Raw genomic sequence first — 47,883 nt, forward strand, 5'->3', positions numbered from 1 at the left:
GTTCGTACGCGGGCTGGTGGGCGGCTTCCCGGCCCCCGGCCTCCGGTTCGTCGTCCGGGGCGAGCCGGGCCAGCTCCTCCAGGAGCAGCTCGCCCTGACCGTGGATGTTGCCGATCGCCACCAGCGAGGAGTCGGGGCCGAGCGCGTCCAGCAGCTCGGCGGTCAGCCGCGCCGGGTCGCGCCGGTCGCCGCCGAGGTCGACCACCCGCCCGGACCAGTCGGCCGGGATCGCGTCCCGGGCGCTCCTGGTGGGGTGGCCGATCAGGAAGACCGTGTCCGGATCGAGGTCCGGCACGATCTGACCCATCTGGCCGTTGCGTTCGACCCGGTCGGGGCGGCAGTTGACCACCACGTGCAGTGGGCGGTGGATCGCGCCCAGGCTCTCCAGCTGGCGGACGTTCATCAGCGTGGACTCGGGGTCGTTGGCGGCGAAGACGTTGGCGAAGCGCAGTCGCCTGCCGTCCGCCGTCCGGTACCGCTCGACGGAGAGCACGCCCGGGTCCGGCGGCGCCGCCCACATGCCGCGCAGCGCCGTCCGCCGGTCCACGCCGAGGAGTTCGGCGACGGCCAGCGCGATGGCCACGTTCTCCTTGAAGGTGAACCAGCTGAAGCCGCGCAGTTCCTCGTCGCTGACCGACTCCGGGTCGACCACGATCAGCTCGCAGTCCCGCTTGGCGGCCTCCTCGCGCAGGATGTGCGCGCGCTCCCGCTCGGCGGTGACGCAGACGCCCCCGACCGGCATCGAGCGCGACAGCGAGCGGGCGACGTCGTCCAGGGTGGGGCCCATCTCGGCGAGGTGGTCCTCACGGACGTTGCACAGCACGCCGATGGTGGAGCGGATCAGCTTGGTCTGGTTGACCTCCTGGAGCGCCGGCATGACGGCCATGCACTCGATCACCAGCGCGTGCGGCCGGTAGGTCGCGGCGCGGCGGACGATGCCGATCTGCTCGACCACGTTGGCGATGCCGAACTTGCGGTGGACCGGCTCCTCGGTGGCGTCCGGGTGGATGAACCGGGCCGCGGTGCCGGTGGTCTTGGCGACGGTGACCAGGCCGCCGCCGCGCAGCGCGCCCGCGCACAGCCGGGTGATCGAGCTCTTGCCGCGGATGCCGTTGACCAGCACCCGGGTGGGGATCTGGTCCAGGGCGGCGAAGTGCCGGCGCTGTTCGACGATGCCGGCCACCAGCAGGACGGCGCAGCACACCAGCAGCACGAGGTAGAGGAAGAGCACGGGTCCCTCTCAGAAGGCGGTGGCGGCGGTGGCGGGGTGCCCGGCGCGGTCGCGGTCGGCCCGTTCGCGGACGGCTCGTTCGCGGTCGGCGCGCTCCAGGTCCTGGCGGATCAGCTCCAGGCCGCGGGCGACGGCGCCGACCTCGTCGTGGTGGACGGGGTGGAGCACGGTGCGGCGGTCCCCGGCGGCCAGTGCCTCGGCGCTCGCGGCGAGCCGGCGCAGCGGCAGGCCGACGGCGACGAACAGCCAGCCGAGGCAGAGCGCGGCGGCGGTCAGGCCGAGCATGCCGGCCAGCACGGCGCGCCGGTCGGCCCGGTTCTGGTCGAGGTGCAGCCAGGACACCGGGTGGGCGGTGACGACGGACCAGCCGAGCCGGGCGACGGCGCCGCGGCCGCCGAGCGGGGCGGCGGCGAGCAGCACCGGGTCGCCGCCGGTACGCAGCACGTCGGCGGCGGCGTGCTTGGTCGCCGTGCCGCCCGTGCCGCCCGGGCCGCCCAGGCCTGCCGTGCCGCCCGGGCCGGTGACGGTGTCCAGGACGGCCCGGGCGCGGCCCTCGGGGAGTTCGCCGAAGGAGGCGTAGGCCTCGTTGGCGGCGAGCACCCGGTGGCGGTCGTCGAGCAGCCAGACCCGGCCGAGGCCGGGCCGGTCGAGCAGGCCGCCGAGGAAGTCGGTGCGGAACTCGCCCACCAGGACCGGACCGGCGGGCGCCGCCCCGTCCACGGCGGCCTCGGCGGCGTCGACGGCGTCGACGGGCGTGGCGGGGGTGTCGAGCGGCGTCCGGGCCGCGATCCGGGGCTCCTTCCCGGAGCTGTTGAGCAGCAGCACCCCGCCCGGGCCGAGCGCCCCGGGACCGGTGCGGTGCGGCTCCTCGCCGGCCCGGGCGAGCACCTCGCCGCCGGAGCCGAGCACGTACAACGCGCGGTAGCGCTCGTGCTGGGCGAGGGCGGTGCGCAGCAGCGCCTGGGCGGTGCCGACCGAGGCGGTGGCGAGTTCGGGGGCGAGCGCGCGCAGATCGGCGTAGCCCTCGTTGAGGGCCTGGCGCAGTCGGTCGGCGGCGTTGTCGGTGCGGTCCCGCTGGCCGGCCACCACCTGGGTGGGCACCCGGACCTCGCCGCCGTCGCCGCCGAGCAGCAGCAGCGGGCCGGACCAGCCGAGCACGACGGCCGCGGCCAGGCCGAGCGGCAGCGCGACCCCCGGCCGGCGCCGCCGGGGCGCGGGGGCGGCCGGCGGGCGGGCGGGGTCGCGGAGCTGAAGCCGCAGCTCCTCCAGGGCGCGGCCGATCCGCCCGGCCTCGCCGCGCCGCGGGCCGCGGACCGGGCGGTCCAGCTCGCCGCGGGTGAGCCGGCGGGCGTCCAGGAAGAGCCGCAGCACCGGGCGCTGCAGGGTGCGGTGCAGGAACAGGGCCAGGAGCAGGGCGAGCGCCAGCAGGGCGCCGGCGGCGGCCAGGCCGAGGGCCGGGTGGCGCAGACCGGCGGCCTTGCCGTCGACGCCACCGGTGGAGACGACGGTGAGCCCGAGCGCGGTGGCCGGGTCCTGCGGGTCGGCGCCGGCGACGGCGGCGTAGCCGGCCACCCGGCGCGCGCCCCGGGGGTCGGCGGCCCCGGCCAGGCTGCCGGAGACGGTTTCGCCCGGGGCGGGGGAGCGCTCGGCGACGCGTTCGGTGGCGCGGCCCCGGGCGGTGGCGACCAGCTGCCGGGCGGTCTCGTCGGGGAGGCCGGCGCCGGTGGTGTCGAGCACGGTGCCGGCGGTGTCGAGGACCTGGATGGTCTGGCCGTCGCGGGTGGCGAGGTTCGGCAGCCGCAGGTTGTCGGAGGCGACCAGCAGCGCCCGGCCGTCGTGCGCGGTGCTGACCAGCGCGAAGGTCAGCAACCGGGTGCCGGCGGCGGAGGGGACGAGCAGCGGCGCGGGCGCGGTGTCGGTGACCAGGCCGAGGTCGAGGCCGGCCAGCGGCACGGTCTCGCCGTGGGCGGCGAGCAGCCGGCCGGTGTCGGGGCGGACGATCACGGTGCCGCGCCACTTGCGGTACGCCCGGCCGAGCGCGGTGAGCACCTCGGCGGGCTCGGCGGGCGCCCGGTCGTAGCGGGCGGCGGAGCGCAGCAGGTCGGTGGTGTTCTCCCGCAGGCCCGCCCGCAGCGCCAGGGCGGTGTCCTCGGCGGCGTACTGGTGGGACTCGCGGATCGCCCGCGGGGTGTCGTCCACCCGCAGGCCGCCGACGGCCAGCGCGGTGATCGCGGCGACGGCGAGGAGCAGGACGAGCAGCAGGGCGATCGGCGGGCGGACGCCCCCGAGCAGCGGCATGTCGGCCCGGCGGCGGTAGCGGTGCTGTCGCGGCGGGGTGGGGGCCGTGCTCACGGGTGGGGCCTCGTCGGGGGAGTGCGGTCGGGTCCGGTGCGTCGGGCGGCAGTGCGCCACCCACCCCTGGAGCCCCACCGTGAACCGGGCTCGCCCGGCCGAAACCTCAAAAGCGTACGAAGCGGTTCCGTTGATCGTGTCTCGTAATGATGTCGGATGAAAGACGCTTCGATCACGATCTTTTTGATCATGGAGCGCCTGTTCTGCGGGGTATTTTCTCCTCCGTGGAGAACGTGGAAAGACGGGATGCGCGACGTGCGGTGCGATGGCCGGTCACGGTGCTGGTCGTCCTGGCGGCCCTCGCCGGCGGGCTGACCCTCGCCGCCCGGGGCTGGGCACGGGACCCGGCGGCCCCCGGCCCCACCCCCGCGGCCGGACCGCGTCCGGTGGACCTCGTCGAGCGGATCGACGCCTACACCGGCGCCTTCGCCGTCGGCGCCTACACCGCCCCGGACGCCGACCAGCGCCGGGCGGTCGCCGACGGGGTCGTCCGGACCCTCGACGGCAGGCCCGACGAGGCCGGCCGGCTGCTGGCCGGCGTCGGCTACCGGCTCACCGAGTTCACCGAGGCGGTCAGCGGCCGCCGCACCGCCGAGATCGCCGACGCCTCCGGCACCGACCCGCGCGGCTGGGGCCGGATCTACCTGGACCTCTCCACCCCGGCCGGCTGGTCCGCCCAGGTGCCGCACCCGGTCTCCGACAGCCGCACCGAGATCCTCGGCGCCGAACTCTTCCGGCAGGCACCCGGCGGCGTGCTCGTCCTCGCCGGCGCCCACCGGCGGGCCGGCGTCGACGGATCGGCGGACGTCGCCCACCGCGGCGACACCGTCTTCGCCGCGGTCGTCGAGGCGCTCACCGCCCGCGGCCTGCCCGGCCTCCAGCTGCACGGCTTCGACGAGGGCAGCCTGCCCGGCACGGACGCCGTGGTCTCCAGCGGCGCCGGGACGGCCGGCGAGGCCGCCGAACGCACCGCGGCGGCCCTGGAGGCCGCCGGCCTGGTGGTCTGCCGGCCCTGGCGGCAGAAGTGCGGACAGCTCGCGGGCACCACCAACGTCGAGGGCCGCTTCGCCGCCGGCCTCGGCGTCACCTGGCTCCACGTCGAACTCGCCAACGCGCTGCGCACCGATCCGGCCCGCCGTGCGGAGGTCGTCGCGGCCCTGGCCGCCACGGCCGGGGCCTGGTAGACCGCTCTGCTCAGCAGGGGCGGCGGCGCAGGTCGAGCACGTAGTCGTCGGGGGCGCCGGCGCTCTCCGCCGCGTCCGCGATCAGGCCCAGGTAGCGGGCCGCGGGCAGGCCGCCCTCGTAGTCGTTCAGCACGTACGTCCAGACCGGCACATCGCCGTCCAGGGTCTGCGCCCGCAGCTTGATCTTGCGGTAGATGCCGAGCTGGACGCCCTCCCAGCGGTCCAGCCCCTCCTCGTCCATCGGCGCCACGTCGTACAGCGAGACGAAGACCTGGTCCTTCTCGTCCTCCACCACCGTGGCCAGCGATCCCTCCCAGCCGAGGTGTTCGCCGCCGAAGGTCAGCCGCCAGCCGGACAGCCACCCGGTGCCGCGCAGCGGCGAGTGCGGGGCGCGGCGGGTCATCTGCCGGGCATCGAGGTTCGTGGCATACGCGGCGTAAAGGGGCATGGGGGGAAGCCTACGTTCACCGACCGATCCGACAGAAGCCCCGACCCCGGCGTGGCAGTGCTCCCGGCGTGCGGGACAATGGTTGACGTGACTCGGATCGTGATCATCGGTGGCGGACCCGGCGGCTACGAGGCGGCGCTCGTCGCCTCCCAGCTCGGCGCGGAGGTGACCGTCGTCGACCGCGACGGCCTGGGCGGATCGGCGGTGCTGACGGACTGCGTGCCGTCGAAGACGCTGATCGCGACGGCGGAGGTGATGACGACCTTCGACAGCTCGTACGAGGAACTCGGCATCATCGTCGCCGACGACACCCCCCACATCGACAGCCCGGCCCGCGTGGTCGGCGTCGACCTGGGCAAGGTGAACCGGCGTGTGAAGCGCCTGGCCATCGCCCAGTCCCACGACATCACCCAGTCCGTCACCCGGGCCGGCGTCACCGTGCTGCGCGGCCGCGGCCGGCTGGGCCCGGGCGGGCAGGCCGTGGATGGCTCCCGCGAGGTGCTGGTGGACGCGCCCGACGGCAGCGTCCAGTCGCTGCGCGCCGACGCCGTGCTGATCGCCACCGGCGCCCACCCGCGCGAACTGCCCGACGCCCAGCCCGACGGCGAGCGGATCCTCACCTGGACCCAGGTCTACGACCTGGAGGAGCTGCCCCGCGAGCTGATCGTGGTCGGCTCCGGCGTCACCGGCGCCGAGTTCGCCGGCGCCTACCAGGCGCTGGGCTCCAAGGTGACCCTGGTCTCCTCGCGCGACCGGGTGCTGCCGGGCGAGGACCCGGACGCCGCCGAGGTGCTGGAGGAGGTCTTCCGCCGCCGCGGCATGAACGTGATGGGCCGCTCGCGCGCCGAGAGCGCCAAGCGGATCGGCGACACCGTCGAGGTCACCCTCTCCGACGGCACGGTGATCGAGGGCACCCACTGCCTGATGGCGGTCGGCTCCATCCCGAACACCGCCGACATGGGCCTGGAGGAGGCCGGGGTCAAGCTCAACGACTGGGGCCAGATCCAGGTCGACCGGGTCTCCCGCACCAGCGCCCCCGGCGTGTACGCGGCCGGCGACTGCACCGGCGTCTTCATGCTCGCCTCGGTGGCGGCCATGCAGGGCCGGATCGCCATGTACCACGCGCTCGGCGACGCGGTGCAGCCGCTGAACCTCAAGACCGTGGCCTCCAACGTCTTCACCGACCCCGAGATCGCCACCGTCGGCTACACCGCCGCCGACGTGGAGTGCGGCAAGATGGACGCGGTCGAGGTCAAGCTGCCGCTGCGCGGCAACCCGCGGGCCAAGATGCAGGGCATCCGCGACGGCTTCGTGAAGCTGTTCTGCCGCCCCGGCACCGGCATCGTGGTCGGCGGCGTGGTGGTCGCCCCGCGCGCCAGCGAGCTCATCCACTCGATCTCGCTGGCGGTGGACGCCAATCTGACGGTCGAACAGGTGGCCAGCGCGTTCACCGTCTACCCGTCGGTCTCCGGCTCCACCGCCGAGGCCGCCCGCCAGCTCCACATCCGCAAGCGCGAATCGGGCGAATCCTGAGCCCAGGGCGCTCAGTTGAGGGCGGTCGCCGTTCGGCGGCCGCCCTTCGCGCGTCCCCGGACGTCACTCGGACGGCGGGCGCAGTCCCGGATCACCGACGGCGCGCATTGTACGGTCACGCGCCGCTCGGCCGTGAGCAATTCCCGCTACTAGCAGCAAACGCCTGAAAGCAGACGGTCACGCAGGTTACCGTCGGTTCTGTGTTTGCAGCAGAACGTCGCCAGTTGATCCTCGAAATGGTGCGCGCCAACGGAGCGGTCTCGCTCCGGGAGTTGGCCCGCGTCGTCCAGACCTCCGAAGTCACCGTGCGCCGCGACGTACGGGCCCTGGAGGCAGAAGGGCTCCTCGACCGCCGGCACGGCGGCGCGGTGCTCCCCGGCGGCTTCAGCCGCGAACCCGGCTACCCGCAGAAGACCCACCTGTCCGCCGCCGAGAAGAGCGCCATCGCCGATCTCGCCGCCGGTCTGGTGGAGGAGGGAGACGCGGTGGTGGTCGGTGCGGGCACCACCACCCAGGAACTCGCCCGCCGCCTCGCCCGGGTGCCCGGGCTGACCGTGGTGACCAACTCGCTGCTGGTCGCCCAGGCGCTCGCGCACGCCAACCGGGTCGAGGTGGTGATGACCGGCGGCACCCTGCGCGGCTCCAACTACGCGCTGGTGGGCAGCGGCGCCGAACAGTCGCTGCAGGGGCTGAGGGTCGGCAAGGCCTTCATCTCCGGCAGCGGGCTGACGGCCGAACGCGGGCTGTCCACCGCGAACATGCTGTCCGCGAGCGTGGACCGGGCCATGGTGCTGGCGGCCGCCGAGGTGATCGTCCTCGCCGACCACACCAAGCTCGGCGCGGCCGGCATGTTCCAGACCGTCGCCACCGAGACCATCACCCGCCTGGTCACCGACGAGCACGCCACCGCCGACGACACCACCGCCCGCGAGCTCGACGCGCTCGCCGACTGCGGCGTGCAGATCGACCTCGCCCCGCTCGGCGCCCCGCCGTCCGGCGACGCCCCGGTGCACGGGACCGGCAGCGGCCCCGTCCACCAGACCCAGCCGGGCCCGATGGCCCGCCGCGCCGTCCCGCCGCCCCCCGGCGGCGGCGCCCCGCTGCCGGGCCAGCGCCGCCCCGGCGTGCACGGCCCCGGCGGACCGGCGGGCCCGGGCGGGCCGCTCCCGGCCAGACTCGCCGAACTCGGCCTCCAGCGCGGACGCTGACCCCGCCACTCCCGCCACTCCCGCCGCACCGACGCCGGTACCTCAGTACCTCAGTACCTCAGTACCCGAACCGACCTCAGTACCCGCACCACCGCCGGAAACACGACCGGTCCGCACACCCGAAGGTGTACGGACCGGCGGCGGAACACGCGGAAAGCGTCAGTCCTTGATCTCGCAGAGCGCCGCGCCGCTGGAGACGCTCGCCCCCACCTCGGCCTTGAGGCCGACGATCGTGCCCGCCTTGTGGGCGTTCAGCGGCTGCTCCATCTTCATCGCCTCCAGGACGACGATCAGCTCGCCCTCCGCGACGACCTGGCCCTCCTCGACGGCGACCTTGACGATGGTGCCCTGCATCGGCGACGCCAGCGTGTCACCGCTGACCGCCGAACCGGCCTTCTTCGCACCCACCCGGCGCTTGGCCTTCGCGGCCCCCGCACCGGCCGCCGGAGCGGTCGAGACGCCCAGCGAGGACGGCAGCGAGACCTCGATCCGCTTGCCGCCGACCTCGACGACCACGGTCTCCCGGCCCTCGGCCTCCTCGCCGTCGCCGGCCGCACCGGCGAACGCGGGGATGGTGTTGTTGAACTCGGTCTCGATCCACCGGGTGAAGACCTTGAACGGCCCGTCACCGCCGTGCACCTCCGGCGCGAACGCCGGGTCGGTGACGACCGCCTGGTGGAACGGGATGGCCGTCGCCATGCCCTCGACCTTGAACTCCGCCAGCGCGCGCTTCGCCCGCTCCAGCGCCTGCTTGCGGTCGCGGCCGGAGACGATCAGCTTGGCCAGCAGCGAGTCCCAGGCCGGGCCGATCACCGAACCGGTCTCCACGCCCGAGTCCAGCCGGACACCCGGACCGGACGGCGGCGCGAACAGCGTCACCGTGCCCGGCGCGGGCAGGAAGTTGCGCCCCGGGTCCTCGCCGTTGATGCGGAACTCGAACGAGTGGCCGCGCACCTCCGGGTCGTCGTAGCCGAGCTCCTCGCCGTCCGCGATCCGGAACATCTCGCGGACCAGGTCGATCCCGGTGACCTCCTCGGTGACCGGGTGCTCCACCTGCAGACGGGTGTTGACCTCCAGGAAGGAGATCGTGCCGTCCAGCGCCACCAGGAACTCGCAGGTCCCGGCGCCCTCGTAGCCGGCCTCCTTGAGGATGGCCTTCGACGCGCGGTACAGCTCGGCGTTCTGCTCCGGGGTCAGGAACGGCGCGGGCGCCTCCTCGACCAGCTTCTGGTGCCGGCGCTGCAGCGAGCAGTCACGGGTCGAGACGACCACCACGTTGCCGTGCTTGTCGGCCAGGCACTGGGTCTCGACGTGCCGCGGGTTGTCCAGGTAGCGCTCGACGAAGCACTCGCCGCGCCCGAAGGCGGCGACCGCCTCGCGCACCGCGGACTCGTACAGCTCCGGGATCTCCTCCAGCGTGCGGGCGACCTTCAGGCCGCGGCCGCCGCCGCCGAACGCCGCCTTGATGGCGACCGGCAGGCCGTGCTCCCGGGCGAACGTGACGACCTCGTCGGCACCCGAGACCGGGTCCGGCGTGCCGGCGACCAGCGGGGCACCGGCGCGCTGCGCCACGTGCCGGGCGGTCACCTTGTCGCCGAGGTCGCGGATGGCCTGCGGCGGCGGGCCGATCCAGGTGAGGCCCGCGTCGATCACGGCCTGGGCGAAGTCGGCGTTCTCCGACAGGAAGCCGTAACCGGGGTGGACGGCGTCCGCGCCCGAGTCGGCGGCGGCCTGGAGGACCTTGGCGATGTCCAGGTAGCTGGTGCCGGGGGTGTCGCCGCCCAGCGCGTAAGCCTCGTCGGCCGCGCGGACGTGCAGCGCATCCCGGTCCGGCTCGGCGTAGACGGCGACGCTGGCGATACCGGCGTCCGAGCAGGCACGGGCGACGCGGACGGCGATTTCCCCGCGGTTGGCGATGAGCACCTTGCGCACTGTGGCTCCCTTCTTGAACCTCGTTGAGTTTATGGATTCCTGGGCAGTACCGGCGAGTAGCCCCAGGTTGTGAACTATCCCACACGGAGGGTGATGCGCCCGGGCGGGCGGTGGGCGGCCCGACGGGAGTCCTCGCAGGTGGTCGCGGGTGCGGTGGTGGCGGCCCGGCGCTCGCGCTCGGTGACGGGGGCGGCGTGGCGCGGTGGTGGGCTTGGCCACACCCGGGCGCGGCGCGAGCCGGGCTCAAGCACGCGCGGCGGGCGCTGGGGCCGCTTCGGCGGGCGCGGCCGGTGCGGGCGCGCCCGGCGGGGTCGGCGCGCGCTCCAGGGCCCGGGCGGTGACGTCGGCGACCTGCTCGACGACGTCGGGGCCGTAGGCGGCCGGGTTGACCACCTTGAGCAGCAGCGCGAAGGTGCCGTCGGTGCCGTACCGGCGGGCCAGCCGGCGGTGGTGGGTCACCAGGTGGCGGACCCCGGCGTGGTTGGCGATGCCGGTCTGTCCGGAGACCAGGAAGATCGGGCGGCCGCCCCCGGGGGTGGCCAGCCGGGCCAGCAGGACGTACTCGCCGGCCTGCGGGTCGGCGGCGTAGGAGCGGCCGCCGACGGTGATGGTGTTGTCCAGGACGGCGTGGCTGCTGGAGATCGCCACTCCGGGCAGGCCCCAGGCCAGGTGGGCGGCCATCCGGTCGTTGGAGACCGGGCCGCCGAAGCAGAGCTCGGTCCTGGCGCCCAGGCCGCGCGGTGCGGCGTCGTGCGCGACCAGGTCGGCGTGCGCGCCGCACTCCTTCACCAGGGCTGCCAGCTCCATCAGCGCGTAGGCGTCGCGCCGGGTGACCGTCCGGGGGTGTGCGCCGGTGCCGATGCTGCGGTTGACCACGATCAGGCACTCGCTGCCGGCGGGCAGGCCGAGGAAGGCCCTGGCCCGTTCCAGCCTGCGTCTTCGGCGCAGGCTCTGGCCGAGCCAGCCGAGTGCGGCACTGATCGCGCTGGCCACCAGGCCCAGCAGCACGTTGAGCAGACCGTCGGTCATCCGGCTCGTTACCTCCCCCGTTGCTCCGGTGCGGCCGATGCCGCACCGGTGGCCCTCCTAGCCTGCATCAAACGGGCTCGTCGGAGGTGTGGTTGGCGACAATTGCGCCGGTGTTTGGCGCACCGGCGTCGGTCGGCCGGTCAGCTCCAGAGGTCGGTGATCCGGACGTCCAGCTCGGCGAGCAGGGTGCGCAGCAGCGGCAGCGAGAGTCCGATGACGTTGCCCGGGTCGCCGTCGACGCCCTCGATGAACGGCGCCGAGCGGCCGTCCAGGGTGAACGCTCCCGCCACGTGCAGCGGTTCGCCGGTGGCGATGTAGGCGGCGACCTCGGCGTCGTCCGGGGTGCCGAAGCGCACGGTGGTGGAGGCGGTGGCGGAGGAGGTCCGGCCGGTCGCGGTGTCGATCACGCAGTGGCCGGTGCGCAGCACGCCGGCCCGGCCGCGCATCGACTGCCAGCGGGCCAGTGCCTCGGCCTCGTCGGCGGGCTTGCCGAGGGCCAGGCCGTCCAGTTCCAGCACCGAGTCGCAGCCGACGACCAGCTCGCCGTCGGTGAGGCCGGTGGCGACGGCCGCGGCCTTGGCCTCGGCGAGCACCAGCGCGAGTTCGGCGGGGGTGGGGGCGGTGAGCGCGTCCTCGTCGACGCCGCTGACCACCACCCGCGGGTCGAGGCCCGCCTGGCGCAGCAGCCCGAGGCGGGCGGGGGAGGCGGAGGCGAGGACGAGGGTGCGGCGGTCGGTCATGCCCACCAGGGTAGAGGGAGGCCCGGAGCGGCCGTCCCGCGATCGTCAGATCATCAGGAGAACGACGATCAGCAGGGCGAGGACGGCGAGCACATGGCCGGCCCGGTGCAGCCTCTTCTGCATCCGGCGGGCTTCCGGGGAGGGCTCGTCGCGGGGGTCTGACCAGAGCATCGTTCCAGGGTGCTCCGGCGGGCGGGCGGGGCGCCTGAGTATCCGTACTCAGCTTTCGGGGGTTTCGGGGCAATCCGGGCTTTGCCGGGCCGGTGCCGCCGGCGTGCCGGACTTTGCAAAGTGGTGACTTTGCAAAGTCGGCGGGGATGCGGCAGGGCGCCGCTCCGCCCTTGTGCGGAGCGGCTGGCTCCGGGGGACGTGCACTTTGCAAAGTCACCACTTTGCAAAGTGCACGCACACCCCGCCGTACACGTCGTACACGCCGTACGTGCCGTCCGCGCCCGGCCGGATCAGCCGGCCCAGCCGGAGGTGCGCCAGGCGTTGACGCCCGGTCGCGGGGTGGCGCGCATCCGGCGCGCGCGGTCGTTCCAGGCGGAGTCCGGGCCGGCGCCCGCGCGGCGGGCGGCCTCGGCGGCGGCCTGCGCGGCGGCGGCCCGGGCCTGGACCACCGCCAGGACGGTGGCCAGCTCCTCGGGGGTCGGCTGCCCGTGCAGCACATGGATCGGGGCCATGGTCAATCCTCTCGCGGTGCTCCTGCTTCCGGCGTGCTCCCGGCGTGCTCCCGGCGACTACAGAGGGATGTTGCCGTGCTTCTTCGGCGGCAGCACCTCGCGCTTGCCGCGCAGCGCCCGCAGCCCGCGCACGATGTGCCGGCGGGTCTCGCTCGGCGCGATGACCGCGTCCACGTAGCCGCGCTCGGCGGCCAGGTACGGGTTGAGCAGGGTGTCCTCGTAGGAGGTGATCAGCTCGGCCCGCTTCTCCTCGGCGGTCCCGGCCGCCTCGGCCTCGGCGATCTCCCGCCGGTGCAGGATGTTGACCGCGCCCTGCGCGCCCATCACGGCGATCTGCGCGGTCGGCCAGGCCAGGTTGAGGTCGGCGCCCAGGTGCTTGGAGCCCATGACGTCGTACGCGCCGCCGAAGGCCTTGCGGGTGATCACGGTGATCAGCGGCACGGTCGCCTCGGCGTAGGCGTAGATCAGCTTGGCGCCGCGCCGGATGATGCCGTCCCACTCCTGCTCGGTGCCGGGCAGGAAGCCGGGCACGTCGACGAAGGTGATCACCGGGATGTTGAACGAGTCGCAGGTGCGGATGAACCGCGCGGCCTTCTCGCTGGCGGCGATGTCCAGGCAGCCCGCCAGGTTCATCGGCTGGTTGCCGACGACGCCGACCGGGTGGCCCTCGACCCGGCCGAAGCCGGTGACGATGTTGCCCGCGTACAGCGGCTGGGTCTCCAGGAACTCGCCGTCGTCGAGCACGTGCTCGATCACCTGGTGGATGTCGTACGGCTGGTTCGCCGAGTCCGGCACCAGGGTGTCGAGTTCGAGGTCCTCGTCGGTGACCGACAGGTCCGCCTCCTCCGGGAAGGACGGCGGGTCGGAGAGGTTGTTGGAGGGCAGGTACGAGAGCAGGCTCTTGACGTACTCGACGGCCTCCTTCTCGTCCGCGGCCAGGTAGTGCGCGTTGCCGGACTTGGTGTTGTGGGTGCGCGCGCCGCCCAGCTCCTCCATGCCGACGTCCTCGCCGGTGACGGTCTTGATCACGTCGGGCCCGGTGATGAACATGTGCGAGGTCCGGTCGGCCATCACCACGAAGTCGGTGATCGCGGGGGAGTAGACCGCGCCGCCCGCGCAGGGGCCCATGATCAGCGAGATCTGCGGGATCACCCCGGAGGCGTGCACATTGCGGCGGAAGATCTCGCCGTACAGGCCGAGCGAGACCACGCCCTCCTGGATCCGGGCGCCGCCGGAGTCGTTGATGCCGATGACCGGGCAGCCGGTCTTCAGCGCGAAGTCCATGACCTTGACGATCTTCTCGCCGAACACCTCGCCCAGCGAGCCGCCGAAGACGGTGAAGTCCTGGGCGAACACGGCGACCTGACGGCCGTCGACGGTCCCGTAGCCGGTGACCACGCCGTCGCCGTAGGGCCGGTTCTTCTCCTGGCCGAAGTTGGTCGAGCGGTGCCGGGCGAACTCGTCGAACTCGACGAAGGAGTCCTCGTCCAGCAGCTCCGCGACCCGCTCGCGGGCCGTCAGCTTGCCCTTGGCGTGCTGCTTCTCCACCGCCTTGGCGGAGCCGGAGTGCACCGCCTCGTCGATCCTGTGCCGGAGGTCGGCGAGCTTGCCGGCGGTGGTGTGCGGGTCGTACGGCGCCTCGGTCATTCCGGTGGCTCTCCCTGATCCTGGGCCGCGACCTGCTTTCGGGGGCGCGCGGGCCGGGTGGGGGCCGGCGCGGACGAGGGGTGCAGGGCGGCACAACGAACTACCGTTGGGTAGCGTAGCCAGCGCGGAGGGCCGGCGTAACGTCCGGCCGTTATGGCCAGCGACACACTGTGGTTGACGCCGGTTCTGGGGGACGATGGGGCGGTCTACGGCCGGGGGGCCGCGATCCGCGACACGTCCTAGGGTGAACCGCATGACCTCCGACACGCCCCGCCGCAGTGGACTGCGCGGTCTCGGCCACGCCGGGCCGTCGCCGTGGACCGATCTGGACCGCCCGCCGCTGGACGCCGCCGCGCTGCGCCGGGACCTGCTGCGCCCCGGCGGCCTCTGGACCTCGATCGACGTCGTCGAGGAGACCGGCTCCACCAACACCGACCTCGCCGCCCGCGCCCGCGAGGGCGCCCCGCAGGGCGCGGTGCTGGTCGCCGAGGCCCAGAACTCCGGCCGCGGCCGGCTCGAACGGCAGTGGAGCGCCCCCGCCCGCTCCGGTCTCTTCCTCTCCGTCCTGCTTCGCCCGGACGGAGTACCCGTCGAACGGTACGGCTGGCTGCCGATCCTGGTCGGCGTCGCGGCCGCGAGCACCCTGAGCCGGGTCGCCGAGGTCGAGGTCGGCCTGAAGTGGCCCAACGACCTGCAGGTGGAGATCGACGGCGCGGAGCGCAAGCTCGGCGGCATCCTCACCGAGCTGGGCGGCGGCGCGGTGGTCGCCGGCCTCGGCCTCAACGTCTCGCTGCGCGCCGCCGAACTGCCCGTCCCCACCGCCGCCTCGCTCGCCCTGGCCGGCGCCGCCGTCACCGACCGGTCCACCCTGCTGCGCGCCCTGCTGCGCGAGTTCGCCGAGCTGTACGGCGAGTGGACGGCCGCCGCCGGCGACCCGCACAGCAGCGGCCTGCTGCGCGCCTACGCGGCCCGGTGCACCACGCTGGGGCGGCCGGTGAAGGTGCTGCTGCCCGGTGACCGCGAACTGCGCGGCGAGGCGGTCGCGGTGGACGGGGACGGCCGGCTGGTGATCCGTACCCCGGACGGCGGCCGGCAGGCGGTCGGCGCGGGGGACGTCGTCCACGTGCGCCCGGAGCCGCGCGCCGCCGAGTAGCCGCGCGCCGGGCGTGCCGGGCAGCGGGTCGGCGCCGGGCGGGGGCCCGCGCCGCGCGGGGCCGGTGCCGTGCGCCGGGTGGGCGCCCCGTGCGTCCCCTTACCTCCCCTTGACCCGGGCGGATGCCCCGGATCGCGCGATTCCGTGCGAACATTCCACCTGGCAGCAGTGTGAGGCGCGCCACTGCCCGCCGGGTGGCGGGCGCGCCGGACACGCAGGACACGAGGCGAGTGCGGCGACCGCACGGGGACGGACCGGTGGCAGAGGACGGCAGCAACGGCGGCGGCAACGGCGGCCCGGCGGGCTCCGACGACCAGACCGTCGCCCTCGACCTCGAACGCCTGATCCTGGACGCGCCGCGCCGCTACACCCCGTACCAGGCCGCTCGCGCCGCCGACGTCCCGATGGAGCTGGCCACCCGCTTCTGGCGGGCGATGGGCTTCCCGGACATCGGGCAGTCCAGGGCGCTGACCGACGGTGACGTGATCGCGCTGCGCCGGCTGGCCGGCCTGGTCGAGTCGGGCCTGCTGAGCGAGTCGATGGCGATCCAGGTGGCCCGTTCCACCGGCCAGACCACCGCCCGGTTGGCCGGCTGGCAGATGGACACCTTTCTGGAGAACCTCACCCAGTCCGTCGAACCCGGCCTGACCCGTGCCGACGTCGCGTACCCGCTGGTCGAGCTGCTGCTGCCGGAGCTGGAGCAGTTCCTGGTGTACGTCTGGCGGCGGCAGCTGGCCGCCGTCACCGGCCGGGTGGTGCAGGCCGCCGAGGACAACGAGATCACCAGCGGCAGGCTCGCCGTCTGCTTCGCCGACCTGGTCGGCTTCACCCGGCTGTCGCGGCGGCTGGAGGAGGAGGAGCTCGGCGAGCTGGTCGAGACCTTCGAGAACACCTGCTCCGACCTCATCGCCGGCCAGGGCGGTCGGGTGATCAAGACGCTCGGCGACGAGATCCTCTTCGTCTCCGAGGACCCGGTGACCGCCGCCGGGATCGCGCTGGGCCTCATCGAGGCGCTGGCCGAGGACGACACCATCCCGGCGCTGCGGGTCGGCATGGCCTTCGGCACGGTCACCTCGCGGATGGGCGACGTGTTCGGCACGACGGTCAACCTGGCCAGCCGGCTCACCTCGATCGCGCCCAAGGACGCGGTGCTGATCGACGGCGAGTTCGCGGCCGCGCTGGAGCAGAACGGCAGCGTCGCACCGCCCGACGCGGACGGGCCGGGGCTGGCCGAGGCGCTGTCGGCGGCGGCCGGGCTGCCGCCGGCGGGACCGTCGGCCCCGGGGCCGGAGGCCGCCCACCGGTTCAACCTGCAGCCGATGTGGCGCCGGCCGGTGCGCGGGCTCGGGCTGGTCGAGCCGTGGCTGCTCTCCCGGCGGGTGCGCCCCGAGTAGCCGCGCGCCGCCCGGATGCGCGCCGCCCGGACGCGCGCCGCCCGGACGCGCGCCGCCCGGACGCGCGGCGACAGCACCGCGGCAACCCTGCGACAGCACCGCGGCGGACCGCGGCGGACCACGACTGCGCGGCGGCACACCACGACACGCCCAGGGGCGGACTGCCGTGCGGTCGTGCGGGTGCGAAGTCGAAAACGGGGCATAACCGAACGAATCCGCCATAGTCTTGGTGCAGGCGCCCCGGTGCGACCGGCCGCGGTGGCGGTGCCGTCGGACGGGTAGGAGCGGGTCGGGGCGCGGGCACGCGCGTCGCACGCGGGACGGGCGGCGTCCGGACGGACCACCAGCAGGACCGAGCACAGGGAGCGAGGCGAGCCGGTGAGCAGTGAGGCGATCATGACGGACCGCGACCGGGCCCAGCAGCCGCCCGTCGTCCCCGAGCCCGGGGCGGGGCAGGCCCCGGGGGACGGTCCGGCCACCGACGCGCGGCTGAAGGCCGTGGTCGAACTCGCCCAGGACATGGCCGGAGCGCTCACCCCGCTGGAGGCCGTCCGGGCCGCCGCCGCCCGGGCCACCGGGGCGCTCGGCGCGACGATGGCCGCCGTCTCGGTCTGGGACCGCGAGTCCGGCCGGCTGCGGGTCCTGGTCAACCACGGCGAACTCGCCCCGGGGGAGCAGGAGCTGCCGGAGGACGAGTCCTACCCGGTGGCCGACTTCCCCGAGATCGTCACGTACCTGGAGGAGCGCTGGACCACCGGCCGGCTGCCGCGCGCCTGGGTGCAGACCGCCGACAACAGCCGGCCGCACGCCGGGCACGCGCACCCGACCGCCGGCGCGTACTGCCAGGAGCGCGCCGCCGCGCTGCGCCGGCGCGGCCGGGCCTGCTGCGTGGTCGCGCCGATCGTGCTGCACGGGCAGGCCTGGGGCGAGCTCTACCTCGCCCGCACCGCGGGGATGCCCGCCTTCACCGACGCCGACGCCGACTACGCGACCCTGCTGGCCGCCCAGATCTCGGCCGGCCTGGCCCAGACCGAACGCCTCGCCGACCTGCGCCGGCTCGCCTTCTCCGACCCGCTCACCGGCCTCGCCAACCGGCGTGCGGTGGACGCCCGGCTGGAGAGCGCGCTGGCCGCGCACAACCGGGACAACACCGTGGTCTCGTTGGTGGTCTGCGACGTCAACGGCCTGAAGCGGGTCAACGACCAGCTCGGCCACGAGGTCGGCGACCGGCTGCTCGAACGGTTCGCCCACCAGCTGTCGCTGGCCGCCGCCAAGCTCCCCGGCAGCCTCGCCGCCCGGCTCGGCGGCGACGAGTTCTGCCTGCTCGTCGAGGGGCAGAAGGCGGACGAGGTGGTGGCCGTCGCCGAGGAGCTGTGCGCGCGGGCGCTGGCCCTGTCCGAGGGCGAGGGGGTGGCCTGCGGGGTGGCCTCCACCGGTGACTCGATCGGCCCCGTCACCACCCCCGACCGGCTGTTCCGGCTCGCCGACGCCGCCCAGTACCGGGCCAAGGCCGCCCGGGCCGCCCACCCGGTGGTGGCCGGGCGCAGCCACGGCCCCGGCTTCGCCCCCGACCCGACGGTGCTGCTCGCCGACGCCGCCGAGCCGCAGCACCGCGGCGACGGCCGGTTCCGCCCCGGCGGCCGGGCCGGGGCCGGGGACCGGCGGCGGTTCCGCGGCGCCGCGCACAGCGCCGACCCGGGGCAGCTGCTCACGGCGGTGCTCGCCGCGCTCGACCAGCAGGGCGCGGTGCGGGCCGTGCACCCGGCCGACACCATCGGCAAGCTCGCCATCGTGGCCGAGACCTCGGCCCGGCTGCTGGACGCGGTCGGCTGGTGGATCTCCTACGTGCCGCCCGGCTCGCAGCTGATGCGCACCGCCCGGCACGCCGTCTACCGGATGACCAGCGGGCCGAGCAGCAGCCGGGCGGAGACCCAGCGGGCCCAGATCGAGGCCCCGGACGCGGTCTTCGACCTCCGCCACTACCCGATGACCCGCCGGGCCGTGCGCGGCGGCGCCTTCGCCCTGCGGGCGGGCGCGGCGGGCAACGATCCGGCCGAGGAGGCGATGCTGGTGGTCTCCGGCTACCGCGGCATGGTCGCCGCCGGCGGCCAGAACGCGGCGGGCGGCTGGCTCCTGGAACTCTTCGCCGACGACGCCACCCTCCCGCTCGGCCAGGTCGCCGCCGCCCTGCGCACCCTGGCCGCCGTCGCCCTGGCCGGCCCCGCCTCCCCGCCGGAGGCCTGAGGCAGGGGCCCGCCCCCGGCGCCGTCGCCGCGCATCCGCATCCGCATCCCGCTCCCTCGTGCCGGCGTTGCCCCGGCCGGTCCCGCCCCCGCCGGGTAGCCGCGCGGCGGGGGAGTGTGGCGCTTCGGTGACCGGTGTGTCCCGAGCCGGTCGCGGTCCGGTCGCGGGGGTGGGCGCGGCGGGGCGTGCGTGGGAGGGTTTCCGCGGTCGGCGGGCCGTCGGGGCGCCGCCGGGTCGGATGTCGGGGGTTGGTTCCTGTGCGCGCTCGGTTGACGGGTCTGGTTCTCTCTGCGGTGCTCGCCTTCGGCGGCGCCGGATTGGCCGCCGCTCCGGCGGCCTCGGCGGCGCCGGTGGTGAGCACCGCGAGTACGGCGAGAACGGCGAGTACGGCAGGCACGACGAGCACGGTGGCGGGCGGCGGGGCCGTCCAGGAGGTCCAGAGCGGCGTGACGGCGGACCGGCACGGCACCACCACCCAGCTGGCCAAGGACAAGGACAAGTCCAAGAAAAAGAAGAAGAAGGGCCTCGGCAGGTTCATCGGCCTGATCATCGGCGCCGTCGTGGTGCTGGTGGTGATCGTCGTGATCATCGCCGTGGTGCTGGTGCTGCGCCGCCGCAACCGGCCCTGACCGGCCCGCGGGCTCAGCCGCCGGAGGTGCCGAAGGCGCTCAGCAGGGCGGCCGCCACCTGGTCCGCGTAGTCGGCGTCGAGCGGGCCGAGGCCGTGCAGCCAGCGGTAGTACAGCGGGCCGTAGAGGAGTTCGAGGGCGAGGTCCAGGTCCGCGTCCGCCCGCAGCTGCCCGGCCTCCCGGGCGGCCCGCAGGCGGTCGCGGGTGACCTCCAGCAGCGGGTCCAGCAGCCGTTCGCGGTACTCGCGCAGCAGGTCGGGGTCGGTGAGGACCTCGGCGGCGAGGGCGCGTCCGGTCCGGTTGAACGCGGGGTCGGCGAGTTCGAGGACGGTGCCCCGCAGGAGGGTCCGCAGGTCCTCGGCGAGGTCGCCGGTGTCGGGGAGGGCGAGGCTGCCGGAGGCGTTCTCGTTGGCGGCGAGGAAGGAGTCGAAGACGACGGCGCCCTTGGACGGCCACCAGCGGTAGATGGTCTGCTTGCCGACGCCGGCGCGGGCGGCGATCTTCTCGATGGTGAGCTTGCCGAAGCCGATCTCGGCGACGAGCTCGCCGGCGGCGGTGAGGATCGCCGTGCGGCTCTGCTCGTTGCGACGGCTGGGGTCGGGGGCGTTCTGCTGTCTGGCCACGGCCGCCATCCTAACGAGTTGGCGAGACGGACCGTATTGTCTTGACACGGCTCCCCGGGCGGCGCATTCTTATGGGACATCAGCGAGACGAACCGTCTCGTCTCATGACTTTCGAGGGGACCACCGAGATGACCCGCTCCGCCGCCCACATCGTCATGGCCTCCATCCCGGCCCACGGCCACGTCAACCCGAGCCTCGCCGTGATCGCCGAACTCGTCGCCCGGGGCCACCGGGTCAGCTACGTCAACGACCCGTCCTTCGCCGGGGCCGTTTCCGCCACCGGCGCCACGCTCGTCCCGTACCCGACGGCGCTGCCGCTCGACGGTGATCCCTCGGGCTGGCCGCAGGACCCGGTCGCCGTCCAGGACGTCTTCCTCGACGACGCCCTCGCGATGACCCCCGTCCTGCGGAAGCTCTTCGCCGAGGACCGGCCCGACCTGGTCCTCTACGACATCGGCGCCTACGCCGCGCGGGCGGTGGCCGAGGGCCACGGCGTGCCGGTGCTCCAGCTCTCGCCCACCATGGTCGGCTGGGAGGGCATCGAGCAGGACCTCGCCGGGGTCTACGAGGCGCTCCGCACCGGGCCCGGCGGCCCCGAGCACTACCGGCGGTTCGGCGACTGGCTGGCCGGGGCCGGCGCCGTCGTCCGGGACGTCGACCGGTTCAAGAACCGCCCGGAGCGCGCGCTCGCGCTGATCCCGCGCGCCCTGCAGCCCAACGCCGAGCGGGTCGACCCCGAGCGGATCACCTTCGTCGGCCAGTGCTTCGGAGACCGCTCGCACCAGGGCCACTGGCAGCGGCCGGCCGGCGCGGAGAAGGTGCTGCTGGTCTCGCTCGGCTCGGCGTTCACCGACCGGCCCGGCTTCTACCGGGAGTGCCTGGCGGCCTTCGGCGGCCTGCCCGGCTGGCACGTCGTGCTGCAGGTCGGCAGGCACACCGACCTCGCCGCGCTCGGCGAGGTGCCGGCCGGCGTCGAGGTGCACCGCTGGGTGCCGCAGTTCGACGTGCTGGCGCAGGCGGACGCCTTCGTCACCCACGCCGGCACCGGTGGCGCGAGCGAGGGGCTGTACCACGGCGTGCCGATGATCGCGGTGCCGCAGGCCGTCGACCAGTTCGCCAACGCGGACTCGCTGGTGGCGCTCGGCGTGGCCCGGCGGCTGGACACCGAGGACGCGACGGCCGCCGCGCTGCGGGCCGCCCTGCTGGAGCTGACCGGCGACCCGGCGGTGGCCGCCCGTCTCGCCGCGCTGCGTGCCGAGGCCCGCGCCGAGGGCGGCACGAGGCGCGCGGCGGACCTCGTCGAGGCGCAGCTGGGGTGAGGCGGAGCCGGGGGTCCGGTCAGCCGATCCGGTCGGGGCGGGTGTAGACGTTGGCGCCCTCGCCGCGCAGGAAGCCGACCAGGGTGAGGCCCAGCTCCTCGGCGAGGTCCACGGCGAGCGAGGACGGCGCCGAGACCGCGGCCAGCAGCGGTACGCCGGCCAGCGCCGCCTTCTGGGTCAGCTCGAACGAGGCCCGGCCGCTGACCAGGAGCACGTGTCCGGTCAGCGGCAGCCGGCCCTCGCGCAGCGCCCAGCCGACCACCTTGTCCACCGCGTTGTGCCGCCCGACGTCCTCGCGGGCGCAGAGCAGCTCGCCGCTGCGGCCGTCGAACAGTCCGGCGGCGTGCAGGCCGCCGGTGGAGTCGAAGGTCCGCTGGGCGGCGCGCAGCCGGTCCGGCAGTCCGTACAGCAGCGCGGGCGGGACGGTCAGCGGGTCGTCGCCGACCGGGTGGCGGACATGGGTGCGCACGGCGTCCACGGTGTCCCGGCCGCACAGGCCGCAGGCGCTGGTGGTGAGCAGGTTGCGGTGCGCGGAGAGCGGCAGGGGGGCGGCGCCGCGCGGCGTCGCGTCCACCACGTTGTAGGTGTTGGCGCCGTTCTCGTCGGTGCCGGCGCAGTAGCGCAGCGCCGCGAGGTCCTCGGCGGTGCGGACGATGCCCTCGCCGACCAGGAAGCCCGCCACCAGGTCGAAGTCCTGGCCGGGGGTGCGCATGGTGACGGTGAGCGGTTCGCCGCCGAGCCGGATCTCCAGCGGTTCCTCGGCGGCCAGCGAGTCCGGCCGGAAGGTGCGGTCGTCCCCGCGCAGCCGGAGCACCCGCCGTCGTGCCGTCGCCCGCGTCATCGTCCCGCCTGCCTCTCCGTCCGCCGCGACCGGCGCCCCGCCGTCCGCCTCCCCACCCCCACAGCGTGCGTCACGGGGCGGGATATTCGAAAATCCTGATGACCGCCCGTACCGTGCTCGACTTTCCAATGCGCCAGGGTGGTTGTCATATCTTCATTCACCTGATGAGATGGTGTATATGGATATGCACAGTGCTGCGGCCCCCCACGCGCCGCTCGTCCAGGTCGGCAAGGCCGATGTCAGCGCCGAGGACGTGCTGGCCGTCGCCCGGGGGAACGCCCGGGTCGAGATCGGTCCCGACGCGCTCGCCGAGATGGCCGCCGCGCGCGCTCGGATCGACGCCCTGGCCGCCGAACCGCGCCCCGTCTACGGCGTCTCCACCGGCTTCGGCGCCCTCGCCGTCCGGCACATCAGCCCCGAGCTGCGCGCCCAGCTGCAGCGCTCGCTGGTGCGCTCGCACGCCGCGGGCATGGGCCCGGCGGTGGAGCGCGAGGTCGTCCGCGCGCTGATGTTCCTGCGCATGAAGACGCTCGCCAGCGGCCGTACCGGGGTGCGCCCCCTGGTCGCCGGGACCATGGCCGCGATCCTCAACGCCGGCATCACCCCGGTGGTCCGCGAGTTCGGCTCGCTCGGTTGCTCCGGCGACCTCGCACCGCTCTCGCACTGCGCGCTCGTCCTGATGGGCGAGGGCGTGGCGACCGGCCCCGACGGCGCCGAGAAGCCCGCCGGCGAACTGCTCGCCGCCGCCGGCATCGAGCCCGTCGAGCTGCTGGAGAAGGAGGGCCTCGCCCTCATCAACGGCACCGACGGCATGCTCGGCATGCTCGTCATGGCCATCGCCGACCTGCAGCGGCTGTTCACCACCGCCGACATCACCGCCGCGATGACCCTGGAGGCGCTGCTCGGCACCGACAAGGTGCTCGCCCCCGAGCTGCACGCCCCGATCCGCCCGCACCCCGGGCAGGCGCTGTCCGCCGCCAACATGCTCGCCGTGCTCAAGGGCTCCGGCCTCACCGGCCACCACCAGGACGACGCCCCGCGCGTCCAGGACGCCTACTCGATCCGCTGCGCCCCGCAGGTGGCCGGCGCCGGCCGGGACACCCTCGCGCACGCCCGGCTGGTCGCCTCCCGCGAGCTGGCCGCCTCGGTCGACAACCCGGTGGTGCTGCCGGACGGCCGCGTCGAGTCCAACGGCAACTTCCACGGCGCCCCGGTCGCCTACGTGCTGGACTTCCTCGCCATCGCCGCCGCCGACCTCGGCTCGATCTCCGAGCGCCGCACCGACCGGCTGCTCGACAAGGCCCGCTCGCACGGCCTGCCGGCCTTCCTGGCCGACGACCCGGGCGTGGACTCCGGTCTGATGATCGCCCAGTACACCCAGGCGGCGCTGGTCAGCGAGAACAAGCGGCTCGCGGTGCCGGCCTCGGTCGACTCGATCCCCTCCTCGGCCATGCAGGAGGACCACGTCTCGATGGGCTGGTCCGCCGCCCGCAAGCTGCGCCAGGCGGTGGAGAACCTCGGCCGCATCCTCGCCGTCGAACTCACCGCCGCCGCGCGGGCCCTGGAGATCCGCGGGCAGGCCGACGGCTCCGGCGGCACCCCGGCCCCGGCCACCACCGCCGCGATGGCCGCCGCCCGCGCCGCCGGGGTGGGCGGCGCCGGGCGCGACCGCTTCCTGTCGCCGGACCTGGAGGCCGCGGCCGCGCTGGTCGCCTCCGGCGAGCTGGTGCGGGCCGTCGAGCAGGTCACCGGGCCGCTGGCCTGACGGCGCCGGACGGCCGGACGGGCCGCGCGGAGCGGGTGGACCCCGGTGGAGCAGGTGGACCAGGTGGACCAGGTGGAGCGGGTGGGAGAGGTGACGGCGGCTCGGGAGCCCCGGCTACTCCCACTCGCTCCCCGCGTCCGCCGGCCGGCGCCTCTCCTCCGCGCGCTCGGCCAGCGCGGCCGAGACGTTGACGCCGACGATGCCGCTCCAGCAGACCAGCAGGCCCCAGAACCCGCCGGCGCCGGCGGCGATGCCGGACAGCGGGATGCCCAGCGCCATGGAGATGACCGGCAGCCGGATGCCCGAACGGCCGGAACGGCGCGGACGGGGCCCGTACCCCGGCGGGCCGTAGGAGCGGCCGGCCTCGGCCGGGCGGCCGTACCCGTCGGCCGGACCGAGCCGCTCGGCGACCCGGCGCTCCACCCGGGCGTCGAGCCGGGCGTCCAGCCGGGAGAGGAAGGAGTCGATGAGCTCCGACTCGTACTCCTTGCCGAGTTCCTTGCGGGCCTCCAGCGTGGCGTCCAGATCGCGCCGCAGGCTGTCCTGGCGAGTTTCCATGGACACCAGACTGGGCCCGAAGGGCCGGGCCGGTCCACCCGTTCGCCGCTATCTCGGGGCGGACTCAGGGGGATTTCAGGGTCACCCCGAGGCCGCGGGCGGCCCCTGCCCGGCCCGTGCCGGGCTCGTCCGAGGTCCGTGCCCGGTCACATTCCGGACGTCTCAGCCGGCGTCCCGTCGTACGAGACGTCTTTGCCAGCGGCCCGCCGCTGCTGCACAGTCATCCGAACAGCTCGCATCCGGAGGTACCGCCATGACCGCCACCGACGACGCCGGCACGGTCGGTCCCTCCGCCCGGCTGCTCCAGCTCTTCGAAGGCCACCGGCTCACCCCCACCCAGCGGCGGATCGCGCACTCGCTGGTGCGGCACGCCACCCAGGCGCCGTTCCTCTCCAGCGTCGAGGTCGCCGAACTCGCCGGCGTCAGCCAGCCGTCGGTGACCCGCTTCGCGGTGGCCCTCGGCTACGACGGCTACCCGGCGCTGCGCAAGCAGTTGCGCGAACTCGGCGCCGGCGAGCCCGCCGCCCCCGAGAGCCTGGCCGACGCGGTGCGCAACGAGCACCAGCAGGCCGTCCTCGCCGAGATCGAGCACCTGCGCCACCTCGCCGAACTGCTCGCCGACCCCGAGCCCATCACCCGCGCCGCCCGGCTGCTCGCGGCCTCCCGCCCGCTGCCGGTCCTCGGCCTGCGGGCCGCCTCGGCGCAGGCGCGGGGCTTCGCGTACTTCGCCGCCAAGGTGCACCCGGACATCCGGCTGCTCGACGAGGGCGGCAGCATGCTCGCCGACCGCCTCGAACAGGCCTCCGCGGCGGGCGCGAGCGTGCTGCTCTGCTTCGCCCTGCCGCGCTACCCGCGCGAGCTGATGGACGCCCTGGCGGTGGCCCGGGACTGCGGACTGACCGTCATCACCGTGGCCGACAGCGTCTTCGCGCCGGTCGCCAAGCTCTCCGACCTGATGCTGCCGGCCGCGGTCGGCACCGGCCTGGTCTTCGACACGGCCTGCGCGCCGATGATGCTCGGCCGGGTGCTGCTGCAGCGCATGTGCGACGAACTCCCGGGCGCCGAGGCGCGGTTGGAGTCCATCGAGCAGTCGGCGGCGGCCCGTGGGCTGTTCCTGGAGTAGGACGCGGCCCGACGCGGCGCCGTATCCGCAGGTTGGCGACCCGTCCGGGGCGGGCATCACTCCGTCAGGGGGTGCCGCCATGCGTGTGATCCACGAGATGAAGTTCGTCGGCCGGCTCGCCTCCGGAGCCGACGAGTGGTCCTGCCCGACCTGCGGACGCCGTGTCACCCTGCGCCGTCTGCCCGACCCCGAACTCACCGTCCTCGACCCGGGCGACGAGACCGTCGTCCACGTCGGGGTGATCGAACCCGACGCCCGTGCCGCCGCGGCCGCCGAACGGTACGGCCTCGGCCCCGTCCAGGAGATCCCCCGCCCACCCCGCAACCCCGTGCCCCCCGGCACCCCGGCGGCCGTCGTCCCCGACGACGCCGACCGCCGCTGGCTGGAGGAGATCGGCATCCACTGGGGCGACGACGCGGCCGCGTGACCGGTGCGTGTCGCCGCGCGAACGCGGCAGGACCCCGCCGCGGAGTGCGGCGGGGTCCTGCCGGTGCGGCCGGTGGAGCCTCAGGAGAGGCGCGTGGCGGCGGGGACGCCGAACTCGAACCGCTGGTTGGCGCCGCCGTTGCAGTCCCACAGGACGAACCGGGTGCCGTTGGCGGTGTTGCCGTTGGGGAGGTCGAGGCAACGGCCGGACTGCGGGTTGAACACCGTGCCGTCCGCCTGCGGCAGCCAGACCTGGTTACCGCCGCCGTTGCACGTCCAGAGCGCGGTCGCGGTGCCGTTGCCGGTGCCGTTCCCGCGGGCGTCGAGGCACAGGTAGCCCGACTTGAGGCTTCCGTCCTTCGCGTCACTGGTGAAGGACTGGCCCCTGGCCGCCCCGCAGTTCTCGACCTGGACCGGCGAGCCGACCTCGCCGTAGGTGGTCCCGACGGTCGCGCACTTGGTCCGGTCGAGCGCGAGCTTGTAGGTGGAGTCCCAGCCCTTGGCGGGCCCGGCGGCCCGCTGGACCAGGGCGACGTCGCTGAGCTCGCCCTTGAACCGAGCGTTCGGCGCGCCCTGGTACCGGTACTGCCCGGCCTGGAAGGCGCCGGTGGCCTGGAAGGAGTCGCCGGCGGCGTGGTAGCCGGTGGCGGCCACATTGCCGTTGACCTGGAGGGTGATCTGCCCGGTCGCGGAGTTGTAGGCCACGCTCAGCTGGTTCCAGGCGCCGGGGGTGAAGTCGGCCGAACCCGAGCTGTAGGGCGCCACCTGGTCGTAGGACCAGGAGTCGTCGTCCTGCCGGCCCAGCGCGGCGTGCCAGCGGCCGTCGCTCGGGTCGGCCCAGAGCGCGAAGGCGCTCGACCGCGTGCCCTCCTGGCTCAGCACGACGCCGCCCTCGGTGGTGGGCTTGGCCCACGCGGTGACGGTGAAGCTCTCGCGGGTGTCGATCAGCGGGCGGTCGGAGGAGAGTGCTCCGGTGCCGTTCAGGGTGGCGACCGTGGCGGGGCCGGGGACGCTGCGCCCGTCCGGGCCGGTGAACGGGCTCTGGTTGTCCGCCCGGCCGACGCCGGGGCCGGCCGTCAGCGGGGCGGTACCGGCGGAGTCGGCGCCGAGGTCGTCACGGCCGAGCTGCCACTGGTGCGCCGGGTTCGCCAGGTCCCCCAGCACGACCGGGCCGGGGTAGACGAAGGTCGGGATGACGGTCTCGGCGGAGTAGTTGCCGGCCTGGTCCACGTCACGCACGCGCAGGGTGGTCGGGCCCGGCTGGGAGAAGGGGATGTCCACGTTGACGCCAAGGCCGCCCAGGCCGCCGCAGCTCGTCCTGGTCCACGGGTCCGTCTCGTTGGTGCGGTACTCGATGCAGCCGTGGCCGGAGGTGTAGATGCGTTCCTTGTCGTTGTCGTCCTTGACCTGGAAGCTGAGGCGGTTGGTGCCGACCTGCGGGATGCCCATCGACAGCAGCTGGAGGCGGGGGCCGCGGCGGTCCACCTTGAAGTGGCAGTCGGCGGTGGCCGCGGACCGGTTGCCCAGGCCGTCCGTGCCGACCACGTTCCAGGTGTAGGCGTGGCCCTCCTTCAGCTTGGTCTCGTCGAGCACGAGCTCGGCCTGCGCGCCGGGGGCGAGCCCGTCCACCCGGCCGGTGATGACCTCTGCGTTGTTCTCCATGGTGTCGCGGACGTGGAACTCGGCGCCGAGCGCGCCGGAGGAGCCGTTCACCGTGGCGGCGAGGCTGTTCGTGCCGCCGGCCAGCCAGCCCCAGTTGTTGTAGTTGTCGACGCCGCAGCCGTCGGTGTGGGTCTCGGGGTACAGGGTCCCCGGTGCGACCGGGGTGACGCGGGTGCCGGTGGGGGTCTCCACCGGGGCCGGGTCGGCGGCGTGGGCGAGCGGGGCGCCGGCGAGCAGGCCGACGGCGAGCGCGATGACGCTGCCGCGCGCGGCCGTTCGGCGGATCCGGTCGCTTCGCGACGGTCTGGCCTGGCGTGGCTGGATCAAGGTCACAGGGATCCCCCCAAGGATCGACCGGACGGGACAGTTCCGTTGGTTCGTGCACAGCATGATGGTGCGTCGGGGCGTGCGTCAATGGGTTTCCGGCCAGTGGTGCCCGACCCCTGGCCGAGGGCCGAATGATTGGATATATTCAGCAGAGTCGAGCCTGAATGAATTCATCCGCAAGGAGGCCGGGACATGGTGCAGCAGGTGAGCGGACCGCGCGAGGTGCGGGCGGCACGGGGAACGGCGCTGACGACGCAGGGGTGGCAGCAGGAGGCGGCCCTGCGGATGCTGATGAACAACCTCGACCCCGAGGTGGCCGAGCACCCGTCGAAGCTGGTCGTCTACGGCGGCACCGGCAAGGCGGCGCGCGACTGGCGCTCCTTCGACGCCATGGTGCGCACGCTCCAGGGGCTGAAGCAGGACGAGACCATGCTGGTGCAGTCCGGGCGGCCGGTCGGCGTCATGCAGACCCACGAGTGGGCGCCGCGGGTGCTGATCGCCAACTCCAACCTGGTCGGCGACTGGGCCAACTGGGAGGAGTTCCGCCGGCTGGAGAGCCTCGGGCTCACCATGTACGGGCAGATGACCGCCGGTTCGTGGATCTACATCGGCACCCAGGGCATCCTCCAGGGCACCTACGAGACCTTCGCCGCCGTCGCCGACAAGCGGTTCGACGGCACCCTGGCGGGCACCATCACCCTCACCGCCGGCCTCGGGGGCATGGGCGGCGCCCAGCCGCTGGCCGTGACCATGAACGGCGGCGTGGCGATCTGCGTCGACTGCGACCCGTCCCGGATCGCCCGCCGGATCGAGCACCGCTACCTGGACGTCGAGGCCAAGGACCTCGGCCACGCCCTGGAGCTCGCCACCGCCGCCCGCGACAAGCGGCAGCCGCTCTCCATCGGCGTGCTCGGCAACGCCGCCGAGCTGGTCCCGCAGCTGCTCGCGATGGACGCGCCGATCGACATCGTCACCGACCAGACCAGCGCCCACGACCCGCTGAGCTACCTGCCGGTCGGCGTCGCCTTCGACGACATGGCCACCTACGCCGCCGAGAAGCCCGCCGAGTTCACCCAGCGCGCCCGCGAGTCGATGGCCCGGCACGTCGAGGCGATGGTCGGCTTCCAGGACCGCGGCGCCGAGGTCTTCGACTACGGCAACTCGATCCGCGGCGAGGCCCAGCTGGCCGGCTACGACCGCGCCTTCGCCTTCCCCGGCTTCGTCCCCGCCTACATCCGGCCGCTGTTCTGCGAGGGCAAGGGCCCGTTCCGCTGGGCCGCCCTGTCCGGCGACCCGCAGGACATCCACAAGACCGACAAGGCCGTCCTCGACCTCTTCCCGGAGAACGAGTCGCTGCACCGCTGGATCCGGATGGCCCAGGAGAAGGTGCACTTCCAGGGCCTGCCCGCGCGGATCTGCTGGCTCGGCTACGGCGAGCGCGACAAGGCCGGCGAGCGGTTCAACGACATGGTCGCCTCCGGCGAGCTGTCCGCGCCGATCGTCATCGGCCGCGACCACCTGGACTGCGGCTCGGTCGCCTCCCCGTACCGGGAGACCGAGTCGATGCTCGACGGCTCCGACGCGATCGCCGACTGGCCGCTGCTCAACGCCATGGTCAACGTCGCCTCCGGCGCGTCCTGGGTCTCCATCCACCACGGCGGCGGCGTCGGCATCGGCCGCTCGATCCACGCCGGGCAGGTCACCGTCGCCGACGGCACCCCGCTGGCCGGCGAGAAGATCCGCCGGGTGCTCACCAACGACCCGGGCATGGGCGTCGTCCGGCACGTCGACGCCGGCTACGACCGGGCCGTCGAGGTCGCCGACGAGCGCGGCGTGCGCGTCCCGATGGGCGAGCTGTGACCGGGCTGACCGCCGGAAGCTTCGAGCAGATGTGGGCTGAGCTGCTCCCCGTGGGCCGCTTCGCCGCGTCCGGCGGCTACCGCCGGTTCGCCTGGAACACCGCCGACGCCGAGTGCCGCGCCTGGTTCGAGCAGCAGGCCCGTGACCGCGGCCTGGCCTACGAGCTGGACCGCAACGGCAACCAGTGGGCCTGGCTGGGCGACCCGGAGGCGGGCGGCGCCGTCGTCACCGGCTCGCACCTGGACTCCGTCCCGGACGGCGGCGCCTTCGACGGCCCGCTCGGCGTGGTGTCCTCCTTCGCGGCGCTGGACGAACTGCGCGCCAGGAACGCGCGGTTCAGCAGGCCGCTGGCGATCGTCAACTTCGGCGACGAGGAGGGCGCCCGGTTCGGCGTGGCCTGCATCGGCTCCCGGCTCAGCGCCGGGGTGCTCGGCCGGGAGGCCGCGTACGAGCTGCGCGACGCCGACGGGGTGCGGCTGCCGGACGCGATGGAGCGGGCCGGCCAGGACCCGACCGCGATCGGCGCCGACGGCGAGCGGCTCGCCCGGATCGGCGCCTTCGTCGAACTCCACGTCGAGCAGGGCCGCCACCTCGCCGAGGACCGGCCGGTCGGCGTCGCCTCGGCGATCTGGCCGCACGGCCGCTGGCGGTTCGACTTCCACGGCGAGGCCAACCACGCCGGCACCACCCGGATCGAGGACCGCCGCGACCCGATGCTGACCTACGCCACCACCGTGCTCGCCGCCCGCAAGAAGGCGCGGCTCGCGGGCGCGCTGGCCACCTTCGGCAAGGTCGCCGTCGAGCCCAACGGCACCAACGCGATCGCCTCGCTGGTCCGCGGCTGGCTGGACTCCCGGGCGGCCGACGAGGCCACCCTCACCGAGCTGGTCGCCCAGATCGAGCACGCCGCGGCCGAGCGCGGCGGGCGCGACGGCGTCCGGGTCGAGCTGACCCGCGAGTCCTACACGCCGGTGGTGGACTTCGACGGCCCGCTGCGCGACCGCCTCGCCGCCCGCCTGGGCGGCGCCCCGGTGCTGCCCACCGGCGCGGGACACGACGCCGGGATCCTGGCATCGGCCGTGCCGACCGCCATGCTGTTCGTGCGGAACCCCAGCGGCGTCTCGCACTCCCCGGCGGAACACGCCGAGACGGCCGACTGCCTGGCCGGCGTCGCCGCCCTCGCCGACGTACTGGAGGATCTGGCGTGTCATCAGTGACCTACTGGGCGCAGTACGCGTGGCTGCCGCACGTCAACGGGCCGGTGGTCGAGCAGGACGTCCTGATCGGCACCGGCGCCGACGGCCGGATCACCGAGGTGCGGCCGGACAGCGGCCCCTGCCCGTCCGGCGCCGTCCGGCTGGCGGGGCTGCTGCTGCCGGGCCAGGCCAACGCCCACTCGCACGCCTTCCACCGGGCGCTGCGCGGCCACGTCCAGGTCGGCTCCGGCACCTTCTGGACCTGGCGCGACACCATGTACCGGTTCGCCGGAGCGCTCGACCCGGACCGCTACCTGGCGCTCGCCACCGCCGTCTACGCGGAGATGGCGCTGGCCGGGATCACCGCCGTCGGCGAGTTCCACTACCTGCACCACGCGCCCGGCGGCGTCCGCTACGACGACCCCAACGCGATGGGCGAGGCGCTGATCGAGGCAGCCGCCCGGGCCGGCGTCCGGATCACCCTGCTCGACACCTGCTACCTGTCCTCCGGCTTCGGCGCCGAGCCGACCAGGCCGCAGCTCCGGTTCGGCGACGGCGACGCCGACGCCTGGGCCGAGCGGGCCGACGCCCTGCGCCCGCGCGAGCACGCCCGGATCGGCGCCGCCGTCCACTCGGTGCGCGCCGTGCCCGCCGAGCAGCTCGGCACCGTCGCCCACTGGGCGGCGATGCGCGAGGCGCCGCTGCACGTCCACCTGTCCGAGCAGACCGCCGAGAACGACGCCTGCCTCGCCGCGCACGGGGTCACCCCGACCCGGCTGCTCGCCGACCACGGCGCGCTCGGCCCGCGCACCTCGGCCGTGCACGCCACCCACCTCACCGAGGAGGACGTCAAGCTGCTGACCGACTCCTCCACCACCGTCTGCATGTGCCCCACCACCGAACGGGACCTCGCGGACGGCATCGGCCCGGCCCGGCAGCTGGCCTCCGGCGGCTGCCCGATCACCCTCGGCAGCGACAGCCACGCCGTCGTCGACCCGTTCGAGGAGGCCCGGGCGCTGGAGCTGGACGAGCGGCTGCGCACCCGCACCCGCGGCCACTGGACGGCCAACGCGCTGCTGCGGGCGGGCACCGAGGACGGGCACGCCTCGCTCGGCTGGCCCGAGGCCGGGCGGATCGAGGCCGGCGCCCTGGCCGACTTCACCGTGATCGCGCTGGACTCGGTGCGCACCGCGGGCCCGCCGCCCCGGCTCGGCGCGGAGATCGCGGTGTTCGCGGCCTCGGCGGCGGACGTGCGGCACGTGGTGGTCGGCGGGCGCCAGGTGGTCCGGGACGGCGCGCACCTGCTGGTGCCGGACGTGCCGGGCGCGCTGCGGTCCTCGATCGACGCCCTGAGCTGCTGAGCTGTCGTTCTCCCGACAGGGCTGAGCTGTCGTTCTCCCGAAAGGTAAGACGTGACCTCCCCGAGCATTCCGAGCACGCTGATCACCGGCATCGGCACGCTGGTCACCAACGACCCCGCGCACGGGACCGGGCCGCTCGGCCTGCTCACCGACGCGGCGGTGGTGATCGACGGCGACGCCGTCGCCTGGGTCGGCCCGGCCGCCGAGGCGCCCGCCGCCGACGAGCGGTTCGACGCGGCGGGCCGCGCCCTGCTGCCCGGCTTCGTCGACTCGCACGCCCACCTGGTCTTCGCCGGCGACCGCACCGCCGAGTTCAACGCCCGGATGTCCGGGCAGTCCTACTCGGCGGGCGGCATCCGCACCACGGTGGCCGCCACCCGGGCCGCCGCCGACGCCGAGCTGGACGCCAACCTGGCCCGGCTGGTGCGCGAGGCGCTGCGCCAGGGCACCACGCTGGTCGAGTGCAAGTCCGGCTACGGGCTCACCGTCGAGGACGAGTCCCGGGCGCTGCGGATCGCCTCCTCGTACACGCCGGAGACCACCTTCCTGGGCGCCCACGTGGTGGCCCCGGAGTTCGCCGACGACCCGGCCGGCTACGTCGAGCTGGTCACCGGCCCGATGCTGGACGCCTGCGCCCCGTACGCCCGCTGGGTGGACGTGTTCTGCGAGAAGGGCGCCTTCGACGGCGACCAGGCGCGGGCGATCCTCACCGCCGGGGTGGAGCGCGGGCTGACCCCCCGGGTGCACGCCAACCAGCTGACGTACGGTCCGGGCGTGCAGCTGGCCGTGGAGCTGGGCGCGGCCTCGGCCGACCACTGCACCCACCTCACCGACGAGGACGTGGCCGCGCTGGCCGGCTCCTCGACGGTGGCGACCCTGCTGCCGGGCGCCGAGTTCTCCACCCGGGCGGTCTACCCGGACGCGCGCCGGCTGCTGGACGCGGGGGCGGTGGTGGCGCTGTCCACCGACTGCAACCCGGGCTCCAGCTTCACCAGCTCGATGGCGTTCTGCATCGCGGTGGCGGTGCGCGAGATGGGCATGACGCCCGACGAGGCCCTCTGGTCGGCGACGGCGGGCGGCGCGCACGCGCTGCGGCGCACGGACGTGGGCACGGTGACGGTGGGTGCGCGGGCGGACCTGCAGCTGCTGGACGCGCCCTCGCACGTGCACCTGGCGTACCGGCCGGGTGTGCCGCTGACGGCGGCGGTCTGGCGCGCGGGCGTGCGCGAGGTCTGAACGGGGCGCCGAGCAACGCCGGGCAACGGATGACGGCGGCGGGGCCCGCTCGGGACCCCGCCGCCGTCATCCGTTGTCAGCCGAGCTCCAGCGACCTGCGCAGGAAGTCGAGCTGGTGGTGGAGCAGGTGCTCGGCCACCGCCTCGTCGCTCGGCGAGTGGCCGGTGCCGACGAGCGGCAGGACCTCGTGCGGGCGTCCGGCGGCGAGCAGCGCGGCGGACAGCCGCAGGGTGTGGGCGGGCAGCACGTTGTCGTCGGCGAGGCCCTGGATCAGCAGCAGCGGGCGCCGCAGCCCGGGCGCGTCGGGCAGCAGCGAGGCGGCGTCGTACCACTCGGGGTGCTCGTCGGGGTGGCCGAGGAAGCGTTCCTTCCAGTGGGTGTCGTAGAGCCGGTGGTCGGTGGGGGCGGCTCCGGCGACGGCGGCGTGGAAGACGTCGGGGCGGCGCAGCACGGCGAGGGCGGCCAGGAAGCCGCCGTAGGACCAGCCGCGGATCGCGACCCGGTCGAGGTCGAGCAGTCCGGGGCGCCGGGCGGCGGTCGCGTGCAGGGCCTCGACCTGGTCGGCGAGGGCGGGGTCGGCGATGTCCGCGTGGACGGTCTTCTCCCAGCGCGGACCGCGCCCGGGGGTGCCGCGGCCGTCGACGGCGAGCACGGCGAAGCCCTGGTCGGCGAACCACTGGGAGGTGAGGTCCCACCAGTGCGGGGCGGCGGTGACCTTCTGCATCGCGGGCCCGCCGTAGGGGTCGAGCAGGACGGGCAGCGGGCCGTCCCCGGGGCGGTGGCCGGCGGGCAGGAAGAGCGTGGCGCGCAGCTCGCGGGGGCCGAGGCGGAGCGGCTCGGGGCGGGTGGTGAGGACGGGCGTCTCGGTGTGCGAGGCCAGGGTCCGGGTGGGACGGCCGTCGCGGTGGACGGTGGTGCGGCCGGTGGGCGCGCCGGGCGTGCGTGCGAGGTGGACGAGCGTGCCGTCGCGGCGCGCGCCGGTGTGCACGCCGGGCTCGTGGCTCAGTCGGACAGCGCCCGAGGCCTGGTCCCACGACCACAAATGGGTCTCGGTCGGCTCGTCGGAGGCGGTGAAGAGGACCTGTCCGCCGTCGGTGCCGACCACGGAGCGTATCTGGAGGCCGGGCGGGGTGACGGGCTCGCCGTCGACGGTGAGGTGCCGGGTGTCGCCGTGGTCGGCGCAGTCGACCAGCGCGCCGGCGGCGGTGCGGACGGGCAGTCCGGGGAGCAGTTCGACCCAGTGCTCGTCGCGCCGCTCGGCGAGGACCCGGGTGGCGCCGTCGGCGGGGTCGACCGCGAGGGTGAGCAGGGTGCGCTGGTCGCGGCTCTGCACGGCGGCGTACGGGCCGTGGGCGTCCCAGCCGGCGGCGGTGAGGTACTCGTACCCGGCCCGGTCCCAGCGGACCTCGGTGCGCCCGCCGTCGAGGCCGAGCAGCCAGAGGGTGACCTCGGCGTTGTCGGTGCCGGCCAGGGGGTAGCGGATGACGCGCGGCGCCCGGGAGGGGTCGGCCGGGTCGGCGAGGTGGAGGCGGCGCAGCGGCCGCTCGTCGACCCGGGCGACCAGCACCCGGGTGCCGTCGGGGGACCACCAGTGGGCCCGGTGGCGGTGCATGGACTCGGCGGCGACGTGCTCGGGCACGCCGTAGCGGACCTCGGCGTCCTCGGGTTCGGCGAGCGCGCGGTCCGTGCCGCCGTCGGCGTCGACGACCCGCAGGGCGCCGCCGCCGACGTAGGCGATCCGCCGGCCGGCGGGGTCGGGGCGCGGGTCGTACACCTCGGTGGCGGTGGGGACGCGGCGGACGTCTCCGGTGGCGGTGTCGGCGAGCCACAGGACGCCGCCGAGGGCGAAGGCGGCGAGCCGGCCGGCGGCGTCGGTGGTGTACGCGGTGATGCCGCGGGCGTGGACGCGGGCGCGTTCGCGGCGGATCCGTTCGGCCTCGGGCAGCTCGGCGTCGGCGTGGTCGGCGCCGAGGGCGGCGGGGTCGGCGAGCAGGCGTTCCTCGCCGGTGTCGGTGTCCAGGGCCCAGAGGCAGCTGACGGGGTCGCCGCCGCCCCGGCTGCGCAGGAAGAGCACGGTGCGCCCGTCGGCGCCGATGGCCAGCTGGGCGGGGGCGCCGAGGGTGAGGCGCCGGGTGCGGGCGAGCTGGCGGGGGAGCGAATCGGTCGGCAGGGAGTCGGCTGGCACGGAGTCGGTCGGCATGGGGCACCGTAGGCAGATCCGCGGGCCGTCGTCGAGGGGATGGAAGACGACCGGGGCCGGGTGAGGCAGGCGTCAGTGCACGTCGCCCATCAGCTGCACGACCTTGCGGCGGTACGCGTAGAGGCCCACGCCGGCGACGATCGCCATGCCGCCCTGGACGGCGAAGTACCAGGTCGAGCCGACCACGTTGTCACCGAGGACCAGCTGGAAGATGGCCGCGACGCAGTCGCCGGCGGTGACGGCGAGGAACCAGACGCCCATCATCTGGCTGGCGTACTTGGTCGGGGCCAGCTTGGTGGTGACGGACAGGCCGACGGGGGAGAGGGTCAGCTCGCCGACGGTCTGGATGAGGTAGACCATGGCCAGCCAGAGCGGCGTGACCTTGGCACCGCCGGAGGCGGCGGCCATGGCCAGCATCATGACCATGAACGAGACGCCGATCATCAGCAGGCCGAAGGAGAACTTCGCCGTGGTGCTGGGGTTCTTGGAGCGGCGCGAGAGCGCCACCCAGATCCAGGCGAAGACCGGGGCCAGGGCCATGATGTACAGCGGGTTGAGCGACTGGAACCAGCTGGACGGGAAGTCGAAGCCGAACAGCGTGGACGAGGTGTGGTCCTGCGCGAAGATGTTCAGCGTCGAGCCGGACTGGTCGTAGATCATCCAGAACACGGCGGCGGCGACGAAGAACCAGATGTAGCCGCTCATCCGGGACTGCTCGGTCTCGTCGAGCTCCTTGTCGCGCTTCACCTTGGCGAAGACGAAGACCGGGATCGCCAGGCCCGCGATGGACAGCGGCCAGATCGCCCAGTTGATGGTGAAGTGGCCGGTCAGCGCGACGATCGCGTAGAAGACGACGGCGGCGGCGAGCCAGGCACCGGCCTTCTTGAAGATGGCGCTCTTCTCGGCGGGCGAGATCGGCGAGGTGACCACATTGCTCTTGGGGCTCAGGTGGCGGGTGCCGAACAGGAACTGGGTGAGGCCCAGGGCCATGCCGACGCCGGCGAGGGCGAAGCCGAGGTGCCAGTTCACGTTCTGGCCGATGGTGCCGATGACCAGCGGGGCGGCGAAGGCACCGAGGTTGATGCCCATGTAGAAGATCGTGAAGCCGCCGTCCCGGCGCGGGTCGTTGGGCCCGTCGTAGAGGTGGCCGACCATCGTGGAGATGTTCGCCTTGAGCAGGCCGGAGCCGATCGCGATGAACACGAGGCCGCCGAAGAACGAGACGCTGACCGGCAGGGCCAACAGGAAGTGCCCGATCATGATGATCGAGCCGCCGAGGGCGACGGTCTTCCGGGCACCGAGGAAGCGGTCGGCGATCCAGCCGCCCGGGAGGGCCAGCAGGTAGACCATCGCGGTGTACACGCTGTACACCGCGGAAGCGGTGGCGAGCTTCATGCCGAGACCGCCGTCGGTGACGGAGGCGGTCATGTAGAGCACCAGCAGGGCACGCATGCCGTAGTAGCTGAAGCGCTCCCACATCTCGCTCATGAAGAGCGTGGCGAGGCCCCGGGGGTGCCCGAGGAAGGTCTTGCCGCCGGGAGAGGCCGACTGAACGCCGGACTCCATGGTCGTAGACGCCATGAGTAGTGGTTCCTTGCCTGACAGCGTCCGCCAAGGGTGGCGGCGGACGGGACAGAACCACTCTACGTGGCGACATTTGGCGTTATCAGCTGACAAAAGAGGCCAATTAGGTATGTCGATGGTAAAGACAGCGACAGATTCACCTCATTGATCCATGGTAGGACAGGCAAAATCCCTTCGGTTTCAAGATCAAAGCGAAGGATCTTCACCGAACGGGCGGTCCGGGCGTGTCGGTTGAGGCACGTTCGCACTCCGTATAACGATCACGCAGTGTGAACTACCTCACGGGGCCTACGGGTATTCCCCGGCCGACTACCATCACCACATGACCTGTGTGCTGCTCGCCGAGGACGACCCGGCGATCTCCGAACCGCTCGCCCGGGCACTGCGCCGCGAGGGCTACGAGGTGCTCGTCCGCGAGGACGGTCCGTCCGCACTGGCCGCGGGGCTCGGCGAGGAGGTCGACCTCGTCGTCCTGGACCTCGGCCTGCCCGAGATGGACGGGCTGGAGGTCTGCCGCCGGCTGCGCGCGGACGGCCGCAGCTGCCCCGTCCTGGTCCTCACGGCCCGCGCCGACGAGGTCGACACGGTGGTCGGCCTGGACGCCGGCGCCGACGACTACGTCACCAAGCCCTTCCGCCTCGCCGAGCTGCTCGCCCGCGTCCGGGCCCTGCTGCGGCGCGGCAACGTCGACCAGCTCACCACCGGCGCGCACGGCGTCAAGATCGACATCGAGTCGCACCGCGCCTGGCTCGGCGAGGAGGAGCTCACCCTCTCCGCCAAGGAGTTCGAGCTGCTACGGGTGCTCGTCCGGGACGCCGGCCGGGTGGTCACCCGCGAGGAGATCATGCGGCAGGTCTGGGACACCACCTGGTGGACCTCCACCAAGACCCTGGACATGCACATCTCCTGGCTGCGCAAGAAGCTCGGCGACGATGCGGCCAACCCCCGCTACATCGCCACCGTGCGCGGAGTGGGGTTCCGCTTCGAGAAGAATTAGGGCCCAGCGGGCATCCCGGCCGGGGGCGTCCATCACCACGGGGAGCCGCAGCGTGAAACGCCGGATGATCAACTCGCTGCTGTGCGTCGTCCTCGTGGTGGTCGTGGTGTTCTGCGTCCCGCTCGCCCTGGTCGAGAAGCGCACCATCGTCAACGGCGCCCAGGACCGGGTGGACGCCGCCGCCGTCCGGGTGCTCGCCCTGGTGGAGAACCGGCTCGCCGCCCAGGAGCCGGTCACCGGGGACAAGTTCGCCAACCAGGTCTCCGAGGGCCAGTACGTCGAGGTCGACATCCCCGGCCAGGGGGTCGTCTCCAGCGGCGAGCGGCCCGACAGCGGCCACCTGCTCAAGGCCGTCGAGCGCGGCGCCAGCCACGAGACCGTGACCGTCGAGCAGTCCCGCGAGGCGGTCGACCACGAGATCGCCAACATGCTGCTGCTGCTCGGCGTGGTCGCGCTGCTCGCCGTGCAGGCCGCCGTCGCCCTCGCCGTCTGGCAGGCCAAGCGGCTGGCCCGACCGCTCACCGACCTCGCCGAGACCGCCGAGCGGCTCGGCTCCGGCGACCCGCGCCCGCGCGACCGCCGTTACGGGGTGCCCGAACTCGACCGGGTCGCCGAGGTGCTCGACACCAGCGCCGAGCGGATCGCCCGGATGCTCACCGCCGAACGCCGGCTCGCCGCCGACGCCTCGCACCAGCTGCGCACCCCGCTGACGGCGCTCTCCATGCGGCTGGAGGAGATCACCGCGGTCGCCGAGGATCCGGAGACCGTCAAGGAGGAGGCCACCATCGCCCTCCAGCAGGTCGAGCGGCTCACCGACGTCGTCCAGCGGCTGCTCACCACCCAGCGCGACCCGCGCAGCCCCACCGCCGTCGCCTTCGACCTCGACGACGTGGTCAAGCAGCAGATCGAGGAGTGGGGGCCGTCGCTGCGCGGGACCGGCCGGGTGCTCCAGGTCGAGGGCCTGCACGGGGTCATCGCGGTCGGCACCCCCGGCACGGTCGCCCAGGTGCTGGCCACCCTGATCGAGAACTCGCTGATGCACGGCGCCGGCACGATCACCCTGCGGGTGCGGCCGTCCGGGACGTCGGTGGTCGTCGAGGTGCAGGACGAGGGCCCCGGGGTGCCGGCCGAGCTGGGCAACCGGGTCTTCGAGCGCGCCGTCAGCGGCCGCAACTCGACCGGCATCGGCCTCGCCGTCGCCCGCGACCTCGCGGAGGCGGACGGCGGGCGGCTGGAGCTGCTCTCGTTGCGGCCGGCGGTGTTCGCGCTCTTCCTGGGCCGCAGCCAGCGCGAGGGGTGATCCCCGCCGGACGCGGCCCGGGGGAGGGTTCAGAGCTTGGCGTCCCGGACCACGTCCAGGTCGGTGAAGGTGGGCGGCGCGTCGCAGAGCGCGACCATCTCGCGGTAGATCCGGTCGGTCTCCGGCAGGCCCGAGTTGCGCATCGCGGCCTCGTACGAGGGGAACTCGACGATCTCCACCACGTGCCGCGGGTCGGAGCGGTCGGTGCCGACCAGGGCGTGGTCGACGGTCCGCCGGCCCTCGGTCTGCTCGACCCAGCGGTCCAGCAGGCCGTTGAGTTCGTCGAGGTGGTCGGTGCGGCAGTCGATGAGCTGGACGAAGGTCATGGCGAGCCTCCTGTGTCCCCCGCGGCCTCGATCGTTCGCCGGCCGTGCTCGCCCTCCGTCACCACTGTCCTCCGGCGGCGGCCGGGGCGCCAACCGGGGCGTCGGGAGGCGGCCTACTCGGCCTTGGCGTAGCGGATCTGCTCGGCGGCCAGCATCAGCTCGGCCTGGGCGACCACGGTGGCGGCCGGCGCGCCCGGGGCCTGCGGGGCGTCCGACGCGGCCTGCGCGCGGGCCGCGGCGAGCTGCTCCTCGGTCGGCTCCGGGACGGCTTTGAACACCCAGGTCCGGTAGGAGATGAAGCGGAACACCGTGCCGAGCGCCAGGCCGAGCACCTTCGCGGCCAGCTGCTCGAAGTGCGAGGAGAGCCCCAGCACGTAGACCGAGAAGCCGAGCACCCCGGTCTCGATCAGCATGCCGGCGCCGCTGAACACCAGGAACAGCGTGATCTCCCGCTTGCGCGAGGCGGCATCGCGGTCCCGGTACAGCCAGTAGCGGTAGCCCAGGTAGTTGGTGGCGATCGCGACCAGCGTGGCGGCGATGTTGGAGCGCAGTGAGGCCAGGTGGAGACCGTTGAGGCAGACCCAGAAGACGGCGAAGTTCACCACCACGCCACTGAGGCCGACCAGACCGAACTTCACCGCCTCGCCCGACAGGCCGCGCAGCTTCTGCGCCAGCGAGGGGTTCGACCCCGTGGTCGTCGCCATACCGGGCTGCCTCCGTGTGCCTGCGTGCCTGCGGACGAAAGGGTGCCGAGGCCTGAGTGCCGTCAACCCCTTGAGCCCTGCGTGCACACACATGATCGGATCGCGCGTACCAGGACCTAGCCGACCAGGCTACCCGGTTACACCGATCGGCTCAGCACCCCTGACGCGTCCACCCGGGTCCACCCACCGGGACGCCGTTGCGCGGGGAGCGGTTCCACGGCCTCCGACCGGCCCGGATATCCTGGCGGGGTGACTTCCCCGGGCAACGCGAATTTTCCAGTGGTGGGCATGATCGGCGGCGGGCAGCTTGCCCGCATGGCACACCAGGCGGGCATCCCGCTCGGGATCCGGTTCAAGCTCCTCGCCGACACTCCCCAGGACTCGGCGGCGCAGGTCGTCTCCGACGTCGTCCTCGGCGACTACCGAGACCTCGACACCCTCCGGCGCTTCGCCGAGGGCTGCGACGTCATCACCTTCGACCACGAGCACGTGCCGACCGAGCACCTGCGGGCCCTGCAAGCCGACGGCGTCGCCGTCCGGCCCGGCCCGGACGCGCTGGTCAACGCCCAGGACAAGGGCGTGATGCGGGCCAAGCTGGACTCCATCGGCGTCCCCTGCCCCCGGCACCGGATCGTCGCCGATCCGGCCGACGTGACCGCCTTCGCGAACGAGGGCACGGGCTACCCGGTGGTCCTCAAGACCGTCCGCGGCGGCTACGACGGCAAGGGCGTCTGGGTGGTCGGCGACGAGGAGGAGGCCGCGGCCCCGTTCCTGGCCGGCGTCCCGGTGCTCGCCGAGGAGAAGGTCGACTTCGTCCGCGAGCTGGCCGCCAACGTGGTCCGCTCGCCCAGCGGCCAGGCCGTCGCCTACCCGGTGGTGGAGAGCGTCCAGGAGAACGGCGTCTGCGCCGAGGTCACCGCCCCGGCGCCGGACCTCGACCCGGCGCTGTCCGACGAGGCCCAGCAGCTCGCCCTGCGGATCGCCGGCGAGCTGGACATCACCGGCCACCTCGCCGTCGAGCTGTTCCAGACCCGCGACGGCCGGATCCTGGTCAACGAGCTGGCCATGCGGCCGCACAACTCCGGGCACTGGAGCCAGGACGGCGCCGTCACCTCGCAGTTCGAGAACCACCTGCGGGCCGTCCTCGACCTGCCGCTCGGCGACCCCCGGCCGCGCGCCAAGTGGACCGTCATGGTCAACGTCCTGGGCGGCGACTACCCGGACATGTACCACGCCTTCCTGCACTGCATGGCCCGCGACCCCGGCCTGCGGATCCACATGTACGGCAAGGACGTGAAGCCCGGCCGCAAGGTCGGCCACGTCAACGTCTTCGGGGACGACCTCGACGACGTCCGCGAGCGCGCCCGCCACGCGGCCGCCTACCTGCGAGGAACGATCACCGAATGACCTCTTCCAGCACTCCGGTTGTCGGCATCGTCATGGGCTCGGACTCCGACTGGCCCGTGATGGAGGCCGCCGCCCAGGCCCTCGACGAGTTCGAGATCCCCTACGAGGTCGACGTCGTCTCCGCGCACCGGATGCCGCGCGAGATGGTGGCCTACGGCGAGAACGCCCACAAGCGCGGGCTGAAGGCGATCATCGCCGGTGCCGGCGGCGCCGCCCACCTGCCGGGCATGCTCGCCTCGGTCACCCCGCTGCCGGTGATCGGCGTGCCGGTCCCGCTGCGCTACCTGGACGGCATGGACAGCCTGCTGTCGATCGTGCAGATGCCGGCCGGTGTGCCGGTGGCCACCGTCTCGGTGGCGGGCGCGCGCAACGCGGGCCTGCTGGCGGTGCGGATGCTGGCCGCCTTCGACCCGGAGCTGACCGAGCGGATGACCGACTTCCAGGCCGAGCTGAACGCCCAGGCCACCGAGAAGGGCAAGAAGCTGCGCACCAAGGTGGCGGGTTCGGCGTCCTTCGGCTTCGGGAAGTAGTCACAAAAGCAGTTTTGTCGGATACAACAGCTCGTATGACCTCAGAGCCGCTGGATCCCACCCCCGCCGACGCCGCCGCCCTGCTGGAGCGCGCCCGGGCCGTCCTGCGCGCCGCCCCCGTGGTGGACGGCCACAACGACCTCCCCTGGGCGATGCGCGAGCAGGCCGGCTACGACCTCGACGCGCTCGACCTGGCCGCCGACCAGAGCGCCCGTCTGCACACCGACCTCGCCCGCCTCACCGCGGGCGGGGTCGGCGCGCAGTTCTGGTCTGTCTACGTGCCCAGCCGGCTCGCCGGGGACCACGCGGTCAGCGCCACCCTCGAACAGATCGACTTCGTGCACGCCCTGGTCGACCGCTTCCCCGACCGGCTGCGGCTCGCGCTCACCGCCGACGACCTGGAGGCCGCCCGCGCCGAGGGCCGCATCGCCTCCCTCATCGGCGCCGAGGGCGGCCACTCCATCGACTGCTCGCTCGCCACCCTGCGCGCCCTGTACGCGCTCGGCGTCCGGTACATGACGCTCACCCACAACGACAACACCCCGTGGGCCGACTCCGCCACCGACAAGCCCGTCGCCGGCGGCCTCACCGCCTTCGGGGAGGAGGTCGTCCGCGAGATGAACCGGCTCGGCATGCTCGTCGACCTCTCGCACGTCTCCGCCGACACCATGCGCGACGCGCTGCGGGTCAGCGAGGCGCCCGTGATCTTCTCGCACTCCTCCTCGCGCGCCGTCTGCGCCCACCCGCGCAACGTCCCCGACGACGTGCTCGCGCAGCTCCCCGGCAACGGCGGCGTGGCGATGGCCACCTTCGTGCCCAAGTTCATCCTGCCCGCCGCCATCGAGTGGACCGCCGCCGCGGACGAGAACATGCGCGCCCACGGCTTCGACCCCCTGGACACCACCCCCGCGGCGATGGCCTGCCAGCGCGCCTTCGAGCAGGCCGACCCGCGCCCGGTCGCCACCGTCGCCACCGTCGCCGACCACCTCGACCACATGCGCGAGGTCGCCGGCGTCGACCACATCGGCATCGGCGGCGACTACGACGGCACGGCCTTCCTCCCGGACGGCCTCGACGACGTCGCCGGCTACCCCAACCTGATCGCCGAACTGCTCCGCCGCGGCTGGTCCGACACCGACCTCTCCAAGCTCACCTGGCACAACGCCGTCCGCGTCCTGCGCGACGCCGAATCCACCGCCGGCCGCCTGCGCACCGAGGGCCGCCCCCGCTCCCTCGCCACCCTCGCCGGCCTCCACGGCCTCGACGACTGACCCGGGGGCGGCCGGCTCAGCCCAGCGCCGGGATCTCGATGGCCGGGCACCTGTCCATGACCATCTCCACCCCGGCGGCGGTGGTCCGCTCGTACGCGGCCTCGTCGACCACGCCGAGCTGGAACCAGACCGCCCCGGCACCGACGGCCACCGCCTGGTCGGCGACCGCGCCCGCGAGTTCGCTGTTCACGAAGACGTCCACCACGTCGACCGGGAAGGGGATCTCGGCGAGCGAGCGGTAGCCCTGCTCGCCGAGGACCGTCTCGGCCTTCGGGTGGACGGGCACGATCCGCTTGCCGTAGCCCTGCAGCACCTGGGCCACCCGGTACGCGGCGCGGGCGGTGTTGGTGGACAGGCCGACCACCGCCCAGGTGTCGCCCTTGGCGGTGAGGATGGAGCGGACCGTCGCTTCGTCGCCGTAGTTCGTCATGACCGGGGCAACGACCGGCCCCGGTCGGGGATTCCCGCCGCGATTCCTGCCGGGACCGCGGCGGGCACCGCCGTCAGCTGGGGCGGCCTAGGGCGCGGTAGGTCCAGCCGGCGGCGCGCCAGGCGTCGGCGTCGAGCACGTTGCGTCCGTCGAGGAGGCGGCGCTCGGCGACCACCGCGCCCAGCTCGGCGGGGTCGAGGCCGCGGAACTCCTGCCACTCGGTGAGGTGCAGGACGACGTGCGCGCCCTCGGCGGCCTCCAGCGCCGAGGGCGCGTAGGCCAGGCCCGGGAACATCTTGCGGGCGTTGTCCATCGCCTTGGGGTCGTAGACGGTGACCTGCGCGCCCTGGAGCTGGATCTGGGCGGCGACGTTGAGCGCGGGAGAGTCCCGGATGTCGTCCGAGTTGGGCTTGAACGCGGCGCCGAGGACGGCAACCCGGCGGCCCAGGAAGCCGCCGTCGCACTGCTCTCGGGCCAGCTCGACCATCCGGGAACGGCGGCGCATGTTGATCGAGTCGACCTCGCGCAGGAAGGTCAGCGCCTGGTCGGCGCCCAGCTCGCCGGCCCGCGCCATGAACGCCCGGATGTCCTTGGGCAGGCAGCCGCCGCCGAAGCCCAGGCCGGAGTTGAGGAACTTGCCGCCGATCCGCTCGTCCAGGGCGAGCGCCGCGCTCAGCTGGGTGACGTCGGCGCCGGCCGCCTCGCAGACCTCCGCCATCGCGTTGATGAAGGAGATCTTGGTGGCCAGGAAGGAGTTGGCGGCGGTCTTCACGAGTTCGGCGGTCGCGTAGTCGGTGACCAGGAAGGGCACCCCGGAGGCGATCGGCTCGGCGTACACCTCGCGCAGCAGCCGCTCGGCGCGCTCGCTGCGGGCGCCGACCACGATCCGGTCCGGGCGCAGGGTGTCCTGGACGGCGAAGCCCTCGCGCAGGAACTCCGGGTTCCAGGCCAGTTCGGCGCCCTCGCCGACCGGGGCCAGCGCGGCCAGCCGCTCCGCCAGCCGGCCCGCCGAGCCGACCGGCACGGTGGACTTGCCGACCACCAGCACCGGGCGGGTCAGGTGCGGGGCGAGCGCGTCGATCGCGGCGTCCACGTACGACATGTCGGCGGCGAACTCGCCCTTGCGCTGCGGGGTGTTGACGCAGACGAAGTGCACGTCGCCGAACTCCGCGGCCTCCTCGGCGGAGGTGGTGAACCGCAGCCGTCCGGTCGAACCCTCGTGCCCGGCCACGTGCTTGAGCAGCAGTTCGGACAGGCCCGGCTCGTACATCGGGACCTTGCCGGCGGTCAGGGTGGCGATCTTCTCCGGGTCGATGTCCAGCCCCAGCACCTCGAAGCCGAACTCCGCCATGGCGGCGGCGTGGGTGGCGCCGAGATAGCCGGTGCCGATCACGGAGATGCGGAGGGTCACGGTTTCCCCTTCGGGCGGGCGTCGGGCGGCGCGGCTCCGGGTGGTGGCCGCGCCCACCGATGCTATCCGGCCCTACAGGAGGACCCGGACCGTCCCGCGGGCCCCGGTTTCGGCCGATGTCCGCGAAGCCCCGCGCGGGGGCCGGGGCCGACGGCACAATACGCGCATGGAGCCGGAGGACGAACGGTCGGGCGAGCCCGTGCGGCGGCCGGCCCCGTCCGGGCTGAACCTCTTCGAACCGAGGGAGCAGCCGGCGCAGCGGCCGGGAGATCCGGGGAAGCCGGGGGAGCCGGGCGAGGGGCCCGACGGCGAATCCGACGGCCGAGCCGACGGCGGATCCGGGGAGTCCCGGCGCCGCCGTAGCCGGCGGGTGCTGCTCTGGACCGTCTCCACCCTGCTCGCGCTCGTCCTCGGCGCCTGCGGCGCCCTCTGGTGGACGGCCGAGCACTACGCCTCCTCCGTCCGCCGCATCCCGGACGCCTTCCCGGCCGTGCCGGAGTCCGCCCAGCCGAAGCCCGTCCCGGGCAGCGGCCTCAACTTCCTGCTGGTCGGCCTGGACGCCCGCTCCGACACCCCCACCACCGGCAGCGCCGCCAAGGCCCCGGCCTGGCGGGCCGGCGCGGCCCGCAGCGACACCATGATGCTGCTGCACCTCTCCGAGGACCGGGGCTCCGCCACCCTGGTCTCGCTGCCCCGCGACACCTGGGTTCCGGTGCCCGGCCACGGCGAGGCCAAGCTGAACGCCGCCTACTCCTGGGGCGGCCCGGCGCTGATGACCGAGACGGTGCAGAACCTCACCGGCATCCGCGTCGACCACCTCGCGGTGATCGACTGGAACGGCTTCCGCGCCCTCACCGACGCGGTCGGCGGCGTCGACATCACCGTCCCGCGCACCATCGAGGGCGTCGGCGAGGCCCGCGCCTGGGAGGCCGGCACCCACCACATGGACGGCGCCACCGCGCTGCTCTACGTCCGCGAGCGCTACGGCCTGCCCGGCGGCGACCTCGACCGCACCAAACGCCAGCAGAACTTCCTGCGGGCGCTGATGCTCAAGGTGATGGACTCCGGCACGCTCGCCGCTCCGGCGCGGCTCGGCGGTCTGCTGGGCACGGTCGGCGAGGTGGTCAGCGTCGACGACCGGCTCTCCAACACCGACCTGTTCCAGCTCGCCTGGAGCCTGCGCTCGTTGCGCGCGGACGGCGTGCGCTTCCTGAACGCGCCGTTCGGCGGCTTCGCGACCCGGGGCGAGCAGAGCGTGGTGCTGCTGGCCGAGCACCCGGCGGAGCGGCTCTGGGAGGCGATCCGCAACGACCGCACCGACCAGTACTTCCAGGAGCACCGCGCCGGCGACACCCTCGGCCCGGACGTCGACTGACCTAGGCAGCCGCAGGTCGGAGCCCTAGGATTCTACTGAACGGTAGTTAACCGGAATCGACTCACTCTCCGAAGAGGCGGGCATCATGGCGGGCAGCGCAGGGGCGGCGGACTTCGATCTCTTCCGGATCTCCGAGGAGCACGAGATGCTCCGTGAGGCGGTGCGTTCGCTGGCCGAGGCGAAGATCGCTCCGTTCGCGGCGGAGGTGGACGAGCAGGGGCGGTTCCCGCAGGAGGCGTTGGAGGCGTTGCGGGGCAATGACCTGCACGCGGTGCATGTGCCGGAGGAGTTCGGGGGTGCGGGGGCGGACGCGCTGGCGACGGTGATCGTGATCGAGGAGGTGGCGCGGGTGTGCGCCTCGTCGTCGTTGATCCCGGCGGTGAACAAGCTGGGTTCGTTGCCGGTGCAGCTGTCGGGTTCGCGGGAGTTGAAGGAGCGGTACCTGGGGGCGCTGGCGCGTGGTGAGGGGATGTTCTCGTACTGCCTGTCGGAGCCGGAGGCGGGTTCGGACGCGGCGGGGATGCGTACGCGGGCGGTGCGTGACGGGGACTTCTGGGTGCTGGACGGGGTGAAGCGGTGGATCACCAACGCCGGTGTGTCGGAGTTCTACACGGTGATGGCGGTGACGGATCCGGAGAAGCGCTC

At 74.0% G+C, this 47,883-nt stretch carries 39 protein-coding genes and 2 pseudogenes; 22 read left to right on the forward strand and 19 right to left on the reverse strand.

All coding sequences use genetic code 11. From position 1 onward, the window contains the following. A partial coding sequence (gene pgsB / locus ACFU9E_RS06030) for a poly-gamma-glutamate synthase PgsB (protein ID WP_380714790.1) occupies positions 1-1,231 on the reverse strand: 1,231 nt, incomplete at its 3' end. Between the two features lie 9 nt (positions 1,232-1,240). Further along, positions 1,241-3,583: a HAMP domain-containing protein gene (locus ACFU9E_RS06035; RefSeq protein ID WP_380681891.1), complete on the reverse strand. Its 2,343-nt coding sequence runs from the start codon at positions 3,581-3,583 to the stop codon at positions 1,241-1,243. Between the two features lie 260 nt (positions 3,584-3,843). On the opposite strand from ACFU9E_RS06035, the gene ACFU9E_RS06040 reads away from it, so the two are divergent. Beyond that, positions 3,844-4,767: a hypothetical protein gene (locus tag ACFU9E_RS06040; protein WP_380681892.1), complete on the forward strand. Its 924-nt coding sequence runs from the start codon at positions 3,844-3,846 to the stop codon at positions 4,765-4,767. 10 nt (positions 4,768-4,777) lie between these two features. Here the strand turns inward: ACFU9E_RS06040 and ACFU9E_RS06045 are convergent, their stop codons facing one another. Beyond that, complete coding sequence (locus ACFU9E_RS06045) at positions 4,778-5,215, reverse strand: gamma-glutamylcyclotransferase (RefSeq protein WP_344331090.1); 438 nt, start codon at positions 5,213-5,215, stop codon at positions 4,778-4,780. A gap of 78 nt (positions 5,216-5,293) precedes the next feature. On the opposite strand from ACFU9E_RS06045, the gene ACFU9E_RS06050 reads away from it, so the two are divergent. Beyond that, positions 5,294-6,748: an NAD(P)H-quinone dehydrogenase gene (locus tag ACFU9E_RS06050; RefSeq protein ID WP_380681893.1), complete on the forward strand. Its 1,455-nt coding sequence runs from the start codon at positions 5,294-5,296 to the stop codon at positions 6,746-6,748. A gap of 236 nt (positions 6,749-6,984) precedes the next feature. After that, entirely contained in the window at positions 6,985-7,956 is a 972-nt protein-coding gene (locus ACFU9E_RS06055) for a DeoR/GlpR family DNA-binding transcription regulator (RefSeq protein ID WP_380681907.1), read from the forward strand. 159 nt (positions 7,957-8,115) lie between these two features. Here the strand turns inward: ACFU9E_RS06055 and ACFU9E_RS06060 are convergent, their stop codons facing one another. From ACFU9E_RS06060 to ACFU9E_RS06085, 6 genes are all read right to left on the reverse strand, one after another. Further along, positions 8,116-9,888: an acetyl/propionyl/methylcrotonyl-CoA carboxylase subunit alpha gene (locus ACFU9E_RS06060; RefSeq protein WP_380681894.1), complete on the reverse strand. Its 1,773-nt coding sequence runs from the start codon at positions 9,886-9,888 to the stop codon at positions 8,116-8,118. 243 nt (positions 9,889-10,131) lie between these two features. Further along, positions 10,132-10,917 (reverse strand): hypothetical protein, encoded by a 786-nt coding sequence (locus ACFU9E_RS06065; RefSeq protein ID WP_380681895.1) that lies wholly within the window; start codon positions 10,915-10,917, stop codon positions 10,132-10,134. Positions 10,918-11,057: 140 nt separating this feature from the next. Beyond that, complete coding sequence (locus ACFU9E_RS06070; protein ID WP_380681896.1) at positions 11,058-11,657, reverse strand: nucleoside triphosphate pyrophosphatase; 600 nt, start codon at positions 11,655-11,657, stop codon at positions 11,058-11,060. A gap of 45 nt (positions 11,658-11,702) precedes the next feature. Further along, positions 11,703-11,828, reverse strand: coding sequence for a morphogenic membrane protein MmpB (gene mmpB / locus ACFU9E_RS06075; RefSeq protein ID WP_355358769.1), 126 nt, complete (start codon positions 11,826-11,828; stop codon positions 11,703-11,705). A 290-nt stretch (positions 11,829-12,118) separates the two neighbouring features. Continuing rightward, positions 12,119-12,340, reverse strand: a complete 222-nt coding sequence (locus tag ACFU9E_RS06080) for an acyl-CoA carboxylase subunit epsilon (protein ID WP_355358772.1) — start codon at positions 12,338-12,340, stop codon at positions 12,119-12,121. 57 nt (positions 12,341-12,397) lie between these two features. Continuing rightward, entirely contained in the window at positions 12,398-13,987 is a 1,590-nt protein-coding gene (locus tag ACFU9E_RS06085; RefSeq protein ID WP_380681897.1) for an acyl-CoA carboxylase subunit beta, read from the reverse strand. Between the two features lie 253 nt (positions 13,988-14,240). Between ACFU9E_RS06085 and ACFU9E_RS06090 the strand changes: the two genes are divergently transcribed. The 4 genes and pseudogenes from ACFU9E_RS06090 (at position 14,241) to ACFU9E_RS06105 (ending at position 19,407) form a co-directional block, all read left to right on the forward strand. Continuing rightward, positions 14,241-15,140 carry a biotin--[acetyl-CoA-carboxylase] ligase gene (locus ACFU9E_RS06090; RefSeq protein WP_380681898.1) on the forward strand — a complete coding sequence of 300 codons (900 nt, stop codon included), beginning with the start codon at positions 14,241-14,243 and terminating at the stop codon, positions 15,138-15,140. Positions 15,141-15,397: 257 nt separating this feature from the next. After that, the gene (locus tag ACFU9E_RS06095) at positions 15,398-16,534 is read left to right on the forward strand and encodes an adenylate/guanylate cyclase domain-containing protein (protein WP_380681899.1); all 1,137 of its coding nucleotides are present in this window, start codon (positions 15,398-15,400) and stop codon (positions 16,532-16,534) included. Between the two features lie 519 nt (positions 16,535-17,053). Continuing rightward, positions 17,054-18,190 (forward strand): annotated as a pseudogene (locus ACFU9E_RS06100) (diguanylate cyclase domain-containing protein); the annotation flags it as partial. A gap of 857 nt (positions 18,191-19,047) precedes the next feature. Beyond that, positions 19,048-19,407, forward strand: coding sequence for a hypothetical protein (locus ACFU9E_RS06105; protein WP_380681900.1), 360 nt, complete (start codon positions 19,048-19,050; stop codon positions 19,405-19,407). Positions 19,408-19,420: 13 nt separating this feature from the next. Here ACFU9E_RS06105 and ACFU9E_RS06110 read toward each other — a convergent pair whose 3' ends face one another. After that, positions 19,421-20,038 (reverse strand): TetR/AcrR family transcriptional regulator, encoded by a 618-nt coding sequence (locus ACFU9E_RS06110; protein WP_380681901.1) that lies wholly within the window; start codon positions 20,036-20,038, stop codon positions 19,421-19,423. Between the two features lie 95 nt (positions 20,039-20,133). On the opposite strand from ACFU9E_RS06110, the gene ACFU9E_RS06115 reads away from it, so the two are divergent. Next, complete coding sequence (locus tag ACFU9E_RS06115) at positions 20,134-21,348, forward strand: macrolide family glycosyltransferase (RefSeq protein ID WP_380681902.1); 1,215 nt, start codon at positions 20,134-20,136, stop codon at positions 21,346-21,348. Between the two features lie 19 nt (positions 21,349-21,367). Here the strand turns inward: ACFU9E_RS06115 and fdhD are convergent, their stop codons facing one another. Beyond that, the gene (fdhD, locus tag ACFU9E_RS06120; RefSeq protein ID WP_380681903.1) at positions 21,368-22,189 is read right to left on the reverse strand and encodes a formate dehydrogenase accessory sulfurtransferase FdhD; all 822 of its coding nucleotides are present in this window, start codon (positions 22,187-22,189) and stop codon (positions 21,368-21,370) included. Positions 22,190-22,373: 184 nt separating this feature from the next. Here fdhD and hutH point away from each other — a divergent pair, with 184 nt between their 5' ends. Further along, entirely contained in the window at positions 22,374-23,954 is a 1,581-nt protein-coding gene (hutH, locus tag ACFU9E_RS06125; RefSeq protein WP_380681908.1) for a histidine ammonia-lyase, read from the forward strand. Between the two features lie 114 nt (positions 23,955-24,068). Here the strand turns inward: hutH and ACFU9E_RS06130 are convergent, their stop codons facing one another. After that, entirely contained in the window at positions 24,069-24,512 is a 444-nt protein-coding gene (locus ACFU9E_RS06130; protein ID WP_380681904.1) for a hypothetical protein, read from the reverse strand. Positions 24,513-24,765: 253 nt separating this feature from the next. On the opposite strand from ACFU9E_RS06130, the gene ACFU9E_RS06135 reads away from it, so the two are divergent. Further along, positions 24,766-25,635, forward strand: a complete 870-nt coding sequence (locus ACFU9E_RS06135) for a MurR/RpiR family transcriptional regulator (protein ID WP_380681905.1) — start codon at positions 24,766-24,768, stop codon at positions 25,633-25,635. A 79-nt stretch (positions 25,636-25,714) separates the two neighbouring features. Further along, positions 25,715-26,062, forward strand: a complete 348-nt coding sequence (locus ACFU9E_RS06140) for a hypothetical protein (RefSeq protein WP_380681906.1) — start codon at positions 25,715-25,717, stop codon at positions 26,060-26,062. 80 nt (positions 26,063-26,142) lie between these two features. Here ACFU9E_RS06140 and ACFU9E_RS06145 read toward each other — a convergent pair whose 3' ends face one another. Then, positions 26,143-28,050, reverse strand: a complete 1,908-nt coding sequence (locus ACFU9E_RS06145; protein WP_380686912.1) for a ricin-type beta-trefoil lectin domain protein — start codon at positions 28,048-28,050, stop codon at positions 26,143-26,145. A gap of 204 nt (positions 28,051-28,254) precedes the next feature. Here ACFU9E_RS06145 and hutU point away from each other — a divergent pair, with 204 nt between their 5' ends. The 4 genes from hutU to hutI all read left to right on the forward strand — a co-directional run bounded on the left by hutU (position 28,255) and on the right by hutI (position 33,703). Next, complete coding sequence (hutU, locus tag ACFU9E_RS06150) at positions 28,255-29,910, forward strand: urocanate hydratase (RefSeq protein ID WP_380686918.1); 1,656 nt, start codon at positions 28,255-28,257, stop codon at positions 29,908-29,910. Positions 29,911-29,939: 29 nt separating this feature from the next. Next, a complete protein-coding gene (locus ACFU9E_RS06155) occupies positions 29,940-31,127 on the forward strand; it encodes an allantoate amidohydrolase (protein ID WP_380686916.1) in 1,188 nt (395 codons plus the stop codon). Next, on the forward strand, positions 31,115-32,467 hold the full coding sequence (locus ACFU9E_RS06160; RefSeq protein WP_380686910.1) for a formimidoylglutamate deiminase: 1,353 nt from the start codon (positions 31,115-31,117) through the stop codon (positions 32,465-32,467). Before ACFU9E_RS06155 ends, ACFU9E_RS06160 begins: the two co-directional genes overlap by 13 nt. Positions 32,468-32,533: 66 nt before the next feature. Next, on the forward strand, positions 32,534-33,703 hold the full coding sequence (gene hutI, locus ACFU9E_RS06165) for an imidazolonepropionase (protein ID WP_380686914.1): 1,170 nt from the start codon (positions 32,534-32,536) through the stop codon (positions 33,701-33,703). A 76-nt stretch (positions 33,704-33,779) separates the two neighbouring features. Here hutI and ACFU9E_RS06170 read toward each other — a convergent pair whose 3' ends face one another. Together ACFU9E_RS06170 and ACFU9E_RS06175 are read right to left on the reverse strand one after the other, a co-directional pair. Next, complete coding sequence (locus tag ACFU9E_RS06170) at positions 33,780-35,903, reverse strand: prolyl oligopeptidase family serine peptidase (RefSeq protein WP_380690073.1); 2,124 nt, start codon at positions 35,901-35,903, stop codon at positions 33,780-33,782. Positions 35,904-35,975: 72 nt separating this feature from the next. Next, positions 35,976-37,484 carry a peptide MFS transporter gene (locus ACFU9E_RS06175; RefSeq protein WP_380684845.1) on the reverse strand — a complete coding sequence of 503 codons (1,509 nt, stop codon included), beginning with the start codon at positions 37,482-37,484 and terminating at the stop codon, positions 35,976-35,978. A gap of 325 nt (positions 37,485-37,809) precedes the next feature. Between ACFU9E_RS06175 and ACFU9E_RS06180 the strand changes: the two genes are divergently transcribed. Both ACFU9E_RS06180 and ACFU9E_RS06185 read left to right on the forward strand, forming a co-directional pair. After that, positions 37,810-38,484, forward strand: a complete 675-nt coding sequence (locus ACFU9E_RS06180; RefSeq protein ID WP_030300686.1) for a response regulator transcription factor — start codon at positions 37,810-37,812, stop codon at positions 38,482-38,484. Between the two features lie 52 nt (positions 38,485-38,536). Further along, entirely contained in the window at positions 38,537-39,784 is a 1,248-nt protein-coding gene (locus ACFU9E_RS06185) for an ATP-binding protein (RefSeq protein WP_380684846.1), read from the forward strand. 32 nt (positions 39,785-39,816) lie between these two features. Here ACFU9E_RS06185 and ACFU9E_RS06190 read toward each other — a convergent pair. Together ACFU9E_RS06190 and ACFU9E_RS06195 are read right to left on the reverse strand one after the other, a co-directional pair. After that, a pseudogene (locus tag ACFU9E_RS06190) lies at positions 39,817-40,110 on the reverse strand (ester cyclase); the annotation flags it as partial. A gap of 113 nt (positions 40,111-40,223) precedes the next feature. Continuing rightward, on the reverse strand, positions 40,224-40,814 hold the full coding sequence (locus tag ACFU9E_RS06195; protein WP_380684847.1) for a GtrA family protein: 591 nt from the start codon (positions 40,812-40,814) through the stop codon (positions 40,224-40,226). 288 nt (positions 40,815-41,102) lie between these two features. Between ACFU9E_RS06195 and ACFU9E_RS06200 the strand changes: the two genes are divergently transcribed. Genes ACFU9E_RS06200 through ACFU9E_RS06210 form a run of 3 tightly spaced genes read left to right on the forward strand, consistent with a single transcriptional unit; the run spans position 41,103 to position 44,022 of the window. Next, on the forward strand, positions 41,103-42,221 hold the full coding sequence (locus ACFU9E_RS06200; protein ID WP_380684848.1) for a 5-(carboxyamino)imidazole ribonucleotide synthase: 1,119 nt from the start codon (positions 41,103-41,105) through the stop codon (positions 42,219-42,221). After that, on the forward strand, positions 42,218-42,751 hold the full coding sequence (gene purE, locus ACFU9E_RS06205; protein ID WP_380684849.1) for a 5-(carboxyamino)imidazole ribonucleotide mutase: 534 nt from the start codon (positions 42,218-42,220) through the stop codon (positions 42,749-42,751). The genes ACFU9E_RS06200 and purE overlap by 4 nt, the downstream gene beginning before the upstream one ends. Positions 42,752-42,786: 35 nt before the next feature. After that, positions 42,787-44,022: a dipeptidase gene (locus tag ACFU9E_RS06210; protein WP_380684850.1), complete on the forward strand. Its 1,236-nt coding sequence runs from the start codon at positions 42,787-42,789 to the stop codon at positions 44,020-44,022. 16 nt (positions 44,023-44,038) lie between these two features. On the opposite strand, the gene ACFU9E_RS06215 is transcribed toward ACFU9E_RS06210, so the two are convergent. Then, positions 44,039-44,452: a CoA-binding protein gene (locus ACFU9E_RS06215; RefSeq protein ID WP_380684851.1), complete on the reverse strand. Its 414-nt coding sequence runs from the start codon at positions 44,450-44,452 to the stop codon at positions 44,039-44,041. Between the two features lie 73 nt (positions 44,453-44,525). Further along, positions 44,526-45,863, reverse strand: a complete 1,338-nt coding sequence (locus ACFU9E_RS06220; RefSeq protein ID WP_380684852.1) for a UDP-glucose dehydrogenase family protein — start codon at positions 45,861-45,863, stop codon at positions 44,526-44,528. 166 nt (positions 45,864-46,029) lie between these two features. Here ACFU9E_RS06220 and ACFU9E_RS06225 point away from each other — a divergent pair, with 166 nt between their 5' ends. Both ACFU9E_RS06225 and ACFU9E_RS06230 read left to right on the forward strand, forming a co-directional pair. Next, positions 46,030-47,238, forward strand: a complete 1,209-nt coding sequence (locus ACFU9E_RS06225) for an LCP family protein (RefSeq protein WP_380684853.1) — start codon at positions 46,030-46,032, stop codon at positions 47,236-47,238. Between the two features lie 85 nt (positions 47,239-47,323). Beyond that, on the forward strand, positions 47,324-47,883 hold a 560-nt coding region (locus ACFU9E_RS06230), incomplete at its 3' end, for an acyl-CoA dehydrogenase family protein (RefSeq protein WP_380714792.1).

It is taken from the genome of Kitasatospora sp. NPDC057595, from assembly GCF_042800875.1.
Taxonomy (GTDB): Bacteria; Actinomycetota; Actinomycetes; order Streptomycetales; family Streptomycetaceae; genus Kitasatospora.

Bases quoted from the DNA above. Each gene is read 5' to 3' on its own strand.
- ACFU9E_RS06045 (WP_344331090.1), bottom strand. From the start codon at position 5,215: ATGCCCCTTTACGCCGCGTATGCCACGAACCTCGATGCCCGGCAGATG.
- ACFU9E_RS06050 (WP_380681893.1), top strand. From the start codon at position 5,294: ATGGTTGACGTGACTCGGATCGTGATCATCGGTGGCGGACCCGGCGGC.
- ACFU9E_RS06055 (WP_380681907.1), top strand. From the start codon at position 6,985: ATGGTGCGCGCCAACGGAGCGGTCTCGCTCCGGGAGTTGGCCCGCGTC.
- ACFU9E_RS06065 (WP_380681895.1), bottom strand. From the start codon at position 10,917: ATGACCGACGGTCTGCTCAACGTGCTGCTGGGCCTGGTGGCCAGCGCG.
- ACFU9E_RS06070 (WP_380681896.1), bottom strand. From the start codon at position 11,657: ATGACCGACCGCCGCACCCTCGTCCTCGCCTCCGCCTCCCCCGCCCGC.
- mmpB (WP_355358769.1), bottom strand. From the start codon at position 11,828: ATGCTCTGGTCAGACCCCCGCGACGAGCCCTCCCCGGAAGCCCGCCGG.
- ACFU9E_RS06080 (WP_355358772.1), bottom strand. From the start codon at position 12,340: ATGGCCCCGATCCATGTGCTGCACGGGCAGCCGACCCCCGAGGAGCTG.
- ACFU9E_RS06085 (WP_380681897.1), bottom strand. From the start codon at position 13,987: ATGACCGAGGCGCCGTACGACCCGCACACCACCGCCGGCAAGCTCGCC.
- ACFU9E_RS06090 (WP_380681898.1), top strand. From the start codon at position 14,241: ATGACCTCCGACACGCCCCGCCGCAGTGGACTGCGCGGTCTCGGCCAC.
- ACFU9E_RS06110 (WP_380681901.1), bottom strand. From the start codon at position 20,038: ATGGCGGCCGTGGCCAGACAGCAGAACGCCCCCGACCCCAGCCGTCGC.
- ACFU9E_RS06115 (WP_380681902.1), top strand. From the start codon at position 20,134: ATGACTTTCGAGGGGACCACCGAGATGACCCGCTCCGCCGCCCACATC.
- fdhD (WP_380681903.1), bottom strand. From the start codon at position 22,189: ATGACGCGGGCGACGGCACGACGGCGGGTGCTCCGGCTGCGCGGGGAC.
- hutH (WP_380681908.1), top strand. From the start codon at position 22,374: ATGCACAGTGCTGCGGCCCCCCACGCGCCGCTCGTCCAGGTCGGCAAG.
- ACFU9E_RS06130 (WP_380681904.1), bottom strand. From the start codon at position 24,512: ATGGAAACTCGCCAGGACAGCCTGCGGCGCGATCTGGACGCCACGCTG.
- ACFU9E_RS06135 (WP_380681905.1), top strand. From the start codon at position 24,766: ATGACCGCCACCGACGACGCCGGCACGGTCGGTCCCTCCGCCCGGCTG.
- ACFU9E_RS06140 (WP_380681906.1), top strand. From the start codon at position 25,715: ATGCGTGTGATCCACGAGATGAAGTTCGTCGGCCGGCTCGCCTCCGGA.
- ACFU9E_RS06155 (WP_380686916.1), top strand. From the start codon at position 29,940: ATGTGGGCTGAGCTGCTCCCCGTGGGCCGCTTCGCCGCGTCCGGCGGC.
- ACFU9E_RS06170 (WP_380690073.1), bottom strand. From the start codon at position 35,903: ATGCCGACCGACTCCGTGCCAGCCGACTCCCTGCCGACCGATTCGCTC.
- ACFU9E_RS06175 (WP_380684845.1), bottom strand. From the start codon at position 37,484: ATGGCGTCTACGACCATGGAGTCCGGCGTTCAGTCGGCCTCTCCCGGC.
- ACFU9E_RS06180 (WP_030300686.1), top strand. From the start codon at position 37,810: ATGACCTGTGTGCTGCTCGCCGAGGACGACCCGGCGATCTCCGAACCG.
- ACFU9E_RS06195 (WP_380684847.1), bottom strand. From the start codon at position 40,814: ATGGCGACGACCACGGGGTCGAACCCCTCGCTGGCGCAGAAGCTGCGC.
- ACFU9E_RS06200 (WP_380684848.1), top strand. From the start codon at position 41,103: ATGATCGGCGGCGGGCAGCTTGCCCGCATGGCACACCAGGCGGGCATC.
- purE (WP_380684849.1), top strand. From the start codon at position 42,218: ATGACCTCTTCCAGCACTCCGGTTGTCGGCATCGTCATGGGCTCGGAC.
- ACFU9E_RS06210 (WP_380684850.1), top strand. From the start codon at position 42,787: ATGACCTCAGAGCCGCTGGATCCCACCCCCGCCGACGCCGCCGCCCTG.
- ACFU9E_RS06215 (WP_380684851.1), bottom strand. From the start codon at position 44,452: ATGACGAACTACGGCGACGAAGCGACGGTCCGCTCCATCCTCACCGCC.
- ACFU9E_RS06225 (WP_380684853.1), top strand. From the start codon at position 46,030: ATGGAGCCGGAGGACGAACGGTCGGGCGAGCCCGTGCGGCGGCCGGCC.